Annotated in this window: 57 protein-coding genes and 1 pseudogene (1 of these 58 running past the window's edge); 30 read left to right on the forward strand and 28 right to left on the reverse strand. The window is 44.8% G+C overall.

The genetic code is table 11. From position 1 onward, the window contains the following. From RMO55_RS11310 to infC, 3 genes are all read right to left on the reverse strand, one after another. A partial coding sequence (locus tag RMO55_RS11310) for a ribulose-bisphosphate carboxylase large subunit (protein WP_310426608.1) occupies window positions 1-1028 on the reverse strand: 1028 nt, incomplete at its 3' end. Window positions 1029-1232: 204 nt separating this feature from the next. Then, a complete protein-coding gene (locus tag RMO55_RS11315) occupies window positions 1233-1454 on the reverse strand; it encodes a hypothetical protein (protein WP_310426609.1) in 222 nt (73 codons plus the stop codon). Between the two features lie 613 nt (window positions 1455-2067). After that, complete coding sequence (gene infC / locus RMO55_RS11320; protein ID WP_373546867.1) at window positions 2068-2610, reverse strand: translation initiation factor IF-3; 543 nt, start codon at window positions 2608-2610, stop codon at window positions 2068-2070. A gap of 242 nt (window positions 2611-2852) precedes the next feature. Here infC and RMO55_RS11325 point away from each other — a divergent pair, with 242 nt between their 5' ends. Continuing rightward, entirely contained in the window at window positions 2853-3851 is a 999-nt protein-coding gene (locus RMO55_RS11325; RefSeq protein WP_310426611.1) for an alpha/beta fold hydrolase, read from the forward strand. Here RMO55_RS11325 and RMO55_RS11330 read toward each other — a convergent pair. Then, window positions 3838-4182, reverse strand: a complete 345-nt coding sequence (locus RMO55_RS11330; RefSeq protein ID WP_396134268.1) for a BON domain-containing protein — start codon at window positions 4180-4182, stop codon at window positions 3838-3840. The genes RMO55_RS11325 and RMO55_RS11330 overlap by 14 nt on opposite strands. A 217-nt stretch (window positions 4183-4399) precedes the next feature. Between RMO55_RS11330 and ilvN the strand changes: the two genes are divergently transcribed. The 6 genes from ilvN (at window position 4400) to RMO55_RS11360 (ending at window position 11115) form a co-directional block, all read left to right on the forward strand. Further along, window positions 4400-4903, forward strand: a complete 504-nt coding sequence (gene ilvN, locus RMO55_RS11335; RefSeq protein ID WP_310426615.1) for an acetolactate synthase small subunit — start codon at window positions 4400-4402, stop codon at window positions 4901-4903. Window positions 4904-5169: 266 nt separating this feature from the next. Next, a complete protein-coding gene (locus RMO55_RS11340) occupies window positions 5170-6066 on the forward strand; it encodes a circadian clock protein KaiA (RefSeq protein ID WP_310426617.1) in 897 nt (298 codons plus the stop codon). Window positions 6067-6348: 282 nt separating this feature from the next. Then, complete coding sequence (gene kaiB / locus RMO55_RS11345) at window positions 6349-6663, forward strand: circadian clock protein KaiB (RefSeq protein ID WP_295617934.1); 315 nt, start codon at window positions 6349-6351, stop codon at window positions 6661-6663. A gap of 86 nt (window positions 6664-6749) precedes the next feature. Continuing rightward, the gene (gene kaiC / locus RMO55_RS11350; protein ID WP_310426618.1) at window positions 6750-8303 is read left to right on the forward strand and encodes a circadian clock protein KaiC; all 1554 of its coding nucleotides are present in this window, start codon (window positions 6750-6752) and stop codon (window positions 8301-8303) included. A 336-nt stretch (window positions 8304-8639) separates the two neighbouring features. After that, complete coding sequence (locus RMO55_RS11355; protein WP_310426619.1) at window positions 8640-9941, forward strand: DUF3086 domain-containing protein; 1302 nt, start codon at window positions 8640-8642, stop codon at window positions 9939-9941. A gap of 100 nt (window positions 9942-10041) precedes the next feature. Then, window positions 10042-11115, forward strand: coding sequence for a branched-chain amino acid ABC transporter permease (locus RMO55_RS11360; RefSeq protein WP_310426620.1), 1074 nt, complete (start codon window positions 10042-10044; stop codon window positions 11113-11115). A 54-nt stretch (window positions 11116-11169) separates the two neighbouring features. Here the strand turns inward: RMO55_RS11360 and RMO55_RS11365 are convergent, their stop codons facing one another. The 5 genes from RMO55_RS11365 to cpeB all read right to left on the reverse strand — a co-directional run bounded on the left by RMO55_RS11365 (window position 11170) and on the right by cpeB (window position 16318). Next, window positions 11170-12843, reverse strand: a complete 1674-nt coding sequence (locus RMO55_RS11365) for a DUF3352 domain-containing protein (RefSeq protein WP_310426622.1) — start codon at window positions 12841-12843, stop codon at window positions 11170-11172. Window positions 12844-13042: 199 nt separating this feature from the next. Further along, window positions 13043-13651: a HEAT repeat domain-containing protein gene (locus tag RMO55_RS11370; protein WP_310426623.1), complete on the reverse strand. Its 609-nt coding sequence runs from the start codon at window positions 13649-13651 to the stop codon at window positions 13043-13045. A 97-nt stretch (window positions 13652-13748) separates the two neighbouring features. Next, window positions 13749-15014 (reverse strand): HEAT repeat domain-containing protein, encoded by a 1266-nt coding sequence (locus tag RMO55_RS11375; RefSeq protein ID WP_310426625.1) that lies wholly within the window; start codon window positions 15012-15014, stop codon window positions 13749-13751. A 182-nt stretch (window positions 15015-15196) separates the two neighbouring features. Then, entirely contained in the window at window positions 15197-15691 is a 495-nt protein-coding gene (locus tag RMO55_RS11380) for a bleomycin hydrolase (RefSeq protein WP_310426626.1), read from the reverse strand. A 72-nt stretch (window positions 15692-15763) separates the two neighbouring features. Further along, on the reverse strand, window positions 15764-16318 hold the full coding sequence (cpeB, locus tag RMO55_RS11385; protein ID WP_310426628.1) for a C-phycoerythrin subunit beta: 555 nt from the start codon (window positions 16316-16318) through the stop codon (window positions 15764-15766). Between the two features lie 221 nt (window positions 16319-16539). Between cpeB and RMO55_RS11390 the strand changes: the two genes are divergently transcribed. Together RMO55_RS11390 and RMO55_RS11395 are read left to right on the forward strand one after the other, a co-directional pair. Continuing rightward, window positions 16540-16761 carry a hypothetical protein gene (locus RMO55_RS11390; RefSeq protein ID WP_310426629.1) on the forward strand — a complete coding sequence of 74 codons (222 nt, stop codon included), beginning with the start codon at window positions 16540-16542 and terminating at the stop codon, window positions 16759-16761. A 29-nt stretch (window positions 16762-16790) separates the two neighbouring features. Beyond that, entirely contained in the window at window positions 16791-17708 is a 918-nt protein-coding gene (locus tag RMO55_RS11395) for a HEAT repeat domain-containing protein (RefSeq protein ID WP_310426631.1), read from the forward strand. Window positions 17709-17790: 82 nt separating this feature from the next. Here the strand turns inward: RMO55_RS11395 and RMO55_RS11400 are convergent, their stop codons facing one another. After that, window positions 17791-18366, reverse strand: a complete 576-nt coding sequence (locus tag RMO55_RS11400) for a phycobiliprotein lyase (protein WP_310426632.1) — start codon at window positions 18364-18366, stop codon at window positions 17791-17793. Between the two features lie 90 nt (window positions 18367-18456). After that, the gene (locus RMO55_RS11405; protein ID WP_310426634.1) at window positions 18457-19281 is read right to left on the reverse strand and encodes a pentapeptide repeat-containing protein; all 825 of its coding nucleotides are present in this window, start codon (window positions 19279-19281) and stop codon (window positions 18457-18459) included. 99 nt (window positions 19282-19380) lie between these two features. On the opposite strand from RMO55_RS11405, the gene RMO55_RS11410 reads away from it, so the two are divergent. From RMO55_RS11410 to RMO55_RS11425, 4 genes are all read left to right on the forward strand, one after another. Then, window positions 19381-19848, forward strand: coding sequence for a DUF2656 domain-containing protein (locus RMO55_RS11410; protein WP_310426636.1), 468 nt, complete (start codon window positions 19381-19383; stop codon window positions 19846-19848). 696 nt (window positions 19849-20544) lie between these two features. Beyond that, window positions 20545-21393, forward strand: a complete 849-nt coding sequence (locus RMO55_RS11415) for a phycobilisome linker polypeptide (RefSeq protein ID WP_310426638.1) — start codon at window positions 20545-20547, stop codon at window positions 21391-21393. Window positions 21394-21442: 49 nt separating this feature from the next. Continuing rightward, window positions 21443-22180, forward strand: a complete 738-nt coding sequence (locus RMO55_RS11420) for a phycobilisome rod-core linker polypeptide (RefSeq protein WP_310426640.1) — start codon at window positions 21443-21445, stop codon at window positions 22178-22180. A gap of 240 nt (window positions 22181-22420) precedes the next feature. Further along, window positions 22421-23185 (forward strand): phycobilisome rod-core linker polypeptide, encoded by a 765-nt coding sequence (locus tag RMO55_RS11425; protein WP_310426641.1) that lies wholly within the window; start codon window positions 22421-22423, stop codon window positions 23183-23185. Window positions 23186-23310: 125 nt separating this feature from the next. On the opposite strand, the gene RMO55_RS11430 is transcribed toward RMO55_RS11425, so the two are convergent. Further along, entirely contained in the window at window positions 23311-23469 is a 159-nt protein-coding gene (locus RMO55_RS11430) for a hypothetical protein (RefSeq protein WP_310426643.1), read from the reverse strand. On the opposite strand from RMO55_RS11430, the gene RMO55_RS11435 reads away from it, so the two are divergent. The 6 genes from RMO55_RS11435 (at window position 23426) to RMO55_RS11460 (ending at window position 27028) form a co-directional block, all read left to right on the forward strand. Next, on the forward strand, window positions 23426-23665 hold the full coding sequence (locus RMO55_RS11435; RefSeq protein ID WP_396134272.1) for a phycobilisome linker polypeptide: 240 nt from the start codon (window positions 23426-23428) through the stop codon (window positions 23663-23665). The two genes, RMO55_RS11430 and RMO55_RS11435, sit on opposite strands and share 44 nt — an antisense overlap. Window positions 23666-23711: 46 nt before the next feature. Continuing rightward, complete coding sequence (locus tag RMO55_RS11440) at window positions 23712-24248, forward strand: phycobiliprotein lyase (protein WP_310426646.1); 537 nt, start codon at window positions 23712-23714, stop codon at window positions 24246-24248. Between the two features lie 140 nt (window positions 24249-24388). After that, on the forward strand, window positions 24389-24994 hold the full coding sequence (locus RMO55_RS11445; protein WP_310426647.1) for a chromophore lyase CpcT/CpeT: 606 nt from the start codon (window positions 24389-24391) through the stop codon (window positions 24992-24994). Between the two features lie 12 nt (window positions 24995-25006). Further along, window positions 25007-25363 (forward strand): CpeR family transcriptional regulator, encoded by a 357-nt coding sequence (locus RMO55_RS11450; RefSeq protein ID WP_310426648.1) that lies wholly within the window; start codon window positions 25007-25009, stop codon window positions 25361-25363. A gap of 62 nt (window positions 25364-25425) precedes the next feature. Then, window positions 25426-26157: a 15,16-dihydrobiliverdin:ferredoxin oxidoreductase gene (locus tag RMO55_RS11455; RefSeq protein ID WP_310426650.1), complete on the forward strand. Its 732-nt coding sequence runs from the start codon at window positions 25426-25428 to the stop codon at window positions 26155-26157. Between the two features lie 130 nt (window positions 26158-26287). Further along, a complete protein-coding gene (locus tag RMO55_RS11460) occupies window positions 26288-27028 on the forward strand; it encodes a phycoerythrobilin:ferredoxin oxidoreductase (RefSeq protein ID WP_310426652.1) in 741 nt (246 codons plus the stop codon). Between the two features lie 12 nt (window positions 27029-27040). On the opposite strand, the gene RMO55_RS11465 is transcribed toward RMO55_RS11460, so the two are convergent. Beyond that, window positions 27041-28303, reverse strand: coding sequence for a hypothetical protein (locus RMO55_RS11465; protein ID WP_310426654.1), 1263 nt, complete (start codon window positions 28301-28303; stop codon window positions 27041-27043). Window positions 28304-28599: 296 nt separating this feature from the next. Then, entirely contained in the window at window positions 28600-29484 is an 885-nt protein-coding gene (locus tag RMO55_RS11470; RefSeq protein WP_310426656.1) for a methylenetetrahydrofolate reductase, read from the reverse strand. 319 nt (window positions 29485-29803) lie between these two features. Here RMO55_RS11470 and RMO55_RS11475 point away from each other — a divergent pair, with 319 nt between their 5' ends. Further along, window positions 29804-30490 (forward strand): hypothetical protein, encoded by a 687-nt coding sequence (locus tag RMO55_RS11475; RefSeq protein ID WP_310426657.1) that lies wholly within the window; start codon window positions 29804-29806, stop codon window positions 30488-30490. Between the two features lie 92 nt (window positions 30491-30582). Here the strand turns inward: RMO55_RS11475 and RMO55_RS22245 are convergent. Continuing rightward, window positions 30583-30672 (reverse strand): annotated as a pseudogene (locus RMO55_RS22245) (Clp protease ClpS); the annotation flags it as partial. A gap of 261 nt (window positions 30673-30933) precedes the next feature. Here RMO55_RS22245 and acsF point away from each other — a divergent pair. Continuing rightward, window positions 30934-32010, forward strand: coding sequence for a magnesium-protoporphyrin IX monomethyl ester (oxidative) cyclase (acsF, locus tag RMO55_RS11480; protein WP_310426659.1), 1077 nt, complete (start codon window positions 30934-30936; stop codon window positions 32008-32010). Window positions 32011-32134: 124 nt separating this feature from the next. Here the strand turns inward: acsF and RMO55_RS11485 are convergent, their stop codons facing one another. From RMO55_RS11485 to RMO55_RS11495, 3 genes are all read right to left on the reverse strand, one after another. After that, window positions 32135-33304: a hypothetical protein gene (locus RMO55_RS11485; RefSeq protein WP_310426661.1), complete on the reverse strand. Its 1170-nt coding sequence runs from the start codon at window positions 33302-33304 to the stop codon at window positions 32135-32137. Window positions 33305-33424: 120 nt separating this feature from the next. Then, window positions 33425-34483 carry a polysaccharide pyruvyl transferase CsaB gene (gene csaB / locus RMO55_RS11490; RefSeq protein WP_310426662.1) on the reverse strand — a complete coding sequence of 353 codons (1059 nt, stop codon included), beginning with the start codon at window positions 34481-34483 and terminating at the stop codon, window positions 33425-33427. A 168-nt stretch (window positions 34484-34651) separates the two neighbouring features. Then, window positions 34652-35494, reverse strand: a complete 843-nt coding sequence (locus tag RMO55_RS11495; protein ID WP_310426663.1) for a fatty acid desaturase — start codon at window positions 35492-35494, stop codon at window positions 34652-34654. Window positions 35495-35701: 207 nt separating this feature from the next. On the opposite strand from RMO55_RS11495, the gene RMO55_RS11500 reads away from it, so the two are divergent. Further along, window positions 35702-37054: a TetR family transcriptional regulator gene (locus RMO55_RS11500; RefSeq protein ID WP_310426664.1), complete on the forward strand. Its 1353-nt coding sequence runs from the start codon at window positions 35702-35704 to the stop codon at window positions 37052-37054. A gap of 101 nt (window positions 37055-37155) precedes the next feature. On the opposite strand, the gene RMO55_RS11505 is transcribed toward RMO55_RS11500, so the two are convergent. After that, complete coding sequence (locus RMO55_RS11505; RefSeq protein WP_310426665.1) at window positions 37156-37980, reverse strand: sulfurtransferase; 825 nt, start codon at window positions 37978-37980, stop codon at window positions 37156-37158. 115 nt (window positions 37981-38095) lie between these two features. Then, window positions 38096-38791, reverse strand: a complete 696-nt coding sequence (gene rppA / locus RMO55_RS11510) for a two-component system response regulator RppA (protein ID WP_310426709.1) — start codon at window positions 38789-38791, stop codon at window positions 38096-38098. 241 nt (window positions 38792-39032) lie between these two features. Between rppA and RMO55_RS11515 the strand changes: the two genes are divergently transcribed. The 4 genes from RMO55_RS11515 (at window position 39033) to RMO55_RS11530 (ending at window position 41996) form a co-directional block, all read left to right on the forward strand. After that, window positions 39033-40685: a serine/threonine-protein kinase gene (locus RMO55_RS11515; protein ID WP_310426666.1), complete on the forward strand. Its 1653-nt coding sequence runs from the start codon at window positions 39033-39035 to the stop codon at window positions 40683-40685. A 30-nt stretch (window positions 40686-40715) separates the two neighbouring features. Next, complete coding sequence (locus RMO55_RS11520) at window positions 40716-41186, forward strand: ferredoxin (protein WP_310426667.1); 471 nt, start codon at window positions 40716-40718, stop codon at window positions 41184-41186. 32 nt (window positions 41187-41218) lie between these two features. Beyond that, window positions 41219-41584, forward strand: a complete 366-nt coding sequence (locus RMO55_RS11525) for a hypothetical protein (protein WP_310426668.1) — start codon at window positions 41219-41221, stop codon at window positions 41582-41584. A 124-nt stretch (window positions 41585-41708) separates the two neighbouring features. Beyond that, window positions 41709-41996: a YggT family protein gene (locus RMO55_RS11530; RefSeq protein ID WP_310426669.1), complete on the forward strand. Its 288-nt coding sequence runs from the start codon at window positions 41709-41711 to the stop codon at window positions 41994-41996. 190 nt (window positions 41997-42186) lie between these two features. On the opposite strand, the gene RMO55_RS11535 is transcribed toward RMO55_RS11530, so the two are convergent. The 3 genes from RMO55_RS11535 to RMO55_RS11545 all read right to left on the reverse strand — a co-directional run bounded on the left by RMO55_RS11535 (window position 42187) and on the right by RMO55_RS11545 (window position 44397). Continuing rightward, the gene (locus RMO55_RS11535; protein WP_310426670.1) at window positions 42187-43425 is read right to left on the reverse strand and encodes a VWA domain-containing protein; all 1239 of its coding nucleotides are present in this window, start codon (window positions 43423-43425) and stop codon (window positions 42187-42189) included. A 151-nt stretch (window positions 43426-43576) separates the two neighbouring features. Then, a complete protein-coding gene (locus RMO55_RS11540; RefSeq protein WP_310426671.1) occupies window positions 43577-44143 on the reverse strand; it encodes a photosystem I assembly protein Ycf4 in 567 nt (188 codons plus the stop codon). 107 nt (window positions 44144-44250) lie between these two features. After that, window positions 44251-44397, reverse strand: a complete 147-nt coding sequence (locus RMO55_RS11545) for a hypothetical protein (protein WP_310426673.1) — start codon at window positions 44395-44397, stop codon at window positions 44251-44253. Window positions 44398-44869: 472 nt separating this feature from the next. Here RMO55_RS11545 and RMO55_RS11550 point away from each other — a divergent pair, with 472 nt between their 5' ends. Then, the gene (locus RMO55_RS11550; RefSeq protein WP_310426675.1) at window positions 44870-46921 is read left to right on the forward strand and encodes a nucleoside-diphosphate sugar epimerase/dehydratase; all 2052 of its coding nucleotides are present in this window, start codon (window positions 44870-44872) and stop codon (window positions 46919-46921) included. Window positions 46922-46956: 35 nt separating this feature from the next. On the opposite strand, the gene RMO55_RS11555 is transcribed toward RMO55_RS11550, so the two are convergent. Next, window positions 46957-47151 (reverse strand): hypothetical protein, encoded by a 195-nt coding sequence (locus tag RMO55_RS11555; protein WP_310426677.1) that lies wholly within the window; start codon window positions 47149-47151, stop codon window positions 46957-46959. A 386-nt stretch (window positions 47152-47537) separates the two neighbouring features. On the opposite strand from RMO55_RS11555, the gene RMO55_RS11560 reads away from it, so the two are divergent. The 3 genes from RMO55_RS11560 to RMO55_RS11570 all read left to right on the forward strand — a co-directional run bounded on the left by RMO55_RS11560 (window position 47538) and on the right by RMO55_RS11570 (window position 53166). Further along, entirely contained in the window at window positions 47538-50078 is a 2541-nt protein-coding gene (locus RMO55_RS11560) for a mannose-1-phosphate guanyltransferase (protein ID WP_310426711.1), read from the forward strand. Window positions 50079-50730: 652 nt separating this feature from the next. Next, window positions 50731-51645 (forward strand): NAD(P)H-dependent glycerol-3-phosphate dehydrogenase, encoded by a 915-nt coding sequence (locus RMO55_RS11565; RefSeq protein WP_310426678.1) that lies wholly within the window; start codon window positions 50731-50733, stop codon window positions 51643-51645. 114 nt (window positions 51646-51759) lie between these two features. After that, window positions 51760-53166: a GTP-binding protein gene (locus tag RMO55_RS11570; protein ID WP_310426680.1), complete on the forward strand. Its 1407-nt coding sequence runs from the start codon at window positions 51760-51762 to the stop codon at window positions 53164-53166. Window positions 53167-53264: 98 nt separating this feature from the next. Here RMO55_RS11570 and RMO55_RS11575 read toward each other — a convergent pair whose 3' ends face one another. The 4 genes from RMO55_RS11575 to RMO55_RS11590 form a co-directional block, all read right to left on the reverse strand. Continuing rightward, window positions 53265-55211 carry a serine/threonine-protein kinase gene (locus tag RMO55_RS11575; RefSeq protein WP_310426681.1) on the reverse strand — a complete coding sequence of 649 codons (1947 nt, stop codon included), beginning with the start codon at window positions 55209-55211 and terminating at the stop codon, window positions 53265-53267. A 72-nt stretch (window positions 55212-55283) separates the two neighbouring features. Then, window positions 55284-55877, reverse strand: a complete 594-nt coding sequence (gene mreD / locus RMO55_RS11580) for a rod shape-determining protein MreD (protein ID WP_310426683.1) — start codon at window positions 55875-55877, stop codon at window positions 55284-55286. Between the two features lie 65 nt (window positions 55878-55942). Further along, window positions 55943-56755, reverse strand: a complete 813-nt coding sequence (gene mreC, locus RMO55_RS11585) for a rod shape-determining protein MreC (RefSeq protein ID WP_310426684.1) — start codon at window positions 56753-56755, stop codon at window positions 55943-55945. Between the two features lie 185 nt (window positions 56756-56940). Continuing rightward, window positions 56941-57671, reverse strand: partial view of a rod shape-determining protein gene (locus tag RMO55_RS11590; RefSeq protein WP_396134271.1) — the 3' portion only. Its footprint extends 277 nt past the window's final position; only the last 731 of its 1008 coding nucleotides appear in the window; its start codon lies off the right edge, out of view; it ends in the stop codon at window positions 56941-56943.

Consider the following 57671-nt stretch of genomic DNA (forward strand, 5'->3'; position numbering starts at 1 on the left):
GTGATGCCTTTTTCGCCTTCAAGCTTACCTACAACGGTACCGGAGTGAAGGTGATCTCCACCGGACATCCGCAAGCATTTAGCCAAAACGCGGAAGTGGATACCATGATTTTTTTGACGATCGATTACTGCGTGCATTGCGCGGTGAATGTGCAATAATACGCCGTTAGCTTGACACCACTTCGCCAAGGAAGTGTTGGCGGTAAAACCACCAGTCAAGAAGTCATGCATGATGATCGGCGTGCCAATTTCTTTCGCAAATTGAGCGCGTTCCATCATTTGCTCGTTGGTAGGCGCGGTTACGTTGAGGTAGTGACCTTTGATTTCGCCAGTTTCCGCTTGAGCTTTTTCAATTGCTTCTTGTACGAACAAGAAACGATCGCGCCAACGCATAAATGGTTGGGAGTTGATGTTCTCATCGTCTTTGGTTAAATCTAGACCGCCACGGAGAACTTCGTAAACCGCCCGACCATAGTTTTTAGCAGACAGACCGAGTTTAGGTTTGATGGTACAACCTAACAACGGACGACCATATTTATTTAATTTATCGCGCTCAACGGTGATCCCGTGAGGAGGACCTTGGAAGGTCTTGAGATAAGCAACAGGAATACGTAAGTCTTCTAAACGTAATGCACGTAGGGCTTTGAAACCAAATACGTTACCTACTAATGAGGTAAGCATGTTAGTAACGGAACCTTCTTCAAATAAATCTAAAGGATAGGCAATAAAGCAAAAATATTGATTGTCTTCACCTTGGACTGGTTCGATGTGGTAACAACGACCTTTATACCGATCTAGGTCGGTGAGCAAGTCAGTCCAAACAGTTGTCCAGGTACCAGTGGAAGACTCAGCGGCTACAGCAGCAGCAGCTTCTTCTGCGGGTACTCCAGGTTGGGGAGTCATCCGAAAAGCAGCCAGCAGGTCTGTGTCTTTGGGTGTATAGTCTGGCGTGTAATAAGTTAAACGATAGTCTTGTACACCAGCCTTGTACCCAGTTTTTGCCTGAGTTTGAGTTTGCGCGTAAGCCATAAATTTCCTAACCTTCAGGAACCAGTTGACGTTTCTTGTTAAAACTAACTATATCAGTAAGTGTATAAGTTTTGATTCCGATCTTTTAACGATCGTGATAAGACTATTTTATATGTCCACTATCGACGGGGATCTATACGATCGTGGCAATCGAGCAATGCTTGTGTGAGAGAATCTATCCGATCGGAGCGTATGTGGGGGGATCTATTTGATCGTGGCGATCGAGCAATGCTTGTGTGGGGCGATAAATAGCCATCCGAAAGATAGCGAGAATATTTTGAGCTGAGTCTCTCGATCGGTTTTGCTAATTTTTGTCCGAGGATAACTCGATCGAAGATACTTCGCAAATGCCAACGGCACGAAAGCATCATCCGCTTGTGGATAACCTGATTCGATCGCGAGCCATTGACAAAAACTTACCCACACTACAGCAGATTATCTACTTCTAACTTTCCCCTCGCTTATGTCAGCAAGGCTAATCGAAATGGAGAGAAGTGTGTTTGTGAGGAATGCGGTCATATCGACCATGCCGACACTCAGGCCGCGAGAACTATTCTCAGACGTGCCAAGTTGAAATTCTGCCCTCACAGAGGTTAAAAGCCTACGGGGGAATCTCTGAAAGTAACGGCTGTCAGACATGACTCTGCCCAATTGGGCGAACGGAGTCAGGGCAGCAACGGCATATCTAAGGCTATGGTGCCTGAAAACCCGATACCCCCAATGCAGTTGCGATGCACTGAGCCTGTCGAAGTGTCTTTGCCATTTCATTGAGGGAGAAGTCAATCTTGAATCCTTGCCAAAAGCAAGAAAACCCCAACTTCGTAAAAAGTTGGGGTTGAGGAATCTCTCAGTCAATCTCGATCAGCACCTAATGATTAATACACTAAGAATGCTTAGAAACTGGACTTGATAGAATGACCATGAGGTGCCAAGCAAATTTTAGCCCTAGCCGGATTGGTGCATTGCCTTACCAGCTATCTGAAACCGCGAAAGCAAGGGGCAACCTTTGAGATTACCCCTACTCGTAAATTATATTTGTCTAAACTTTCTTCGGAGAAAGTAGCATCATCATGTTCCGACCCTCTTTTTTAGGGAATTGCTGAACTTCAGCAATCTCCTGGAGGTCATTTGCCATCCGTCTGAGCACTTTTTCGGCTAGATCGCTGTGTTGAATCTCGCGTCCACGGAAGGTAATGGTAGCTTTGACTTTATCGCCAGACTTAATGAATCGATCGGCTTGACTAACTCGCACTTGGTAGTCATGTTCCTCGATCGTGTAGCGCATCTTAACTTCTTTGACTTCAGCAGTGTGCTGCTTCTTCTTCGCTTCGCGAGCTTTCTTTTCTAGTTCAAACTTATATTTCCCGTAGTCCATAATCCGGCACACGGGCGGGTCAGCCTTGTCACTGACAAGTACTAAATCTAATCCGTTCTCATCAGCAATTCCTTGCGCCTCTTGAGGTGTGAGAATGCCTAGTTGTTCGCCGTCGGTACCGATGACACGAATTTGCGGGAAACGAATTCGTTCGTTGATTTGGGGAAGATCGCGGGTGCGTCTTTTCTCGATTATGGGTGATTTAATAGCTATGGGAGTTTCTGGTGGGTAAGTGGTCTGGTGATCCTCAGTTACAGCTAGCTGTAAAATTGGTCTAAACTAGATAAATAAATTAATATATTTAGTCTGATACAACTATTTTACCCAAGTTCTGAGGAACGAGCGCAAAAATTTAATATTTTTTAAGCTTAATGTTACCTTTTTAGGGTATTGGCGATTTTTTTTTACAAGCAGCTACATCAAATCAGACAGGAGACAGAGGAGACTGTATGTTGCAGACTGGGGATCGAAAGATCGGGAATCAGCGAGATTGGGTCTGGCGGGGCTGGCAAACTCGTTATACTTACCTGAGATGGAGCGGCGGGGGGAAGAGTAGTTTACCCCCTGTATTATTATTACATGGCTTTGGAGCATCGATCGGTCATTGGCAGCACAATTTAGAATTTTTGGCGATCGATCATACTGTCTATGGGCTAGATCTTGTCGGTTGGGGGGGATCGCGGAAACCAGATATTAAATATAATATCGATTTGTGGGTAGATCAAGTTTACGATTTCTGGCAGACATTCGTCGGTCAACCGATGATTTTGGTCGGTAATTCGATCGGCTCTCTCGTGGCTCTAGTTGCAGCCGCTAGGCATCCAGAAATGGCAGCTAGTCTCGTGATGGTGAGTTTGCCAGATTTATCAGCCGAACAGGAAATGATTCCACGACAGTTCCAACCATTGGTGAATGGACTCAAAAAAGTAATCTTAAATCCACCCCTCTTACACACCTTATTTCGATTCGTCAGCCAGCCCAAGGTTGCCCGCAAATGGGCGCAGATTGCCTACGCCAATCCCGAGCGAGTCACTGACGATCTCATCGACTTATTTCTAACTCCAGCCCGAGAACGCGAGGCTCCGGCTGCATTCGTGAAGATTATGCAGGGAATGACTAGTAGTGATTTTTCACCAAATATTCGCAAGCTCCTACCTAATATCCAAATTCCGATGCTATTACTGTGGGGCTGTGAAGATCGGATGATCCCGCCTGGAACTGCGGATATCTTGCTAAAATTGAATCCACGATTAGAACTGGTGAATTTAGAAGCTGCTGGACACTGCGCCCATGATGAGGTACCAGATCTTGTCAATGATACTATTCGCAATTGGCTAGATCTGTTGGCGGGGATAGCTTCCCCGCCAGAATTGGAGGTAGAGGTGGGATCGGATCTAAATGCACAGATGTTAGATTTTCCCTATCCCCTATCCCCTACCCAACGGTAACTTGGTCGATGCTGACATCAGTAGTCCCAGAAACGCCACTAGCTAGTTCTACCATGCGATCGAGTACTTCTTGACTAGGGACAGAACCTTTGAGTACCACACTACCACCAGTTTGGGCTACCCAGAGAGTCTCCACCTCAGTTACAGAGGCATCTTCGTCAAAAGCAAGCGCGACACGTTTGGCTAAACCACTTTGGTCGTATTCGCCATTGACTCCGAGCCGTTCTGCGGCTATTTCTCCACCAGTTTCGGGATCTGTAGCAGTAGCGACGGGATTGATTTCAGCATTTTCTGGTTTTTCCATGCCGAACATTTTTTTGAAGAAACCCATAATTGAAATACTCCATCTGAAAAAATACACCCTATCCATTATGTGGGGTATTTTCGTTCAAACACGGACATAATTACATTTTTTTTAAGATTGTGAGCATGAAAAACTGTGGGACAATATAAAGCTGTGGCTAAATGGTAGGCTTTAGGCTTTAGGTTTTAGGCTTTAGGCTTTAGCACCAATATACCTAACACCCAATACCTAACACCTAATTGCAATGAAACATACTCTATCTGTTTTGGTTGAAGATGAAGCTGGGGTTCTGACTAGGATTGCGGGATTATTTGCCCGAAGGGGCTTTAATATCGAAAGTTTGGCGGTTGGCCCTGCGGAACAGGAGGGTCGATCGCGGGTGACAATGGTGGTAAATGGTGACGACCATTCGATCGAGCAACTGACCAAACAGTTGTATAAACTAGTAAATATCCTCAAGGTCTTGGATATTACGGATATTCCTTGTGTCGAACGAGAATTAATGCTGCTCAAAGTCAATGCGAGTAGTGCGCATCGCTCGGAAATTATCGAACTCGCCCATATTTTTCGAGCGCGGGTGGTTGATGCAGCGGAAGATGCACTGACGCTAGAAGTAGTCGGCGATCCTGGTAAGATTGTAGCGATCGTCCAGGTCTTACAGAAATTTGGGATCAAAGAGATTGCGCGGACGGGGAAAGTCGCCTTGTCGAGAGAATCGAAGGTGAATACCGAATCCTTGAAATTATAAAGGGATCGTCCCAACGCCAAAAGACGCTGCTCTGCTGACGGTGAATGATGTTATAATTCTATAGTAAACATTAAGTTTATTGTGTGTTGGTGCTTAAATCGGTATCGATTGAGTGTTACTATTGATGAGACCGTAAGACGGTCTCAAGCCTGCCAGAGGCTAGTCTGCCCAAAGCTTGACTAGATATAGACTTAATCGGCTATTAATAGTACTTCGATCGAACTGCTGTAGCTAGTGTTTAGCACCGTTAGCGAGTGTAAATTATTTTGGCTGGTCTTCTCACAATTGCAGTTTTGGCTGACTCTACGGATCTATTTCCGCTGCTGGGTCAATATTTGGATGGGGATCGCTATGTCCTGCAATACTTTACCAGTCAATCGGAATTTTTAGCTCATGTAGAGATGGTGAAGCACGAGCTTGATTGCTTAGTGTTTGATGCAAGAGAGCAACTTTTGCCTGTCATCAATTATCTTTACGATCGCGGACTAATTTTGCCAGTAGTGATTATTCATCGATTAGAGCCGAACCATCCACTCAGCTCCGAGACAAACCCCACCACTCATTTGTCCGTGTCTAGTAGTTATATCTATCAGCCGTCCGAAGTAATTTTGGCAATAACAGAGATGTCAGATATTGGAGTGGCGATCGATAAAGCCATTGCAAAATTTTTGAACCTAGCTCCCATCATGCCAGCATCCGAGGATTCTCAACCCACTAAACTTGAGATTGATATTTCTCAACCAACTTTTCTGCTCCAGCAACAAAGCCGCTTGGCACAGAAGCTCAACGAGCGGCTGGGATATTTGGCTGTTTACTACAAACGCAATTCCCGTCAATTTTTTCGACATCTAGATCGCCAGGAAAAGCAAGAGCTACTGGATCTGTTAAAATCCCAGTATCGCCAGATTGTGCTAAACTACTTTGCCGATAGCAGTCAGATCAATGACAATATCGACGAATTTGTCAGCGCGATATTTTTTAGAGATCTAGCTGTCTCTGAAATTGTCAAGATTCACATGGAATTGATGGAAGAATTCTCAGATCAGTTAAAATTGGAAGGGCGTAGCGAGGAAATTTTGCTGGATTACCGTCTCACTCTGATCGACATCATCGCCCATCTGTGTGAGATGTATCGTCGATCGATTCCCAGAGAGGTGCAATAAATATTGGTATTCTCAAATCTTACACCAGATCCGAAATCCCTAGTGAACCAAGGGAAAAGTCATAATTCAATCTAGATGAACTTCTGCTTGATGCCATTGGTGATTTCTGTCATGTTCTGAGCCAATCGATAAGCTGAGAATAGTCATGCGTCAATCCTCAAATTACCATAGATCGACACAATCGAGGATCTCGAATCTCTACAATATTATTATCGCGATAAAATCGGAATATCGAAGCAATCGAGTTTAAGATCGCACCCTTTATAATTAACAGTTTAATTTATGCCTCCGTTAATGAAAACTTATGTCTTAAAGCTTTATGTAGCTGGAAATACGCCAAATTCCGTTAGAGCACTCCGAACTCTAAAGAATATATTAGAAGAAGAGTTTAAAGGCGTATATGCCCTTAAAGTAATTGATGTGTTGAAAAATCCTCAGTTAGCAGAAGAGGATAAAATTTTGGCAACGCCCACACTGTCGAAAGTATTGCCGCCACCAGTACGAAAAATTATTGGCGATTTGTCCGATCGGGAAAAAGTATTAATTGGATTGGATCTGTTGTACGAAGAGCTATCCGAGCGAGATGGGGATTTTTAGATCGTCAAACTCCGGTAGTTATTCGCATTCGATTGATTTAACGAATTGATTTAGTTGTTTAGTTAGAAACTTTTGAAATCTCCGCAATGACCAGTACGAATCAATCAGCAGAATTACCGTTTAATCCATTGGGCGTACACAAAATTCGCACCCTGATTGAAGGGTTCGATGATATTTCGCATGGTGGTTTACCCGTGGGTAGAACGACGATCCTCAGTGGAACATCGGGAACGGGAAAAACGATGTTAGCGGTACAATTTATCTACAATGGGATTCACCACTTTGATGAACCTGGGATCTTTGTGACCTTTGAGGAATCACCTGCTGATATTATTAAAAACGCGCACAGTTTTGGCTGGGATCTCCAAAAATCGATCGATGATGGTAAGTTATTTATCCTTGATGCTTCGCCCGATCCTGAAGGACAAGAAGTAGTCGGTAATTTCGATCTCTCTGCTTTGATTGAGCGGATTCAGTATGCCTTTACCAAATATAAAGCCAAGCGAGTCTCGATCGATTCAGTTACAGCTATTTTCCAGCAATATGATGCTGCCTCAGTAGTAAGGCGAGAAATTTTTCGGCTCGTCGCTCGACTCAAACAAATGGGTGCAACTACCATTATGACCACCGAGCGGGTGGAAGAATACGGCCCTGTCGCTCGATTTGGAGTAGAAGAATTCGTTTCCGATAACGTCGCCATCGTCCGAAATGTGCTAGAAGGCGAACGTCGCCGTCGGACGATTGAAATTCTCAAACTGCGGGGTACCACTCACATGAAAGGTGAATACCCATTTACGATTACCAACCACGGCATTAATATCTTCCCCTTGGGCGCAATGCGCCTCACCCAGAAGTCTTCTAATGTGCGGGTATCGTCTGGTGTTAAAGCTTTGGATGTAATGTGTGGGGGTGGATATTTCAAAGATTCGATTATCCTTGCCACAGGAGCCACAGGAACGGGAAAAACCCTGCTGGTGAGCAAATTTATCCAAGAAGCTTGTTTGGCTGGCGAGCGGGCGATTTTGTTTGCATATGAGGAGTCTCGAGCGCAGTTGTCGCGAAATGCGTCTTCTTGGGGGATTGATTTTGAAGAGTTGGAGCGACAAGGATTGCTCAAAATCTTATGTACCTACCCAGAATCAGCCGGATTGGAAGATCATTTACAGACAATTAAATCAGAAATCGCCGAATTTAAACCCGATCGAATTGCGATCGATTCGCTCTCAGCTTTGGCACGTGGTGTAAGTAACAATTCTTTTAGACAGTTTGTCATTGGTGTGACTGGCTATGCCAAGCAGGAAGAAATTACGGGATTTTTCACCAATACTTCCGATCAATTTATGGGATCTCATTCGATTACTGATTCCCATATTTCTACTATTACCGACACGATTTTGATGCTCCAGTATGTCGAAATTCGCGGCGAAATGGCACGGGCACTGAATGTATTTAAAATGCGGGGTTCCTGGCATGATAAGGGCATTCACGAATACACAATCAGTAAAGATGGTGCGGAAATCAAGGATTCATTCCGTAACTATGAAGGGATCATTAGTGGTTCCCCCAGTCGAATTGCTGTGGATGAAAAGTATGAACTTTCGCGAATCGTTCGAGCCGTTAGTGAGAAATCGGAGGAGTAGTGGAAAGTGGAAAGAGGAAAGTTGATATTTGAGAAAATATCTAAATCTCTCTATGAATTTTGCGATCGTCTGCGAGCTTCCAGCCAGTAGTTTTGTATTCAACTGAACGGTTGTCTTTTTGAAAGCATTAAGCAAGGTGATATCATTGTTTAAAGGCGGTCGGCGGTTAAAACCGCACGCAAAAGTCTTTCATCCGTGCGCTGAAGCGACACGGTTTCCAGACATCCCGCTCTCTTCTGGTAATAAGCAGTGAGCGATCGAAGTATAATGCTTTGGTCAGAAGCTACACCAACGATATCATCGCAAATCTCTTTTGTGCTCACTACGCCAAAATCTATGAACCCTGACGGAACTGTAAATCACCAACCAGATCTCAGATCTCCTACCAAATCGCTTGAAATCATTGATGTTCGAGTGGTGGAAGAGATCTCGTCAGTGCCAGAGCCACTTGGGGATGTCTGGGATAGTGATGCTCTAAATCCTCAAACTACCATAACTGAGCCATCAGCAACACCTGAGCCACTTATTCCTGATTTGCTTGCCGCAGATACCTCGCCCACGCTATCAGATAATTGGAATATTCTGCTGGATGAAATCAGTCAAGAATCAGAACCAGAGCCAGAAATAGAGCCACAAGCCACAGCTAATCGCCTCGATCCTCAAGTCGCACCACTGGTACGCACAGAAGCAGCAATTAAAGCGGAAATTGCCAAACTTCAAGCTACCCAATTACAAATAGAACAACAGATTGTCGATACTCAAACAAGTTTCGGACAAATCATCCAAACTTCGGTGACAGATCTCGAACAACGTCGTCAAAAACTCCAAATCTCCGTCGAACAGCTCGAACGTAGACGAGATCGGATTAAGGAAGAAATTAACAAAAGTTTTGCTGGTGGCTCTCAAGATATTGCCATCCGCTTACAGGGGTTTAAAGATTACCTAGTGGGTAGCTTACAAGATTTAGTCGTCATCGCTGAAGAAATCGAGTTTCCACAACCACCACCCGCCCAAATCCGCATCCAAACGCCCCTAGCGCAGACACCCACAACAACATCGCTACCAAAAAGTCAAAACCCTCAATTTATCGAACCTAGTTTCAAGGCTACTGCGGGGAAAGTACGAGGATCGATCGATCGATATCGCAACGCTCCAGACTATTATGCTCCCACATGGCAACTGCGCCGCACTTTAGAAGCCGTTCATGCGGATAAGGTGTCCGACTGGTTTTTTACCAAAGATGGGCGAGGGGCGATTCGCACGATGGGGAGCCGCTTACAGAATATCCTGATTGCGGCGACTGCCGTATCCGTATTGCGAGAACTATATGGTGACTATCTCCGTACTCTCGTCCTCACCAACCTACCCGAACGACTCGGTGACTGGCGCAGAGGCTTTCAAGACTGTTTGGGACTCTCTAAGACCGATTTTGGTGCCAATGGGGGGATTATTTTATTTGAAGATCCTGAAGCTCTAGTTCAAAAGGTCGATCGAATTGTAGCAAATAAGGAAATGCCTTTAATTATCATCGATAATTCGGAAGGTCAAATTAGTCTCTCTATTCTTCAATACCCCCTCTGGCTAGCATTTGCACCCGATCCCAATCAGCAGCTTGATGATTATCGAGAATATAGATAATTAGTTGAAGGTGGATGGTGGATGGTGAATTTGGACACTCCGCCACTCCGCTACTCCCTAACTCCCCAACACGCCCACACCCCCACATCCCATACCCCCGATGGTTAATTATTTTGTCTTTTTGACGATTTCTGCTGCTACTTATGCTCTGTTTAGTTTGGGGTTGAATTTACAGTGGGGTGTGACGGGATTGATTAATTTCGGACATGTCGCTTTTATGGCGATCGGTGCATATAGTACTGTGTTACTCTCGATGCAGGGTGTGCCCATTCCGATCGCAGTATTAATTGGTGCTAGTTTATCCGCACTATTGGGATTACTGATCGGTATTTCGACGTTGAGACTGCGAGAAGATTATCTGGGGATTGTCACGATCGGCGTGTCTGAATTAGTTAGGTTAGTCGCCAAAAATGAAGCTTGGCTGACTAAAGGTACCTTTGGTATTCAAGGTTATCCAGTACCGTTTAATTTTCAACCCGAATATCCCATTAGACTGTTATTAATCGCTTGGTTGACAGTACTTTGTGGGCTAGGATTGTGGCGATTGGGTATGTGGACACGAGTTGAAATGTCCAGGGTAATTGGTGGTTCGATCGCGATTATTTTTGTATTGACTGTATATGTTTGCGGTGCTTTGTCGCTATATACTTATGACTCTCGTGCGGGTCTAATGCTGCTAACTTTAACTACACTTACGATAGTTTATATCGGACTAGAGAAATTAGTCAATTCACCGTGGGGGCGAATATTGAAAGCGATTCGGGAAGATGAAGAAGTTCCCAGAGCTTTGGGCAAGAATGTATTTTGGTACAAGTTGCAAGCTTTTATGCTCGGCGGTGCAATTGCCGGAATTTCTGGAGCATTTTATGCTTGGCAATTCACTGTTTTTCCTGACAATTTTGAGCCATTAATTACTTTCAATGCCTGGATTATTATCATGTTAGGCGGTTCGGGCAATAATCTGGGGACGATCATTGGAGCTGTAATATTCTGGGGCTATTATGAGTTGACGCGGGCTGAGTTTTTCAAAGCATTTTTTCGTGCTCTACATTTAGATGATACTCAGCAAGGGGCATTTCGGATTATGATTATCGGTCTAATTTTAATGCTATTAATGGTTCTGCGTCCACAAGGTATTTTGGGTAAGAAAGAAGAGCTAACATTAGGGAGATAATTATCTCATATCCTAGAAATTACTGCGATATCCCCGACTGTCTTGACTAATATATTATTCAACCTGAAATAAGAGACTAACGCGCTGTATTCCAGCTTCAGTATAGCTATTGACACTAATATTAGGTAGTCCAGAAAATATCCCATCGCTCACTGATTTAACTAGCGAATTTTCTCGTAGTTGTTTTGGTAAGAGATCGCTAATTGTCTGCCAATTGCCATAGAGATAACCAGTGTCAGTGGCTGCTAATAGATTAGCGGCATTGTGATATCGAGGGCTATCCAAGATTGACTGTTTATCGATCGCTTTGAGTGTAATATCCATTGCTTCGACAGAACTCGCCAAGATCGTATATTTATCGGCGATGGTGGTGTGTACGCCAGAAACTTGGGCGACTAATTGAGTTGTGTTAGTTGTGGTTTCTGTAACAAGTTTTGTCCAACCGATGGCTTGTTTATCATTCCAGGGTAATAGACCGACATTATAGCCTGCAAGACCTGCTAATTCATCAAAATGGGCAATCGATTTATCGACTCGTTCTGGCTGGGTCCGTTCGGCAATAAACACCCAATCAGTGATGTTTCGATCGGGGTTAGGAATGGCGGCTAAGGCATATTCTCCTGTCGTCCAATTGAAGATATCTTGAGTCAAATCGATCCCGATTTGTTTGCCGATTGAAGCTATACTTGAATCGAGGACAGTAGTTAGGGGTTTAAGTTCGGGCAGAATATCGATTAATTGCTGCTGCCAATGTGAAAGATCTGTTCCAGCGATCGCCATTGTACTTTGACGAGGCAGGTATTTAAGTGTACTGACTAATTTAGGTGGGGCCGATATTGGGGTTGGATCGATAGAAGTTGCGATCGGGGCAGGGTACAATGACATATCGGCGATTAAGCCCTGTCGATCGACCCCTAAATTCAATCCAACGACTGGATATTTTTCACCAGCTTCTTTCCCCAGCCAACCCTTCAAATCTGGGAGCCGAGCGTAGCCGACACCAATTTTATGGTGGTTATTGGCGGCTAGTACCTGTTGGTAATCGGGATTTTCTAAGATACTCAGATTACTAACTTGGAGATTATTGATTGCCTCTCGCAGGACTTTAGGATGATTGGCAAATAGAATATATCGATCCCCGACGATCGCACTAGCTAGTTGATGTCGATCGTTGTAACCAATTTTAACCCCTTGATAGGATTCAAACTCCAATCTTCTGGCTTCGACTTGTTTATCCCACCAAGCTTGAATTTTTTGACTGCTCACCTGGGGATTGCGACTGCTCAGTACGGCGAGATATCCAGGCTGAGGGGTGTTTTGGGGACGACGATTATCAATGAGCGACGATCCTCTGGGCGAGATAAAATTTAGATCCGTAATGGCAAAAGTCATTTCATCACCCAACCACGGGGCGATCTCGCGCTGATAGTCCAAGTGTAATCGATCGCCGAGCTGCTGTTTCCACTTTTTAATTACTTGGGATGCAGCCCTATGTTGTGAGGAAGGTATCGCTAGACGGTTTAAACTAACTAAGTCGTCAATATTCGCCAGCAGCGAGATCGCCGCAGGTGCTCTTTTTGCCACAAATACTGCTGTTGCAGGCGGTTGAGATCGATCTCGTGTCAATAGTAGCATCGATCGATGTGCTGATACCCATCCATAGGCATTTGTCCCGACAACTATCAAGGCAATAATCCCGATGATGATGGCAATAGTCCGCTTTGACATAGCCTCTCCTACGGAAAATCGCAACTTCATTTTTTTAGCCTTTAGATCTGCTCCTGAGCAACCACTATTTTATCATTGGGCGGGATCGTTGGGGAGAGAGAGAAGGGAGCAGCCCACTTTTTTGAATGGGGGAAATGTGATTAAGTTCAATTCATAATGTGGGATACATAAGAATTTGAGGCTACATTGTCGAGTGGGTTCAGGAACTCTTAAATTTCGTGGTCATTTCTAGTCGAGATAAAGCACTCGTTGCAGCTTCCCGCACGTAGGAATCGGTAGATTCATCCGCCAATAGCATATTAATTGCATCCAAACTGCGCGGATCGCCGATTGCACTGAGCGCATTAACAATCGACATTGCCAATGCGGGATTATCGGTGGTTTGCAATGCTTCAATTAAAATAGCCACAATCGGGACACCAATTACCCCCATTGCCATCACAGCAGCAATATTTACCACGGGATTCGGATCTTGGAGTGCAGCTTTTAAACCCTCGATACCTAAGCTGGGAAAAGGATCTTCGGGGTAATTAAGTGCTACTTGTGCCAGTGCTTTGGCTGCACTCCCACGCACGGTGACATTTTCACTATTAAGTAATGCTTCAACTAATAGAGGGATCGTATCATGCCCGATCGCGCCCAATGTTTTCACCGCTGCCCGTCGATAGGTGGTATCCTCATCATCGAGAATACTCATTAGTCGCGGAATCGTCGTCTCATCGGGATGATCGACTAGTTCCCACATCGCCCGTTCTCGCATGTGCGGGTTAGGATGTTTCAGTTGTTGTAAACGTTCTTCTGTAGACATTTATTAGGGGTAGAGGGTAGGGGATAGAGGGTAGCAAGGTGTGTTGGCGTAGCCGTAACTTACCAAGATCGGGGATGTCAGGTTTGGCTAACGCACCCTACTTAGAGTTGGCTTTTGTCCTTACCAACCAATCGGCATCATTCTTGAGAATTTCATAACCACTAGGATCGCCCAATTGTTCTAATGCCATCAATGCGGCATATTTGAGATCCCAGATTTTAGTCTCCAGACTCTTGTGTAATGCAGGAATTGCCCGCACATCGCCGATTTCGCCTAGCGCAATTGCGGCGGCGGCGCGAGATTTCTGAAATTGCGGTTGGGAATTGTGTAAGGCTTCAATTAAGAGATCGTAAGCTGGTGCGTGTTTTAACCAACCCATGATTTTCATGATGTGGAAATGTGCCCCATAATCATTATTTGCTTCTGCGGCATAGTCGGCAAATAGCGCGGCGGGTGCGGTATCAGGGTATCGATCTAGGATCGTCTGAGTAGCTAAATAACACTTGCCAAAGTCTGTTTCGTATAAGTCGCGAATCAGGGCAGGGAGTTCGGGGACTCCAGCGTAATTATGTACCAATTTTAAGTCTTGGGGTCGATCGCGTAATGACTGTTCTAAATAGGGTTGCACTGTGGCAAAATCGATCGAACCATCGCCAATTCCGGCTTCAGCTAACATCCGAATTCCACGTAGCCGAAATACTAGGGATACCGGACAACAGGAAATAGCGGGAATCGCTTGATAATATCGCGCATCGATTAAATCTTGAATTGATAACCGTCGCCCCAACACATTTGGATTTTGCAGCATTGCGACTACTCGTTCCATCTGGGTATAGTCCCCAATCAAACGGCAAACTCCAGCAATGGCAGCACTCGCGATCGGTGGATCGACATCATTGACAAATTCACTAATTTGTGGTATTGCAGGCTGATAATTTAATTTAGTTAGGGTGTGAATCATCACCCGATAGCTTTGCCCTGGCTTTTCGAGTAACTGAGCGACTTCTGCGAGAATTTCTGGATCTTGGGTGCCAATCTCGCCGATCGACCACACCGCATTTTCCACTGTGTAGCAGTCTTCATCTTGCAGACACGTACGGATCGCGGGTAGAGCTTGGGCTGCTTTCAATCGCCCCAATATTTCGATCGACTTGCGTCGCACGATCTTATTATCTAGCTGCGGATCGGCTTGGGCAACGGCACGCATCAGAGCGGCAATCGATCGATCTGTCTGAAAATTAATTAAATGCGACGCGGCAATATAGCGGGAATCACTTTCGGCGACAAGATCTGTGGGCGTATCTAAAATCTCGATCGCCCGATCTTCGGTTAGATTAAATAAACTAAAAAAGCGGTTATCCATTTTGGAAGTACTGGAGAGTACGAATGAGATAGAGGGGGAACTCCATTATTTACCCAGATCGAAACAAACCCAGAGATTCTGGGCAATTACTTTACCTTAACAGGAAAAGCAAAGAGTCAAGAACCTCCAGGCTTGTTAGGAAGACATCTCACCTAAATGAGATCGACCACCTTCTTTCCAAACTAGGAAAGGGAGTTGATTGCGTAGTCGAGTAGAGCATTGTATTCTACCAATGCTTGAGCAGACATGTCGCGAGGAGCACAGCCGCGATTACGAGCGAAGCTTAACGCTTCAACGTAAGGAGCAGTAGGTAGGCTCAATGCACGGTAAACTTCACGTTGACCAGCAATACCCCATTCGTCCAAAGGACCAGTACCGCCAACAACTAGGCAGTATTGAACTAGACGGAGGTAGTGCTTGATGTCGCGGCTGCACTTAGCTTTGAAAGTATCGTTGGAGTTAGCTTCACCAGCGTTGTTGAGGTAAGGATACTTTTTGATGCAAGCATCGTAAGCTTCTTTAGCAACGTTGTCGAGGTTAGCAGCTAATTTCTCAGCAGCTTCTAAACGAGCAGACGCACGTTGGATCGAACCTTGTACGGATTCTAGATCGGAGGTGCTAGGAAAACGACCCGCTGCATCAGCAGAGGCGATAATTGTAGTAACGACTGATTTCATTTCTTAAAATCTCCCAATGTTATAGATAGAGTAATGATTGTTGTTCGATCGTCTTGCCGATTGGCTATTTGACTAGCTCAAAGCAGAGATTACACGATCGAAGTAGCTGGAAGCTTCAGCAACCAGAGTAGCACAACGATCCTCTACTACAATTGCACCCATTTTGCGGAGTTTAGCACCAGCGAAAGATTCGCTAGGATTATCTTGAATGTGAGCAGCAGCTTGCGCTTTCATGATTTGAACAGCACGAACTGTGGAAGTAGTGGGTACACCTAAAGCTGCATAAGTTTCTTTCAAACCGTTTAAGCAACGATCGTCGAGAACGGAAGCATCACCAGCTAATAGAGCGTAGGTAACATAACGAAGAACGATTTCAGCGTCACGCAAGCAAGCAGCCATGCGACGGTTAGGGTAGCAGTTACCACCAGCTTGGATCAAGCCTTGGTTTTCGCAAATCATCCCAGCGACTGCGTCAGAAACCATGCAACTAGCGTTACTAGCAATTGCATTAACTGCATCTAAACGTCTGTTGCCGCTAGCAACGAATGCTTTGAGAGCAGTGAGGTCGGATACGGTAGAGGTGCTGGCATCTGCTGAAACCACAGCTTTAGAAAAAGCGTCAAGCATGTTGCTCTCCTTAATTATATTGACTATTTGTAAAAGGCGTTTACCTGGGGTGAACCAAGACAACATCAAACATAAAATATTGGTGGCGGTTGCGTCTCAGTTATGAGAAACAAAGCAATATTTCTTCACAATTGAGAATAAAGATCGTAAAAACTAGCTGAGTTCAGATCGGAATCTGCGAGAATTGGAAAATACGATAAAACTTTAGGAAATTTCCACAGATGTCAGAAGAATCGGAAAATTACGCTCAAGAACTCGCTGAGACGATCGTCGAATTCGAGAAATATCGCGAACGCTTGCTCGCTGAAACTTTGGAAGCCGCCCAAAAAGCCAAGTTGATGAAAGCCCAGGTGATGGCTAAATTAGCACCAGAATTAGCCGATATCGATAGTAAGATCGCCCAGCTCCGCCAGCAGCAAGCCGATCTGAATACTGGTAACTAGTCTTGCTAATTCAATCTGTAAAATTAACCATGAGTAATGAACTCCACTCCCCCATTCCACCTGGGAATGATGCAAATCTTCAGTTTCAAGCAGAAACAGATGCATTGCTCGCCAAAGTCAGCGAACAGGTAGATTTAGAGATTTTCGATCCCCATGATGAAGAACTGCTAACAGATCTAGTCGAACGGCTCGGCGATCCGCGTGGGCTGATTCGGCTGCGGGTAGCGACGACTTTGGGAGAAATTGGCGAACCTGCGACACCATTTTTGATGACGGCGTTAGCCAGTCACGAGAATGTGGTGGTGCGTCGCGCTGCGGGTAAAACCCTGACTATTATTGCCGATCCGCGTGCTGTACCCACGTTGGTACATGCGTTGCTCAATGATGAAGACACAGTCGTTCAAGGTTCTGCGGTAGGGGCATTAGCTCGAATGGGAGCGGCTTCTGTACCAGTTTTGCTGGAAATTCTGGGTTCGCCAGACCAGCCAGAAAGTACCAAGGGACATGTGGCTTGGGCATTGTCGTTTATTGGCTCCGAGGCGAAGTCATATCTGTATCGAGAAATTGATTCTGACTCACCCGCAATTCGGGCTGCGGTAGTGGGAGCGATTACCAAAATCGTACAGGAGAATCCAGAAGAAGATGTTGCTCTCAATCTGTTGATAAGATCGCTCAAAGATACCGAAGCAATGGTACGGTGCGAAGCAGCGGCTGCTTTAGGCAATCTTACTTATCGTCCCGCCCGCGTCCCATTGCTAGACTTACTCCATCATCCAGATTGGGAAAGTCGGAAATCGGCAGCATTGGCGTTGATGAAATTGGGCGATAAACAGTCTATCTCCGATCTCGAAGCGGCATTAGCACAGGAGTCTGAGACTTCGGTGCAAACAATCCTGAAGCTGGCAATTTCTCAGCTTGACAAAAAATCCAATCTGGAAGATTGGTAGGTTTTGAAATTGCTAGTCGAAGTCAAATCCCCGACTTCTTCAAAAAGTCGGGGATTTATCACTTTCAACACTTTGGCTATGCTCAGTGCAAGCTTTCAACTTTCAACTGTTGTAAAGCTGCCTCCGTAACACACCGCCGCTCCGAACAGTAGGTCATCAAATACACACCATTGAGCATCCGCACGGTACTTACTCGCACGCGAAAATCATCGGTGATAAACCAGCAACGTTCTTGTCCCTGATTGTTGTCATAGTCAGTATCGATCGTCAAAATCCCATCTTGACCGAACCAATAACGGCTGACTACAGGAATTTTTTCGACATAACCCTGGTTGCGAATCAGTTTACCCGATCGACGCGACTTATCATCAGGAATATCGATTAACACCGCAGCTTGTTCTGGATTTGGCTCCCCGCGATCTTCATTGGCTTGCCACATGAAACTAGCTCCACCAGAAGCCTGAGCTGGATCGACATCCTGTTGAGTGCAGACGGTGGCGACACGCGGATCTGTTTGCGCGACAACGGAAATGTAGAGATTTGATTCTCCTGATTCATCCCCAGAAGAATCAAAGTGATGGACATTTCGCTGGGTAAACCACATCCCTTCACTTTTGGTGAAGAAGTCCATCATCGTCATTGGTGGCGTAAATATCATGGGTGTAGGTGTGGGAGTGTGGGAGTGTGGGAGTGTGGGAGTGTGGGGGTCTGGGAGTGTGGGGGTTTCTTACCCCCTTACTCCCCTACTCTATATTTCTAAGCTGGCTCCAGTTGTATTGCGGGTAAAGGAATTATAGGTTTCTAGTTCTGAGGGAGGATAATTGAGTAAACGAGATCGCATCTCATCAGTCAGTCCGCGAACATGGCTAAAATCTGCGCCAGCAATGCTTTCCAATCGATCGAATTCAATATCTGTCAGATCTGCTGCTCTCAAGTCTGCTCCCGCCAAGTTGGCTGCATTCAAACCAGCATTTCGCAAACAAACTCCCGTCAAAAATGCTCGTCGTAAGTCAGATTGACTCAATCGCGCCCCTTGGAGATTAGCTCCGGTGAGATCGGCTCCACCTAAATAAGCACCGAGTAAGCTCGCATCCTGTAAGTCGATGTAACGCAAATTGGCGGTATTCAGTTGGGCACCATTTAACCTTGCACCTGGGCCGATCGCGCCAGAAGATTTATAGTTAAAATTGTCGGGAAAAGTGGTATGCCGATCGTATCTTACCCCCTGCAATTTTGCATCAGTTAAATCCGCGCCAGTCAAATCCGCCCCACTCAGATCTACCCGAGCCAAACAAGCTCCTGTTAAGTTAGCATCTTTTAATTTAGATCGATCGAGACTGGCTCCGCGTAAATCTGCCTGCGCGAAATTCGCTCCAGCGAAATCTGTCTGACTGAGATTGGCTCTAATCAGTGTCGCCTGTCGCAAATCGACTTGCGGCAAATTTCTACCACTCAAATCGACTTGGTATAAGTCGGCATAACTACCAGATTGCCCAGCGGCTAATGCGGCGAAGATCTGCTCGTTATCCTGACTCAGGCGATCGATCGTGGATTTAATTCGTTCGTTGTGCATGGATATTTTAACTCGATCGGCGATCGGCGATCGAACAGTGGTAATGTATCTGTTGACCGCTGGGGAATTCCAGCTATTTTAGATCGAAAGTGAGGCAATGTGGATAATCTCGATCGAGGACGGATGTTGTTTTCCCATAATTTTGATATCACCGATGGCCGTTTAGCCGCCCTGAGTCGGACAGAATTTGCGGCGATTTTTAATACTGGGTTGACTAGTAATCCCCAGATCCACTGTCGGCTCATCAACCATCCCCACTGGATTGTCGAGATTTTATTTCCGATCGATATATCACCTGTTGATGTTGGCGCGGAATGTGCCAGCATTCTTGCCCAGCATCGCCAGCAAGCCACCGGGAAGCGAGCTGACATTCTCATCCTCGGTGGTGTGAAGACTACACCGCCAACGAGTCCAGATCCCGATGCCCTTCAACCTGGTGAATGGGGAGTCGATGTAGTTGAAACAGCCAGTGGCGATCGATTCTTGGAAGGCATCAATTGGGAAGCAACCATTGCTCAGAAGCCTACCGATAGTATCTTTAAAGTGGCCTTGCCGATCGATCTGTAATTCATTTAATGTTGCTAATTGACGATCTGATTTTTCCGTCTTGTAGCCCATCGATCTCTCCATTCACCCCTGTTCCATCCCCACACTTTCCCCTCTTTCATCTCTCAACTCAGCAACCCTTAAATTTAACTCCCGACGCTCGATCGCCTACCATCAGGAAATAGCTCATGAGCTAGGGATTTTTGGCTTTATGTATCCGATCGAGACAATGTAACTTCACGATTCTTAATATTTTTACCATCGTTCTTAGATGAGAATTTAGAGTGTGCATAATTTGTGCAGACATGAACGTTCTTGACAAAAGAGTGATACTACTCATCCTTGGTGAGGACTGTCCCAGATCCCCGATCTAGATTGAAAAGTTGTGCGTCAAATAAACTTGGGTCGGTTGTGAAGCAAGGCTTTTGGCCCCTAGCGACCTACGAATATACTCTGCTTGCCAACCATCGCTGTTGGGTCGAGCTAGAGATATTTACACCCTAACACTTAGCACACAGCCCATTAAAACTCTTTACTTTACTGCCTCAAGAAATTCATAATTATTTTAACAATTTGAGACAATTACTCTCAGAGGATGTCTGATTTGAGTGGTTAGTGACATGAGCGTGAACCAAATTTCGGGTTCTAGACAATTGAATTCCACACTGTTCTGGCATCCTTGTTAAACTCTTTTCGTTTATTAGGAGATTGGATTTAATGACTTTTGGACCAGCATCGCGCTTAGGGGTTAGTCTATTTGACGAAACCCCACCCCAAGAATGGCTACCAGGTCGCTCTAACGAAGAAATCGACACCCTGATTTCCGCTGTGTACAGACAAGTACTAGGCAACGCCTACGTCATGGAAAGCGAGCGGTTAGCCGTTCCCGAATCCCAATTCAAACGCGGCGAACTGAGCGTGCGGGAATTTGTCCGCGCTGTGGGCAAATCTGACCTGTATCAATCTCGCTTTGCCGATTGTCCTCGCTATCGGTTTGTCGAGCTAAACTTCCGCCATTTCCTCGGACGTGCGCCCAACAGCTACGACGAAATGAAAGCTCATAGTGCCATCTTAGATGCTGGTAACTTTGACTCGGAAATTGACTCTTATGTTGATAGCGACGAGTATCAAAATACATTTGGAGAAGACATCGTACCCTACATCCGTGGTTACAAGACTGAAGCAATCACCCATATGGTGGGCTTTACTCATACATTCCAAATGGTACGGGGTGCTTCTACCAGCTCTCTCAAAGCAGACCTATCTGGCAAGTCACCTAAGTTGAATGGTTTAGTTATTAACGGAACCGCAACAGCAGTAGTCGCCCCTGGCTCTACCTTCCGCACTCCCGCTCTTAATTCACGCTCTGCCCACGGGACAAATGCTGGTGAAGGCGGTAAAGTTTATCGGATCGAAGTCACTGGTTATCGGGCGAAGGCATTTAACAATATCTCTAAATTCCGCCAGAGCAATCAAGTCTATCTAGTTTCCTACGATAAACTCTCCCAAGAATACCAACGAATTCACAAACAGGGTGGCAAAATCGTCAGCGTTACGGCGGTTTAAGGCTATTCCATCCAGGTTTAAAAATGTTTAAAGGAGTAAATATTTGATCATGGCAACGATGACACCAGTCGAACTTTGGGCAGTACACTCTGCCGATGATGTGCAAACAATTATTCGTACAGTCTACAAGCAAGTATTGGGCAATCCCCATGTCATGGACAGCGAACGCTTGGTCTCTGCGGAATCTCAACTCGCCAGTGGAGAAATCTCCGTGCGTGAGTTTGTCCGAGCTGTAGGTCAATCCGAGTTCTATCGCTCTCGTTACTTTGAGAAGTGTGCTCCTTATCGATTTGTCGAGTTAAATTTCATGCATTTCTTGGGTCGTGCTCCCCAATCTCAAGCTGAAATTTCCGAGCATATCGTTCGGTGTGTAGCTGAAGGTTATGAGTCCGAAATCGACTCCTATGTCAATAGTGATGAGTATCAAGCACTCTTCGGTGAAAACGTGGTTCCGGCTAATCGTGGTGCTAGCACTGAGATCGGTCAGAGTCAGGTGACTTATAACCGCATGTTTGCCTTGGATCGCGGCCCATCCCAAATCAGTAGTGCTGTTAAATCAGCTCAAGTTGGCACAAGCAATAAGATTAAGGCTGCCAGTGTCAATTTAGGTGGTTCTGGCCAAGCGAACAAGAAAACTTTCAAGATTTTGGTCACAGGATCTAAATTTGATAGTCCACGTCGTCGCAGCACCACTGAATATATTGTTGCTGGTGATAACATGACTTCACAAATTCAACGCATTAACCGCACTAGCGGCAAAATTGTGAGTATTACTGAAGTTGTCTAAAACCGTAGATCTAATCTCGATTGTAGCAAGTTAAAACTACCGCTAAATTAACTGTAGCAATCCTAATTTGAGGCGATCGAGTAGGCTCTTAGCCCATTTGAGTTGGAACTCTACTGTAGCAAAAAATTAGGATTGCTATGGTCATAACATAAAATATTTTATCGAATAAAAAACTAGTTGAAAAACTAGATAAAATTCGATCGATCGAACCAATTAATTTTCAATTAAGGAGCAATTATTATGGCACTTTGGGTTAGTAATATCGATGCAACTGAGCTATGGAATAATGCGTCTGAAGATGATCTCCAAGCAGTAATCAATGCTGCCTATCGTCAAGTTTTGGGTAATGCCCATGTGATGGAAAGTCAGCGTTTGACTAGTGCGGAATCGATGCTGCGCAATGGCGATATTAGCGTACGGGGATTTATACGGGCAGTCGCTCAATCCGATCTGTATCGTTCGCTATTTTTTGAAACATCATCTCCTTACCGATTTATTGAATTAAATTTCAAACATCTGTTAGGACGCGCTCCATTAGACCAAGCTGAAATTAGCGAACACGTTCAACGCTACAATGCAGATGGCTATGAAGTAGAAATTAATTCCTACATTGATAGCGATGAGTATGGCTTAAACTTTGGTGAAAATATCGTACCCAAATCTCAGGGGAATCGCACCCAAGTAGGCATCAAAAATGTCAACTTTAACCGAACTTTCGCACTCGATCGCGGTTTTGCTGCTTATGATGCAGTCAGCAAAAATGCTAAATTAATTGGTGATATTGCCGGTAATCTTGCTACCAAAATTGGTTTCCCAGCCAGTGGTGCGGCCGCTTATGCAAATACTAGTAAACGATTCCGAATTGCAGTTAACAAAGCAAAATTTGGCCCACGAGTAACTCAAAGCATTGCAACTTTTGAAGTTAGCTATAGCCAAATGTCTCAGAAAATTCAAAATATCCAAAAAACTGGTGGCAAAATTCTCAGTATTACTGAAGTTGCCTAAGTTTTGATATTAACAACCGAGCCACCAGTCGTTTGTACTAGTAGTTCGGTTGCTATTGTAACTTTTGCGTTATAATTTCAAGCATTGATATCGAGATAAACTGCAAATTTAATTATTTTTGGAAGTTAAAATATGACAATAAGTGCCGTTTCTGGTTTGAATAGTACATTAAACTGCATGGTAAAAATTGAAGTGACTAATATGTCATCGCAGTTAAGAATTGGATCTGGATCGTACTCGATGAAAGTTCCTTTTTCGTCACTATCTCGAACAATGCAATTCATTCACAGATCGGGAGGTAAAATTGTTGAAGTTACTAAGTTGTCGGCGATTGCTGCTTTAGCTAACTTACCAGCAGTAGAAAGTGCTGTTTATGCATCGACTGTTCGTGCACCATCGCCATCGGTGAATCTGGCTCAAGCAGCGCAAAAAACCGACCCAGATCGATCGAAACGAGGCGGCAAGCAAAATAAAAAATAAATAGTTTAAAATAATTTTGGTAGGTAGGTTTTAGTACGAGATATTGATGGATATTATACAGTTTGTCGAGCAGTCAATTGGGCAATGGCGATCGCAACGCAGTGCCCATCATTTAGCCTTTAGTCATTTTGAGGCAGTGCAATCGATTATTGATATTGACATGCTCTCCAGCGACAATCCCGCAGTAGTCGAGCTTTGTCAGGCGTATAATGTCGATCCCGATCTAATCGCATCGCCTTTTCAAATGAAGTGGGCGGGACAGTCAGATTGGGATGAAGATAATCCCGAAGTCAAGGGTAGTACCATCTTAGTGCCAGTTCCCGACCCGGTGATTCCCAATCGGGGTAAATTACTACGAGACCAAGGTTATGCTGAAACCATCGCCGCCGCAGGTGATTATCACTTCCTCGATGACGGCACTTTCGTATTAATTACTGCATACGATAATGCCGCCGCCGAAGAAAGAATCTGGTTTGCCAATCCTAACTTGAGATTTCGGGTTTCGCTGATCAAAACTAGTGCGGGGAGTGGAGTGGTCACAGCATCCTTCTCATCGGAAATTCGATCGTCATTAAATAATTGATAATTAAGGCTCTTGAGTATTCATACATAGTAGATTCAAGTAAAAGTTTTTCCGTTCTTAATAAATCTCAGATATATCTAAATTTTGAAAACTCTCTGTGGATATTAACGATCTAATCGATTGATTTCGCAATGTCAATTATGACTTCAGGTAACAACACCGATTTAATCGCACTTTGTCAATGGATGGCTGGAGATTTTAGCAATCGTCAGCAGTCCTTTGACTACCCACAGCAATTTGCCCATATTCACATTTTTTTTCGTCCTTTACCATTTAATTTTTTTAACGCGATTGGGTTCTATTCTGAACAGGTTTACGATCACGATCTCTGGACACCTTATCGTCAAGGAGTGCATCGAGTAGTAGCTCGGCAGGATGATATTTATATTGAAAATTATAGTTTGATCGATCCCATTCGCTATGCAGGTGCAGCGAGAGAATTATCGATTCTCAATACGATTACTGCAAAGGATATCGAACGCCGTCATCATTGCTCGATGGTATTCCATCGTGAGGGTGAGCTGTTTCGTGGCAAAGTCGAGCCAGGAAATCAATGCTTAATTGAAAAAAAAGGTTGTATGACCTATTTGATCAGTGAAGTAGAGATTACCGAAACTACCTGGTTTAGTCTAGATCGCGGGATGGACATAAATACTCATGAGCAAGTTTGGGGGTCTACTTCCGGTCATTTACAATTTGAAAAGTGTCAAAGTTTTGCGTTGGAATTACCGCTGGATCGAATTTAAGGTAGTAACTGGATGAATACACTAATAATAGACAAGCAAACTGTAACTAATACGAAAGTGAGTATCCTGCCCCCAATTGCTCAAAAAAAGATGCAATGTTGGATTCGCAGCAGACATTTAATTTATTCGGGTAATTTCTTTATTTATGAAACTGTTGATTTTAGCGCAGTCGAACGTTTTGGGGATTGTATCGAGGTATTGGGTGGAACAGTAATTGCTGTCGATTCAGTCGGCAAAATCTGGATGGGCGATCGTCGTCAGGTGATTTTATATCGTGCTAAAGCAAGTTTACATACACCTCACCATACGCTGCAACAGTACTGGATTAAGTATGGCAGTTTTCGCACCAGGTTTGACGAACGGGTCTAACTTAGAATCTAGTTACTACGATCGACTTTCCTTAACAAAATATTTACATCGAGTCTAAATTTATGTATCAACCTTTTCTGGACTATTTGGAGCAATCCCTATTTCAACGCTTCGATCTTCACAGTCGCCCGATTCCGGCTGGATTAGAATCTCAAGTAAGCGAGCGCGGTAAAAATCCAGCCACAATTAAGAGTTGGTCTTATGAGTGTGCTGAATTTCGGAAAATTCGGTATACATATATCGATGCCGGTGCGAGTGCCCAAATTTTCAATAGTGTTATTTATCCCAGTCACAATTCCGAATTGCCTTTGCTAGGGATTGACTTTCTCTCCTTTGGGCAGGTTAAAAATTTAATTGTGATGGACTTTCAGCCGTTATTTCAGGATGAGGCTTATCTAACTAAATATATCCATCCCCTGAAAAAGTTACACGAACAGTATCCAGACTTGGCTCAAAATTTGGAAATGAAATTTTATGATGCCAACCAGTACTTCTCTAAATATCTGTTATTTGCTAAAACCGATCCAGAAACTGTCAAAACGCGGGTATTTGAAGCATTTAAAGATTATCTCAATCTCTACTGGGAAATGCTCGCAGATAGCGAACTCCTGACCGATCCATCTGACATTGGGCGAATTGCTAAAGCACAGAAAGATTACGACCAATATAGTGCCGATCGAGATCCGGCATCGGGCTTATTCAGTAGCTATTTCGGACATGAATGGTCGGAAAAATTCTTGTATGGATTTTTGTTCGAGGAGGCCATGCCTTTAGCCGCCGCTGTCGCCAAATAAGAACTAAGAACACATCCCCGACTTCTTCAAGAAGTCGGGGATGTAACGGAGCAATGGGCAATGAAAAATCTATCCTTTCCCCTTTCCCCTTTCCCCTTTTCCCTGTTCCCTTTTCCCTTTCCCGTTGCTTATGACACTTTATCAGCCATTTCTAGACTACGCGATCGAACTACTACAGCAGCGGTTGGACTTGCAGCCCTATCCCATTCCTGAAGGGTTTGCTACTAAATCGGCGATTGTTGGTAAGGGTAAACAGGAAAATGAAGTCGTCACGACCAGTTATGGTTATCAGGCTCCTAAACTGCGCCAAATCCGCGCCGCTCACGTCGAAGGAGGTAGTGCGCTCCAGGTATTAAATTTCGTCATTTTCCCACACCTGAACTACGATCTACCCTTCTTTGGTGCGGATTTAGTTACTCTCCCTGGCGGACATCTCATCGCCTTGGATATGCAACCATTATTTCGAGACGATCTCCGCTATCAAGAAAAATATAGCAACCCAATTCTGCCGATATTCGAGCAATATCAGCAACATCTACCTTGGGGTGGCGATTTTCCTGAAGAAGCTAGTGCCTTTTTCTCTCCCGCTTTTCTGTGGACGAGACCAAAAGAAACTGAAGCTGTAGAAACTCATGTATTTGGGGCTTTTAAGGAGTATCTCCAGGCATATTTAGATTTTGTCGATCGAGCCGAACCTGTTACAGATCCGCAGTCTTTAGATGCGATTAAGCAGTCTCAATTGCGTTATCTCCGGTATCGAGCCGAAAAAGATCCCGCCCGAGGCATGTTCAATCGCTTTTATGGTTCTGAATGGACTGAAGAATACATTCACGGCTTTCTCTTCGATTTGGAAAGAAAGCTGCCACTTTAACGGACTTATCGATTAATTGAGGTGATTTTCACGATCTAGAATAACTACCTGTTCGATCGGTCGATCTACTAGTAATCGCTGGGCGACACCGCCAGGGACGATCCCATAGATAGCACTACCATTGCTGTAGACGATCTGACCATCCAAACCAACATCAAAAGCTAACACCCCACGACCGATAATTTGCGGTTCCTGATGGGGTTTTTGTTTGACGAGTTCCCACGAACGGGGTACCAGTGCAGGTGAATCAGCATCCCCAAATCGGTGATTGCGCTCAATTTCACGACCGACATCTACCCATCTACCCAAAAATAACATTTGCTGGTGACGAACCTGTTGAACTTGGGGTACGGCTAGTAAAGATTTTCCAGTGTAACGGCGGGTGAAGAAATTAAGCCATTCAAAAATTGCGATTAGCAACTTGACTGGAATTAGGAGTGCGTCTTTGAGTGTTTGCGAAAATAGCACTCGTTGCCGCAGAGGGCGGTATGGACGGCGAATATAGTATAGTGTGCCGTCTGCATCCATTTGGGGGCTGAGAAGGTCATATTTGGGGTCGCTGGCGAGGATAATCACCTCTCGATTATCAATATCTAGTTGCTCGATCGTCGAATGCTGCTGTTCGACGATATAACCTGCGCCATCGCGACAAATTCCCGCAGACTGAAAGACAATGATTTTACGGAAACCGGGCATCCATTTAGGCGCGAGATCGATCGAGTCACCTTCAGTTACCTCTTCTAGATGTACGCCATTAACTGGCATCATCGCAATATTTGCCGTGCCATCTTTACCGATCGTGGCACAGGCAATTAACTGATAATCTGGATGAAAATCAATGCGATCGACTTTGAAATTGGCACTGTGAAATAATCTTTTTTCTCTGGTTTGCTGGCGGTACTCAAGGGTAGAGGTTGCGTTCAGCGACAGATTCTCGATCGCACCAACGCGATGGGGCGCGGCAAAACGTTCTAGCGTAAATATCCCGCCAATTTCTCCAGCTTCGAGAGTGTATATTAATCGATCGGCACTAGTTGGACAAACTCCTTGTACGGCAACTGGGACGATCGATCGATCCTGTTGCACATCTCCCGACATCCCCCCTGACATAAAATTTGCTGTCAGACTCTTTTGCTTCCAGTTATTACGACGCTGCATCTGGAATCCTCGCTGCTGCGCAGCTTGCCCAAATTCACTGGCAATGGATTGGACAGTGGCTTGACCCAATTTAAGGTATAGTCTACCTCCAGATAGATATGCAAAATTAAAACTCATACAAAAATAAACGGGAGTGAGCTGATGGGACAGTCTTTTAGAAAGCGTTAGCGCGCGAGTATCGGATGTATATTAAGATACTTAATCTACTGTTCCCCAAGAGTGGCTAGAGATCTCATTTTCGTGAAAATTTATCGAAAAATACTATCGGTGGAGTTAGGGATTGGGGATTGGGGATAGGGGATTGGGGATTCGGGATTGGGGATTCGGGATTCGGGATTTGAGGGAAAGGGGGACGCTTGCGTCCAAATTCACTATCCACCATCCACTATCCCCTATTCCCTATCCCCTATCCCCTAGATCGGATTGATGCCAGCTAAATCGAGAATTTGGGGAATTAGATCTTCCCGCTTGATAGCCATCAGGTGGACACCCTGACAGATTTGACTGGCTAACTGCACCTGTTCTGCGGCAATTTTTATTCCCTCTTGTAGCGGTGTTGACGATCGAGCCAAGCGATCGATGATATGTTGAGGGATATCTACGCCTGGGACGCAACGGTTGATAAATTCGGCATTTTTGGCAGACTTGAGCAGAAAAATTCCCGCCAGTACAGGCTTTTGATAACTACTCGCAATCTGGTGCATAAATTTTTCAAGCACATCAAAATCAGAAATTAACTGACTCTGAAAAAATTGCGCACCTGCGGCAATTTTCTGCTCGAATCGCCGCTCTAAACCCGATTTGCTTTTGGATTGGGGATCTACCGCCGCGCCTGCAAATAAGTCCACAGCACCGTCTGGCAATGGCTGATCGTTGCCATCCAAGCCGTGATTAAGATTATTAATGATTTTCAACAGTCTTACTGCTTCTAGGTCGAATACAGCCTTAGCATTGGGATAATCGCCCACCTTCATCGGGTCGCCAGTGAGAGCTAAAATATTGTGAATGCCTAGCGCATGGGCACCTAATAAATCACCCTGAAGTCCAATCCGATTGCGATCTCGACAAGCAAACTGACAAACTGGTTCGATTCCATGTTGGAGCAAGATTAAAGATGCTGCAAATGGGGACATTCTCATCACAGCTCGACTGCCATCGGTAATATTGACAGCATGAACGCGCCCTTTCAAACAGCTCGCCATCTCTACCATATGAGCTACGTTTCCACCTTTGGGCGGCGCAACTTCCGCTGTAATTAAGAACTCCCCAGCAGTTGCAGCCTGTCGAAAATTGTTCACACGATCGCACTCAAAAACTATATTTTAATAATACCCATCAATTTCCAGATATTCGATCGATTACCAGAATGGCGAAAATCAGCTAGCTGCCGCAGCAACACCGAAACTCTACCCCATAGCTATACTTTTATCTGTAGTCAATTTCTCTATTCAAGCTACTTTCAACCATTGTTCGATCGAATCTTTTCAGATCGAGCCTTATTCAAAAATCTGGGAATACTGATTTTATAGATCCATACAGTTAAAAATATATTTTTTTGTAATAAAAAGTACTATTTTGCGCTGAGGATTTATGCACTACCTAACGAAAATTCATACAATGAAGACACAATTTTCTTTTGAAGCTGCTCCAACTCTAAATCGACTATTTGCTATCGGTAGCATTGCGGTTGGTGTTGTGGCGATTTTCCCTGTCGCATCCGCTCAAGCAGTTGAATTTCATCATGGAGCACTAAATTTTGACGGCGGAACATCAGCTTTCTATACCGCTGCGAGAAATTCCCAATCCTTTAATCTCACTTTCAACACCAGCCTGTCAGCAGATGTTTCCTTGGCTAGTGACGAGTTTGGCGTAGCACCATATTTTCCTACTCTTGGTGGTTATGCTATCAATAGTCCTGTTGGAAATTTTGCATTCCAGAGTGCTTTAGGCGGATCGCGGACATATGAACTGACAAATAACTTGCAGTTTGCTTTCACCAATGGTATCAAGCTTAATATAAAAGCTGGTTCTATTTTTTCAGCAACTACAAATACTAACAGTGCAACTTTCGATCTATCGAATAGTGCCGGATCTTCGTTTGAAAATGGTGCCGATATCGTACCAACTGCATCACTTGTCTTTGGTTTTTCCGATACGAGATTGGCGAATCCAGGATTTCCTAACTATACTGTTGAAGCAGTTGCCCAAGAAGTGCCAGAACCATTTAGCATTATTGGGACAATTGTTGGTGGTACATCAGCCTTGCGGATGAGAAAGAGACTAAAATCTACCACCAAGGTGTAAATCGAAGGCTGTCATAGCATTTGCCAAAGCGGTGTCGATCGATCTGAGATATTTCTTCGCTGTAAAGGCAGTTCATCAATTGCCTTTACTTTTTACGATGTTATTTCCAAAAGTGCCATTGTCAAACCAGCACAACGTAACTGCTGGCGATCGAGTGTTGCCTGCTCTTGCGTGCCGACCCAAAACTATATATTGATAACGACTTTTGCTAGTAGAAGCTAGACAAGCAAAAAGTGAACTTGTTCCCGAACCCAGAGCGTTTCAGGTTATCTGATTTCGGTCGAGATTGTTAGTAACTCTTAACACAAAACTGCTGCCGAGCTAGTCTAGACTTGGTAAAATGCACTAAAGACGTGATTTTCTCCACAGGAGAGGCTGTGCCGACGAGCTGCGCTGACTGTTGCCTGAGTCGATCGCGATTGAATTATCTATAAAAAATTATTATGGTAACTTCCGTTTCAAAACCATCATCCTTCGATGAAATCAGACCAGGTGTAAAACGCCCTGCCAAAGAAACTCTCCTCACACCTCGGTTCTACACCACCGACTTTGAAGAGATGGCGAAAATGGATCTCTCTGTCAATGAAGATGAGGTGGCAGCGATTATCGAAGAAATGCGGATTGACTATAACCGTAATCACTTCGTCAGAGATGAAAAATTCGACAGGTCTTGGGACGATATCCCAGCGGAAACCCGTCAGATATTTATCGAGTTTCTCGAAAGCTCTTGCACTTCTGAATTTTCTGGATTCTTGCTCTACAAAGAACTCAGTCGTAAGCTCAAGCACAAGAATCCGCTTTTAGCTGAAGGCTTTAACCTGCTATCGCGGGATGAAGCGCGTCATGCTGGCTTTCTCAACAAAGCGATGTCTGACTTTGGACTCTCGCTCGATTTAGGCTTTCTCACTCAAAATCACAATTACACCTTCTTCAAACCTAAATTTATCTTCTACTCAGTGTACCTATCGGAGAAGATTGGTTACTGGCGATATATCAAGATTTTCCAGCACTTAGAAGCAAATCCCGAACATCGAATTTATCCGATCTTCCATTTCTTTGATAATTGGTGCCAAGACGAGAACCGTCATGGTGATTTCTTCGATGCAGTGATGCGTGGACAACCCCAGTTATTAAATGACACCAGAGCAAAACTCTGGTGTCGGTTCTTCCTCTTGGCTGTATTTGCTACGATGTATCTCCGAGATCGAGAAAGCAAATTCTACGGGATTTTAGGTATGAATAGCCGCGACTTTGATATCGAAGTAATCCAAGAAACAAATAAGACTGCGGGACGAGTATTTCCCATCATTTTAGATGTAGATAATTCAAAATTTTTCCCACTTTTGGACGAGTGCGCCGCAGACTACCTCAAATTAGTAGCATCAGCACAATCCAGCACACCTAAGTTCTTGAAAAAAATTATGAATTTACCAACAATCGCGTCGATGGGTGTAAAGCTACTCCGCTTGTATCTACTTAAACCGATCGATATGACCGCACAAGCTGGTGTAGTTCGGTAGATATTTCGAGTTCGATCTTGACTTTTTGATAAGTTAATGGTTCTGTCGTGACAGAACCATTTTTTTAATTTATGGAGCAGCGTTCAATGTGCGTTACGGCTACGCCTAACACACCCTACATCTATCAATTTTCAACTTTCTTATTTTTAGGAAATTTGGGTAGATCGATTTTTCGCTCGGATGTGCCATGCTGAAGAGAATCGCGATTGACTGTTGGTGCTGGCCAATTAGGGGAGGATTTAGCGATCGGATCTGCGATTGGGATACTTTCTTTATGAATAGTTTCTGGAGATGGATGTGTGGAAATCTGAGATGTTTCTAGAGTACGATCGTCATAATTGTTGCTGGCATTGGCCGTGTCTCTGTCTTGGCGAATTGCTTCGCGCCAGCTTATTGTCTTAGATAGCTTGGGTGGAGGTAAGATGGTTTTACTTGAAGGTGTTAGAGCGGATGGAATCCATTTGGGGGTTGCAATGTCAGACATCTGGAGTGGTGCTAGAGGTGGTGAGGGATCGATTTCAGCAGCAGAGATGTCTGAATCACAAATAGCTGTTTCTAGCGGCGATAGATCGGGTGTGGGTGGATCGATATCTCTCTGGAAGAGCATTTCTGATGTTGGGGTAAAGAGGGTTAATATCGATGTTTTACTACTGGTTTCGGGAGCGAAAGTCTCAGTAGCTGAAGTTATCTCGATTGATGGTGTTGTTGCAGATGCTGGAATAATATTTGCAGTTATGGCGGCAGTTTCTTTACCAATCGAGTTTGTTTGCAGTTTCAGGCGACGATGAAGTTCGATCGCCACTTGTTCGGTTTTGGTTAATTTTTGGGATTGCTGCTGATATTTTTGGCAGAGTTCTTCGTGTTCTGCTTCGATTTGAGGGACAATCGTTTTAGTAATTTCTAGTTGCTGAGAAAGGGTTTCGATGAGGGTTTGTTGGCGTTGACCGATTTGATGGGAAGTCTCTAGTTGTTGAAATAATGCACCGACTCGATCATGAGCTATTCTTAATTCATCTTGTTGTTGTAAAATGGTAATTTCATGAACCTGATTTTCTTCTTTTTTAGTATGTAATGACTGTTTTGCAGATGCTAAAGATTGTTCTAATCTAGCAATTTCCTCGACTAATTGACGATTGATTTGCCGAAGATTGCTAACAACTGTCAACCAGTCAGTGCGATCTTGTTGCGATTCAACTGTGGTATAGATGGTCTCTACAGGATGGTTTGAAGTAGCTCGATCCTTAGTTTGAGAAGCTGCACCAAGATCGTTAGGATTATTTGCTGCTGGGGACATGGCAGGATGGATGAGGTAGATGGCTATTAAATAGTTGAAAGTTGAAAGTTGAAACTGATGCTTCGACCGATAGGAAAACTAGAGAAATAAAACCCTTTCTTTTGGGTTATGTAGAGGCGATTAACCTTGAATTTTACTAATTGCAGTAGCTAGTAAATCTTGGTGGGCGAGAGATTTTTGATGGAGAGATTGGCGCGATTTGGCACTGAGTGCTGTGCCTGTTTCGAGGTGTTGTTTCCAAGCTTGAGTAATGACACCTGGATCTGTGGGGATATCCGCTAGTTCCCAGCCAGGGATATCAATTTCTGTCATTAGTTTACTAACTTTTGGATCGTAACCGATCGCCCAACATTTACAGCCCTCTGCTGCTGCCATAATTAAACTGTGATACCGCATCCCGATCGCCAAATCTACTCCTTGAAATAAACCTTTAAGTTGTTTGGGATCGGAGAGTGTGACGACTTGACTATTATCGGTCAATTCTGCCCGAATTTGCTCGGCGATATCCATATCTGTAGTTGGTTGGAACGGAACGAGTAAAACATGACCGCCAGTGGCGGCTTGTAAGTCCACCAAGGCTTGGGTGACGGCATCTAAACGCTGATTAGTCAATTGAGGATGCGATCGCAAGGTAAGGGCGATTTTCGGGCTGGAAATATTCGCAATTTCGGGGACGGGAGTAGCCCCTAGACTCCACACGGGATCGGGCGCAATCTCACTGGATATCCCCCACTGGGCGAGTAAGGCGGCTGAGGCTGGATCTCGCACACTTAAAGCCGTACAATTCTCAAAGGCACGTTTGGCAATCCAACGAGTTAGGGGCTGGTTGAGCGGGCCAATCCCTTGAGCGATCGCGATCGTTTGAAGTCCGAACTGTCGCGCTAATCCAATTAGTCCCCCATAATAGATCGAATTGCGCATACTTGTCGCATCTTGAATCAAACTCCCGCCACCTAAGATTAAAACTTGGGACTCTTTAAGGGCGCGAAGTACCGAGCCACTATTCATCCGATCGCAACTTTTGACTCCATAACTTTTAGAAGTAGCGCGAGGATTTGCTGACAATACTAGCGGTTTCACCGTTGGTGGTAACATCTCCAACATCGCTATTAGCAAGGCTTCATCGCCACCGTTGCCTTTGCCATAATAACCACATAGCACAGCCTGGATCTCAGTCATTCGGTCACACCCTCGATCGATATCTGAAGATATTTTACCTCGCGTATCTTCGATCGACTAAATATTCTCACATCTTGCACCGATCGGCACCCAAAAAGGGCACCCCCATAACATATCTATAGGGATGCCCTTTTTGGGTAATATTCGTTTTGAAGCTCAACTATTAACTTAATCTGTAGGTGGTAAAATCACCCGACGAGCTAAACCAAGTTTTTGTAATAATTGAATCGACCACCAAGTCATATCAATCTCCCACCATGCCCAGCCGCCTTTAGCAACATTAGGATACGCATGATGATTATTGTGCCAACCTTCACCATAGGTTAATAATGCCGCCCACCAAAGATTTCGGGAATTATCATCTGATTCATGTGCCCGATAGCCCCACATGTGACTAGCTGAATTGATCAGCCAGGTGCTATGCCATAGAATCACCGCACGGACAAATACACCATAAATTACAAACGACCAACCACCCAGAGCGTATAGTAACAAGCCAACAGGGATTTGGAGGAACAGGAAGTACTTATCGAGCCAACGGTAATAAGCATCTTTAGCTAAATCTGGCGCGGCGCGTTTGTATTCATCAATGTTGAAAAAGTTTGCCTTGGGGTAGAAAATCCATAACATATGACTCCACCAAAACCCACGTTTTGCTGAGTAAGGATCTTTATCCCAATCTTCGGTATATAGATGGTGCTGACGATGCCCAGCTACCCAGAAAATCGGCCCACCTTGGAGTGCTAACGCGCCGAGGGTGGCAAATACATACTCTAGTGGTTTAGGCACCTGGAAACTGCGATGTGTCAGCAAACGGTGAAATCCCAGACAAATCCCGATCGATCCAAATAACCAATGTAGGAAAATTGCCGCGCCCAATGCCGACCAATTAAAATACCACGGTGCTGATAATGCAATCAGATGAAACGATCCAAAAAAGAAGACATTCGTCCAACTCAATGGTGTTGAATCCTGTTTCGCCGAGCTAGTTTCGATAAAGTTAACAGTCATAAATGATTAGGCTTTAGGTTTTAGGCTTTAAGTCTTTAGGGTCTTGGGTTTTAGGTACTGAACTTTAATTCTTTGTTAGATTTACCTAACACCTAAACCCTAATCCCTAACCCCTAATTCTTGGACACAGGTTCCGCATCTAGGTATAGTAGAAATAAGGTGTGCAAGTAACGCTTGCATTCACATCTTAACAACCTTTTTTCAGTTGTGCAAGTACCACTTGCATTTTCGATCGATAACGATCGAAAGTTACGCGAGCAAACCCCCACACCCCCACACCCCCACACCCCTTCTCCCTCGATGGCTACCGCAGCACCTCTCCAGCAACCTTCCACTATGCCATCTTCCCGCAATCTGACTCGCCAAAAATTAATCTATGCCGCGATCAAATTATTTGCCAGTCAAGGGGTGAATGAAACTACGACTAAGCAGATTGCGGAATTGGCTCAGGTGAATGAAGTTACTCTATTTCGCCAGTTTGGGAATAAACATGGTTTGCTGCTAGCGGTGATTGAAGACGCTGATGTATTCGCACAATTAGGACAGAATTTAGTCACTGACTTACCGCCAGCGAGTAGCTTGCCACAAATGCTCAGAGAATATGCCAATACTTGTTTACAAGCACTAGAACAGACTCCGGCAGTGATTCGATCGTTAGTCGGGGAATCGGGGCAATATTCGATCGAGAATCGCCAAGGATTGGGACGCAGTTTCGATCGAGCAAATCGGCGAGTAGCCAAGTATCTAAAAACCGCCATCGGGGAATCGCAAGCAGATTTACAATTGCCTGTCGAGCAATTAGCTAGTTTATTAAATACGTTGTTATTTGGATATGCCACGATCGAGTTAACTAGTGAATTTCACGGGTTGTGGCGGAATAGAGAGGATTTTTTAGATAGAGTTGTCGCCTTATTCTTAGCAGGTGCAGTTGCTAGCAATAGTTCTCCATTAGTCTCAATTAATCTTGCTAATCATACAGAAATTTCCCTCGATTTACCTGGTTTGATCGTGCATCAGATCATGCTCCAAGCTAAAAAACACAGCTTACAGGCTTATGCGATCGTTTATGTGCTATTCGGCTCGGGATTGAGTCCGAGTGAGATTGCTTTATTGACTCGATCGAATCATATTAGCAGTAACGATCGACAGTTATTTCAAATTACTCAAGGATTGGTGCGTCAGGTTCCTGTCAATCAATGGATTTCGGGTAAAAGATACGGTTCTTATCTCAAAAATCCCCTGACTCAATGGCTCAGAAGTCGTAAAGATGCTCATTTGGCTCTATTTATCGATGCAGATGGAACTGCTTTAACTGAAGCAGGTTTGCGCCAACAATGGCAACAATTAATCGGTGAAACGATCGCGCCCACAGGTGAGCAACCTCGCATCGAACAAGCTCAATCCACTTGGTGCGTAGAAATGCTCACCAGAGGTTTAACTCTCGAAGCAATGCAGATCCTCACTGGATGGGAATCCAGTCAAGTTAAACCCTATGTCCGACGAGCACAAGAACAGGCAGTTTTAGCACAAGCCTTTCATCTCGACAGTACATCGAAGTAAGTGGATGGTGGATGGTGAATATTTGTTGATTTTAGGCTAAGGTAATTCCCAACAAATCCCGAATCCCGAACCCCGAATCCCTAATCCCGAACCCCTAATCCCTAATAAGAACACCAATCACTCCAACTCCCTGGGTATAACTTGGCTCCATCGATTCCTGCTAGATTGAGAGACAACAGATTGACACAAGCCGTCACACCCGAGCCACAGTAGACGATCGGCTCTATATCCGGCGAAATTGCCGTCCAACGCTGTTGTTGTTCCTGCACTGGTAAAACGAAACCTTCCGGTGTAGACACGTCTTGCCAGGGATAATTGACGGCACTGGGAATATGTCCCGCAATAGGATCGATCGGTTCGGTGTTTCCCAGATATCGATCGGGTTCGCGAGAGTCGATTAGTCGGTGAGCGGGTGAGTGTTGAATTGCTTTGACTCGATCGATATCGACAATCCATTCTGACTGAATTTGCGGCTGAAAATTACCCCGAACGCTGGTTTCTGGTAGATTCGCAGTTACAGCATAACCAGCTTCGATCCAATTACGATAACCACCGTCGAGTAGTGCGACTCGTTGGTGTCCGTAATAACGCAACAACCACCAGAACCGCGCCGCAAAAGCAAAGCGCGAATCATCATAAGCAACTACCAAGGTGTCAGAATTAATCCCCATTGCTGCTAATTTGTCTCCCAAGACTCGATCGTCTGGTAGTGGGTGTCTCCCTCCATGTACACCTGCTGGACTCGATAAATCGCGATTTAGGTCTAAATAGTAAGCCTCAGGGATATGAGCAGTTTCATACTGTTGTCTACCCAAATCTGGATCTCCTAGTGCAAATCGACAATCGACAATCTTCAGATCGAGTTTCGATCCCTCTGCCAAATAACTATCCAATGACGCTGCTGTGATTATTGGGGAAGTAACCATTCGATTAAAAATTTAAAGAGCATAATAATAGATGAAACTCACCATTAACCTTTCTGGTGGTGCTTTACGCTACGCTAACACACCCTACACAAGCAACTGAGTTCACTATTCACTTTCAACTTTCAACTTTCAACTTCCCAATCCGATAACCTTTCCCATAAATAGTCTGAATCAACTCCGGCGAACCTTTAACCTCAATTTTACGCCGTAGCAGTCGGACTAGAGCAGCCAGCACATTGCTATTTGGCGGATTATTTTCACCCCACAGATGTGCTTGAATTTGACCATGAGTGAGGACTTGTCGGGCATGTTGCATTAGATAACCGAGTAATTGGGTTTCCTTTTCCGAGAGTTCGATACTATGTCCGTTTACATAGGCAAGTTGATTGTCTAAATCCAATTCTAAATCGTCTACTTGAAGTTTAGATTGAGTCGGCTGGGGATCTAATATTTGCACCCGCCGTAGCAGAGCGCGAACTCTTGCAAGTAACTCTCGCAATTCAAAAGGTTTGACCAAATAGTCATCTGCACCTGCATCTAGCCCGATCACTCGATCGTCGAGGGTGTCTTTAGCTGTTAAAAATAATACTGGCGTAAGATCGCCTCGATCGCGTAATTGTTGACAAATTTCTAGCCCAGTCAAATGTGGTAGCATCCAATCCAAAATTAGCAGATCGTAATAACCTGCATTTGCCAAGTCATAGCCAACTAGACCATCTGTAGCGACGTTAACAGCATAACCTTCCCTGGTCAATAGCCGACTTAATGGTTCGGTCAGAGCAGGTTCATCATCAACCAGCAAAATTTTTATTTCCAGTTTATTACACACAGATGAACGATCCTGGCAAATGCGAGGGTATGATAAGAGCGGCTAGAGATCGATATTGCCCGTAATCGAAGTTTCTGTCTTCTTCATACTATAATTAACCAACCTCGAGATCGCCATCGCAAGTTATCTTTCCATTTTGACTAAAATATTATTGTAAGGTCAGAATGCGTTAGATTTTCGTAAACCCTTATATTCTCCTTAGTTCAAGGCGTAAGTTCAGGTTATGCAACCACCAATTCCCTTGGGAACATTGCTTCAACAGCGTTACCGCGTGACCAAAGTATTAGGTCAGGGGGGTTTTGGACGCACTTATTTGGCTCAAGACACTGGCTGTTTTGATGAGATGTGCGTACTAAAAGAATTTAGTCCCAACGATCGCGGTCGCGATGCGCTGAAAAAATCTAAGGAGCTATTTCATCGCGAAGCTCAGGTATTATACCAGATCGACCATCCCCAAATTCCCAAGTTTCGGGCCAACTTTGAAGAGCAAAAACGCCTCTTTTTGGTGCAGGAATACGCAGATGGGAAAACAGTTGCTAAAACTCTCAGCGATCGACTAAAAAATAGTCAAACCTTTGGCGAAGCTGAAGCAGTAGAGTTTCTCCAAAATATGCTACCCGTGTTGACTCATATCCATGCAATGGGCATCATTCACCGCGATATTTCTCCCGATAATATTATTTTTCGAGATCGAGATAAGTTACCCGTTCTCATTGATTTTGGCGTAGTCAAAGCAGGTGTAACACAACTAGAAGTTTCCACCCAAATTCACCAAGGCACGACTGTTGGCAAGGCTGGATACGCTCCAGGCGAGCAACTCCAAACAGGGGAAGCTTATGCCAATAGTGACTTATACGCATTAGCCGTTACAGTTGTCGTGATGATGACGGGACGAAAACCCGAAAGTCTGATTGACAAAAGTACCATGACCTGGAAGTGGCATCAATGGGTACCAACTCTCACCCCGTGGTTTGCCAAAATTCTCAATAAAATGCTCAGTCGGATGCCAAATAGTCGGTATCAGTCTGCTAATGAAGTCGCCCAAGCCTTGCGCTCGGTGTCGGACTTTGTTGGTTCGCCTGCCATATCAACCGATCTTAATCGGAGCAATTTTAGCCAACCCACTGGTACTGTGCGGCCATCCATGAGCTACGATAACAAAGAGTCAGTCCCCTTATCGCGAGTCAAGCGATCGACAACAGTTGGACCTAGTTATCCAGTCAAAAATATTCCGCAACAAAATCCACTGCGGGGGATCTTAAATACACCCTGGGGGATTGCCTTGAGTTCGGCAATCGTCGCATTTGTGGTGATTATTATCCCGATCATTTTGATTAGTCGATCGATGACGACTTCCAATACTTCTAAGACTCCGCCACCTATCACAACTCCGACTACCGCTCCTACCCCGCCAGTCTCAGCAAATCCAGCAACTCCAAACCCAGTCCCGATTGCTAGTCCCGATCCATCACTACCCGTTCCAGCTACCACACCTGTACCCACTTCAGTTGCCGCAGAAACTTTGGTGGTAGAAGTCGGTAAACTGTCAGTCAAAGAAGGTCCATTGAATCCAGCACAACTGACCGTTTTTAGTCTGAATCTGACCGCTGGACAACAACTCAAAGCTGCCTTGACTAGCACCCCGGCTGGTGCAACCATGAATATCCTGGCACCCAATCAGGCAAATGTAGATGTCTTTGCCAAAAATACAGTCAACTGGCAAGGTAATCTCCCGCTTTCTGGTGAATATCGGATCGAAATCGTCCCACTTCCAGGTGCGGTTAGTAGCAACTATAAGCTAGAAGTGACGCAAATCGCTCCAGCAACGACGAGTTCGCCGTCACCAACTCCAGTAGTTACACCAGCAGTTAGATAACCTCGACAGAAAAGGAGATGTAGCGACACAATGGATATAGATGATAAATTGCTCGATCCTCAAATATTTACTAACTCGTTGACAAAGCCCCTCCAAGAGAGCATCGATAGTTTAGGACTCGATCGCATCTCTCGTCATATCTTCATTTGTGCCGACCAGACTAAACCCCTCTGTTGCTCGAAAGCAGCTAGTTTAGAGTCCTGGGATTATCTCAAGAGCCGACTCCGAGCATTAAAACTCGACGCTCCCGATGCACCGCAGGGGTGTATCTTTCGGACGAAAGCCAACTGTCTGCGCGTCTGTCATCACGGCCCGATTGCAGTTGTGTATCCTGACGGTGTTTGGTATCATTCGGCTACGCCCGCAGTGCTCGAACGGATTATTCAAGAGCATTTACTAGGCGATCGGATTGTAACCGAATATGCCTTTGAGTTGAAACCGATGACTGACCTTGCGGCTGTCTCAAGAAGTGTTGAAAGCGATCGGCTAGGCGATAATTAGTAAGATAGTAATTTTAAGTGGGAGATCGATCGATGAGCAATCGGGATGGATTTGGTAGTGGATTTTGGTTGGGAACTTTGGTCGGCGGTGTCGTAGGCGGTATCGTTGGGGCTTCGCTCGTCAGTCAAAAAATGAATCGGATCGATGATGAAACTGAAAGTGGTAGATTATCGGGGGAAAGTGGCGAAAAAAGACCATTGAAGCCCAGTCGTCGTCGGACGCTCGATCGGATGGAAACCGCCCGACAGAGTTTAGATGATAAAATTAGCGACCTAAATAATGCGATCGATTCAGTCAGATCTTCACTAGGTCACGTTCCTGGCGATTCGATCGACGAACTCATCAAGCGTGCGGATGAGGACATCAATATTAAACCATCCGTCGATCCTCAGAATTAAGCAACACGCGCCGATCTAGTTGCTGTCGGTTAGTACGGTATGCCAAACCAGTCATAAGTATCAGTCGATCGGTTAAACTAATTGCAGCAGATTTTGCTTATACAATAATTTTTATGTATTTGTTATGAATAATTCGGCGATCGCACCATTACTAGTTGTCAGTCTCTCCAACTTCCTCAATATTTACTTAGTTATTATTTTTGTCCGACTTCTATTAACTTGGTTCCCAAATATTGACTGGATGCAGCAAGTTGTCGGCTTTTTGAGTCCAGTTACCGACCCATATCTCAATCTGTTTCGATTCGTACCACCAATCGGCTCGATCGACCTATCCCCCATTATTGCCATCTTTGCCTTGCAATTTGCGATGCAGGCTTTGACATCCCTCGCGCCAGCATTGACGAGTTTCTAATCGGTGAGATCCAATATATTTGGATTTTGGATTAAATTCAAAATCCAAATATATTGGATCTGTAGGGGTGGGTTTATGCAATCTAATGTCGATGTTACTATTCGATCTTAAACAAAACCCACCCTCCCACACTAGAATCTAAAAAGATCTCAAATGGGTTCTATAGACTATAGCCATTTATTCTCGTCCACTATTGTAAAATAGTCTTAGATACCATTCTGGTCTGTTTTTTATCAGCTTCTGAGAGATCTTCCCCACCTTGAAGAATGGTGGCGTTGGATTGCAGAACTGTAGCGGCGTTGGTATCGCCCATTTGCAGTGCTGTTTTGGCGGCGGTTTGAAGGAGGGTGGCTGCACCAGATCGATCTCCTTGTTGGAGTTTCAGCTCGGCGAGTTGGGTTTGACGATATTTAGCAAGAGCGAGAGTCTGTTGTTGGACGTTGCTTTCAACTACTGGTTGATGATTGCGGATGACGTTGACATTGACGCTGACGGGTGGGGTGAGGAGATCGGTTAAACCTTTCGCAGGGTCATCATAGCGGATTTGGAGAGTCGCAATCGATTGTTCGCCTTCGGCAAGTTGTCCGATATAGGTATTCACGAGGATTACCCGCGAGAGATCTTTCATTAAGTCGCCGAGGCGGACGATCTGGAGATTACCATCATCTTCGACGGCTAATTCGATCGTATCGGGAGCGACTTGAGCGACTGGTTTGAGTTCGGCGAGTCGAACTTTGGGCTTTAATTCTAGTTGGAGATAAGCATTCGTCAAACCGACTGATTGCATCCGATTGAAGATTCTGCCAAACTCACTGACTGCTTGAGCTGCTTCGGCAATATATGCTAGGGTACCTGCGGCGGTGTCGGCGATTTTTTCGAGAATATTTTGATTCCAATGTTCGCCAAATCCGAGGGTATTGAGCGTAATATTGCTCTCGGTAGCAAATCCAGCTAATTTAATACAGCGTTCGTTATCGCCATGTTCGTTTTCGCCATCGGTGAGGATAAATGCATGGGATACCCGATCCTGTTTACCTTCGATTAGTTGGGTAATACCTAGTTTAATCCCCGCATCGATCGCTGTTCCACCAGCAGCTTGCAATTTATCGATCCGTGCGAAAATATCTGTAGGATCGGTGACTTGTTGACAGGGTACGATAACTTCCGCCTCATGATCGAAGGCAACTATCGACAACCGATCTTCTGGTTTCAAACCACTAATTAACTCTTTCGCAGCTTGCTTGACAGTATTTAGCGGCGTACCTTTCATTGAGCCGCTATGGTCTAAGATCAAACATAAATTTAGCGGTAATTGCCGATCTTCTGGTTCGGCTAGTGCCGATACCTCGATCGAGATTTGACGTTGACTGTTCCCTTGACTAATATCTACCTGCGGATCGCTGATTACAGTTTCGAGCGCAACTTGCATCGGATTCAACTCCACATTTGTCGTGATTACTATTTTACCGCACTACTCCAAGAAACTGACCCTGTTCGATCGAACTTTGTCTCAAAATTAGCAATCGGGTAGGGGTAATTCATGAATTACCCCTACCCGATTGTCTGTAACTTTCAACTAGTTACAATCCTTCCAACGGTACTCCCAAAAACTGAGCTAAATTCGCACCCTGGGTTTCTAGTTCGGCGAGGGAAATTGGTTCGCCAACGCGAGTGAGGGGGATTTCGCGACGACCTTTGATTCGCACGTAGAGGGTGCGACGGGGGCTGAGTCCATCTCTGATATCGACTCGGACGGCTTGAGCGTCAGCAATCTTACTGACGAGTTCGATCCGGCGATTTTTACCTGGGAAACCATTGCGGAAAATAGTAATGTCGCCAGCTTCTCGATCGAACTTATTGTAGCCGCCACCGATGTCGAGGAGAATCGCGACCCATAAATAAGTAGCAAGCAGGGTTCCCGCGACACCATAGAATGTCATCGCGATGCCTTGGGGCATGAATATTAAGGCGGTAGGATTGCCGATGGGAAGTAAGTTGACTTGGAAGTAACTAGAGAGTCCAGCTAGCAGAAAACCAATACCACCGATGGAAACTATAATCGCCCAAAAGAAATTACTAAAGCGGCGCGAACCCAAAACGGGTTGAGACAAAACTGTCCGATCTACGTTGGATATTGTACTAGACATTTTGAATAATTAGTTTTGATATATTGAGTCGTGCGCGAGTATCTCTTACCCACTATCACCGATATCGGGAAAACTCGATCGAATCTCGCCGCAATTTTTACGCTTCTTCACTTAGATTCATGTTTGAGGATAGCAATTTTGCCCCTCCGCCTGCGCCGACCTTCAGCAGGTAACAACAGGTAATCTCGCTCGGTACGGATAGCTTGTAGATATCGATCGAATTCCGGCCAGTAGTCGCCTACTAAATAAGTCATGCATCTGATATCCTGTGGGCAGTAGCCGCTCGTAGCACCACCAGATAAATACGTAGTCAAGAACATAGAGTCGATCTTTAAAAATATCGTCGTCAACTGTCACCTTTTTATCCAGATACAAGCTCACGATCGACTATTCCCCAAACTCGCCAATTTTGGGACAGGAACTTAAAAAGGCTCGATTCCATCGTTGGTAAATACCAGAAATTTTTAAAACTATCCCGATCTGGTCTGCGATTATTTGAATAATAAAGACAAGTAGGTCGGCAGTTCGACCCAAAATTTATCGGCGTGTTTCAGAGCAAGACAATACTTCTTTTGGACTACAATTCTTAAGGCTGAAAATGAACGAGCCGCAAGATCGAGGGATAAAATTTCCCAATTATTTTTTTAGAGGGATATAAATTATTTGAATACTTACACTAAATTAGTTTTTAAAGTCTGAAAAATTCTGCAATAATAAGTTAAGTAAATGATTAATCCACCGTTAAAAGACGAACGAGCCTTCACTTTTTCAGAGTTTTACAACCAGCTCAATAAACTTGTTAATGCATTTTCTAACGATCGGAAGTATCCACTTCTGATGTTTGTTGATATCAGTTTGTTCGTAATCTCAATTAGTACGGCGATCGCTTTTGAATGTGGATTTGACCGCGTGCCCGCAGAAATATGGCATCAACGCAATTTTGTTGGATTAGAGATCGCCATTAAATTTGGATTGTTTTGGTGGTTTAGTATTTATCAACAAGTATTGCGATATACCAGTGGGGGCTTTATCTTCACAATTGCCAAAGCAGTATTAACTAGTTGTCTAGCGATTGCAGTTATCGATCGATCGACCATAGTTTCCACCATTCCAGCTTATGTCCTGCTGAATGATGGAATGCTCACTCTAATTCTTACGATCTCTTTCCGGCTGGGTATCCGGCTCATGTTAGGCAAAATGCGCCGGATTGATGATTTTGGTCGAGAAACTGGTGGCGTAATTATCTACGGGGCGGGCAATAATGGTTGCCTCCTCGCTCAAGTTTTAGCTGGAGAAAAGGGCAAAAAGATCGTTGGTTTTGTCGATGACAATCCCCATCTTCAAGGTCGAAAAGTTCAAGGTATTACAGTATATGCTCCAGCCGAGTTACTCAAACTCAAAGTCAGCATTGGTTTTGAGCAAATTCTCTTGGCAATGCCCTCGATCGATAACCAACGCAAACGCGATCTTACCCAAAGACTACAAATTCTGGGCGTACCGATCGAAACTGTACCGCGCATTAACGAACTTTTACGCAGTCATCTGTCCGTTAATCCCACCTGCGAGATCGACTTGGAGGATTTACTCGGTCGTAAAGCGATCGCCGCTCGTCCCGAATTACTTCAACACGATATCACCGATCGAGTCGTATTAGTTACTGGTGGTGGTGGTTCGATCGGTTCGGAACTCTGTCGTCAAATTGCCAAACAGCAACCAAAAATGCTACTTGTTTACGAGTTAAACGAGTTTGCGCTGTATCAAATGGACATGGAACTCAGCGAACAGTATCCCCGCCTGAACAAAATTGCTTGCTTGGGTTCTGTTACAGACAATCGATCTTTAAAGGGAATACTCAAGAAATATGGCGTAGATATTATTTATCATGCCGCAGCTTATAAACATGTCCCGATCGTTGAAGCAAATCCGATCTCTGGAATGGTTAACAATATTAATGGTACGCTGACTGCGGCTCAATGCGCGATCGATTGTGGCGTTGATAAATTCGTGCTGATCTCCACCGACAAAGCCGTCCGCCCGACGAATATCATGGGTGCAACCAAGCGCGTAGCTGAGTTGGTACTCCAAGCTTTAGCCGATCTGCCCACTCACGATACCTGTTTTACAATGGTGAGATTTGGGAATGTCTTGGGCAGTAGTGGTTCTGTTGTCCCGCGCTTTCGCGACCAAATCATTGCTGGTAAATCGATTACCCTCACTCATCGAGATATTACTCGCTACTTTATGACCATCCCAGAAGCGGCTACTCTAGTGATCCAAGCCGGAGCAATGGCTAAAGGTGGCGAAGTATTCCTGCTCGACATGGGCGAACCTGTCAAAATCTACGATCTTGCCGCCCAGATGATTCGCTTACATGGATTGGAACCCGACAAGGATATCAAAATTGAAGTGACTGGGTTACGTCCTGGCGAAAAAATTTATGAGGAGCTATTAATCGATTGCGATGCCGCTTTACCAACTGGACATCCCAAGATTTTCTGCGCTCGTGAAGCTAAATTAGCCTGGGATGAGCTATCACCTCAACTCACCAGTCTGCTGGGTGCCGCAGCCGATTGTGAAGTGACTGAATGTGTATCCGTGCTCCACGATTTAGTGCCTGAATATCAACCAATGGGACAATATGCTAAAGTTAAATCCGATCCAGCAGTGGCGGTATCGATGGCGGCATCTATTAGCGATAAGTTAAGAAAGTCAGAAATTTATCAGGAAGGGAAAAAAAATAAATCGAATAGCATGGTTAAAACCAAAGTAGGAGTTTAATACTAATGAGGTAATTATTAATTAGTTTAACTATGTCAATCGCCACCTTTTAAGGCTTTATTAAAATTCTGACGATAGGAACCATTGACAATATAGCAAACTGGCCAGAGCAGAGCTAAAACGATCTTGGTTGGGAGAGTACGTTGATAATTAGTCCGATTGAAGTTGCGCGAAAATTTCCAGACTCCATACCCGTATGCTCCAACTAAACCAATTACCACGAAGTTCATACGTCTTACCTAAAATCTTGCTTAATGACGGTTGTTACAGAATTGGCGGTGAAATTGCACTATTATGGCAATCTACAATCTATTTTAGACTAATTCCCGAAATTATCGAACGGCTAGTCGATCGCTAATGCAATCGAGCCTGGATATATTAATCTATGCGATCGCCTGAGGCACAGTCTCTAGAAATAGCAAACAATTAATGGTATGAGGGGAGATCCGATCTTTTCAGATGGATCGTTATTTGTGAAATGCTTTGGATGACTAATATTCAGAGCGATTTCACCCACTTTTCAGTTCGGGATCTAGTTTCCCCTGCCCGTAAAAATTTCGCTGTCAACTGATTTAAGATGTATTGGGTGAATACCCCCTAGAGAGAAGATATGCAACTGCGAGCAGTATTGATGGCTGGAGGTTCAGGGACGCGGTTGAGACCTTTGACCTGCGAACTACCCAAACCAATGGTACCAGCGATCGATCGACCGATCGCCGAGCATATTATTAATTTGCTCAAACGCCATCAGATTACCGAGGTAATTATCACACTGCACTATTTGCCGGAGGTGATCCAGAATTATTTTGGTGATGGGAGCGAGTTTGGGGTTAAAATTCACTATGCGATCGAAGCCGAACGAGCATTAGGTACAGCGGGCTGTGTCAAGAATGTAGAGGAAATTCTGGGCGGGACTTTTCTGGTGATTAGTGGAGATAGTCTTACGGATATCGACCTTACCAGTGCGATCGAGTTTCACCGTCAAAAAGGTGCTAAAGCGACAATTATTTTGACTCAGATTCCTTATCCTGTTGACTTTGGTGTCGTAATTCTCGATGAAAATCAACGCATTCGTCGCTTTCTCGAAAAGCCATCGGCGAGTGAAGTATTTTCGGATGCCGTCAATACAGGGATTTATATTCTGGAGCCAGAAGTATTAGACTATCTCCATCCCGATACCGAAGCCGACTTTTCCCAAGATTTATTTCCCCAACTTCTGGCTCATGATATCCCCCTGTACGGCTATGTCGCCGATGGTTATTGGTGCGATATCGGTCAACTCGACACCTACCGTGAGGCACAATATGACGCGCTGCGGGGTAAGGTTAAATTAGACTGGCCATTCCCTGAAACTAGCCCAGGAATTTGGATCGGGGCCAATACTTATATCGATCCGAGTGCAATAATTGAAGCTCCAGCGGTGATTGGTGCCAACTGTAAAATTGGGGCGCGGGTGAAAATTTCCGCCGAGACGATAATTGGTGATAATGTCGCGATCGGTCGCGGTGCCAATCTCAAGCGGCCGATTATCGGCAATGGCTCGATCGTTGGAGAGGATGCCCAGCTTCGGGCTTGTGTACTGGCGCGCGGGGTGAGGATCGGACGCGGTGCTCAAGTGCTAGAAGGGGCGGTTTTGGGGGCGTTATCAAATGTGGGCGAGGAAGCCCAAATTAATCCGAATGTGCGAGTTTGGCCAAACAAAGAAATAGAACCTTTAGCTGTATTGAATCTGAATCTAATTTGGGGACAAATTGCTCACCGCAATCTGTTCGCCCAACGGGGGGTTCAGGGTTTAGCAAACATCGATATTACCCCAGAATTTGCTGTCAAACTGGGCGCGGCTTATGGCTCTACCCTAAAACCAGGTACCCAAGTAACAGTCTCACGAGATCAACGAAATGTATCGCGAATGGTATCTCGATCGCTAATTGCGGGTCTAATGTCCGTAGGGATTAATATTCAAGACTTAGAAGCCACCGCTATCCCTGTCGCGCGGAAAATTATCTATGCCTTGCGCCAACGGCAAGACGAAGTAAATGTGATCGGCGGTATTCACGTCAGATTGCACCCCGATCGAATGGATTCTATCTTAATCGAATTCTTTGACGATCGCGGCATCAATATCTCCACCATGCAGGAGAAAAAAATTGAATCTGCCTACTTCAAAGAAGACTTACGCCGAGCGCGCATCCCCGAAATCGGTGATGTCAATCGCTTCTCGCAAGGGATGGAAATCTATAAATCCGCCTTCCAAAAACAACTAAATATCGATGCAATCCGTCATGCTGGCACCAAAGTAGTTGTCGATTACGTTTATGCCGTCTCTGGTGCCATATTGCCGATCCTGCTGTCCAAATTTGGTTGCGATGCAGTAGTCCTCAATGCCAGCCTCAACCAGATGTCCCTGACCGTCAATGAGCGGGAAGCCCTCTTAAACCAACTCGGACATGTGGTAGTCGCCCTCAAAGGCTCCTTCGGCGTGCAAGTCTCCGCCCACGGCGAACAACTCATCCTCGTCGATGAAGAAGGCGTACCAATTCGCGGCGATATGCTCACCGCATTAATGGTCCAAATCGTCCTCACAGCTTACCCTGGCGGTACCGTCGTCGTCCCCGTCCAAGTATCTAGCGCGATCGAACAAATTGTCCGTCGTCATGGCGGCAAAGTCAAGCGCACCAAAGCCAGTCCCACCGCTCTGATGGAAGCCTGTCAGCAGCTCCCCAATGTCGTCCTCGGCGGTAGCGGCGAAATGGGCTTTATCTTTCCCGAATTTCATCCTGGTTTCGATGCGATGTTCTGCATCGCCAAACTGATCGAAATGCTCACTCGTCAAGAACGTTCCCTCAGCAGCCTCCGTGCCGAGATTCCCCGCGTCTTTTATCGCAGTCACTCCCTCCGCTGTCCCTGGACGGCTAAAGGTGGCTTGATGCGGCATATTCTCGAAAATCATCAGCCCGAATATCTAGATACCGAAGATGGGGTTAAAATTATCAATTATCAAGACGATCGATGGGTATTAATTCTCCCCGATGCTGGTGAACCTTTAGTCCATATTTATGTCAATGGGAACGATCGCAATTGGGTCGATGAAACTATGCGCGAGTACCGCCAAATAGTCCAAGATTTTATCGAACAATATCGCCAAACTAGCGATTAAAATAAGTTGGGGATAATTAACAGTCGAGCGATGGAAGATTATCAAAACGCTTTTTTAGCACGCTACCAAGATACCGAAATATTCCATTGCTCTAGCAGGCAAGTTGCGGCAATACACTTTGGTGGGGTGACGGTTAATGATTACTCAAGTCGATTATTCTCGGCGACTTCATTGATAAGAGTTTGATTCTCCTAATCGTGATGTTCAATCTCGATTAAACATTTGGGTACGATCGCAATTCGCTGACAAGATTCGATCGAAACAGGTAATTGCAGTGAGGCTAGATCGAGTTGCGGCGCAATCTCAACAGATAGTGGTTGGATCTCGACTAGCTGCGTCCAGGATGCGCCAGTAGAGATCGGTTTGATCTGATGGCAAGTCGCTGTAATATAGGTCAGATCGATCGGGGTTAGTATCTGTTTCGAGAAATTTATCTATATTTTGTCTAAATCTACTTATTTACCCAAAACTTGAACCTTGTTGAGGATAGTGATATAATTCAAATACATTTGATTCATACAAGTTACCAGAGGCGATTAAAACGGGTTGCTGTAGATAAATTTAGATGTAGCTGTACGAATTGTGTCAGCAGCATTCGCCAACTAGTTCGATCGGGTACATTATCTGTCTAATACTAGGATTAATTTTCTAAATGTCCGATCGAATCACAATTATTGGTGCTGGTGCTTGGGGTAGTGCATTAGCTAAATTGACACAGATTAATGGATATGAGCCGACAATTTGGTCGCGAAATTGTGGTGAAGACTTACCTGATACAATTATCGATCGAGTAGCGATTATTGCGGCGGTGTCAATGTCGGGAGTTCGGGCCGTTATCGCACAATTGGAAGGATCGATCGAATCCCATCAAATTATCGTTACAGCGACAAAAGGATTGGATGCTCAAACCAATTTGACACCCGCACAACTTTGGAAAAATTCTTTCCCAGATAATCCAATTGTCGTCTTGTCTGGGCCAAATTTATCACTGGAAATTAAACAAGGATTACCTGCCGCGACAGTAGTTGCCAGTGATAATGCTGATGCAGCCACCAAAATTCAAGAGATATTTTCTTCCCCTAAATTTCGCGTTTATACTAACGACGATCCGGTGGGTGTAGAAATTGCTGGAACAGTTAAAAATGCGATCGCAATCGCGGCTGGTACTTGTGATGGTTTACAATTAGGCAACAATGCTAAATCGGCTTTATTGACGCGGGGATTGGCAGAAATTATTCGGATCGGGCAATATTGGGGGGGGAAACCGGAAACCTTTTATGGGTTATCTGGTTTGGGAGACCTTTTAACTACCTGTAATAGTCCCCTCAGTCGTAATTATCAGGTTGGCTATGGTTTAGCTCAAGGGAAAACCCTAACTGAAGTTTTAGCCGATCTACAAGGAACGGCAGAAGGAATAAATACGACTAAGGTATTAATTCAGATTGCCGATCGAAATCAAATCTATATGCCGATTGTGGTACTAGTCGATCGATTATTGCAAGGACAGATTACCGCGCCAGAAGCAATTATCGCATTAATGTCACGCGATCGAAAATCAGAATACTGAGGGGGAAGAGGGGAGCTAGGTGCGGGCAGTTAAGAAAATACCAAAACTTTAAATTCCCAACACAATAATACATCCCCGCTCCCCGCTCCCCGCTCCTCACTCCCCCCTTTCCCCATGAGTCAATCGCTAGAAGATTCGGAAAATTTAGCAAGTACAATCGAGGGTTTTAATACGATTCAATCGGAGCAAAATTATCAAAAGGCTCAGAATAGTTTACGGCAAATTTTAGTAAATTTAGATCTGAGTCAGCGGGAAAGAACTGGATTAGAATCAGAGATTGCCGAATTGAGTAATATGCTGATTAAGCTCGACCGATCGGTATTTCAAGTAGCTGTATTTGGACTGGTGGGACGAGGTAAATCTTCGCTGCTGAATGCTTTAATCGGTCAGGAGATCTTTCAAGCGGGTGCTTTGCATGGAGTGACACAAGAACGCCAGCAGGTGGTTTGGGAAGTTGATAATTGGCAAGATGAATTCGATCTAGATAAAGACACTCCAGCTACTTTACAAGAAGCGATCGAATTTATCGATACTCCAGGTATCGATGAAGTGGCTGGAGAAGAGCGTCAACGACTTGCCCATGAAATTGCAAGTGGAGTAGATTTAATTTTATTTATGATTGCGGGAGATATTACCGAACTCGAACTACAAACTCTTTCCCAATTGCGAGCTGCTGGCAAACCAATTTTACTGGTATTTAATAAAGTAGATCGCTATCCCGATCGCGATAAGCTAGCCATATATGCCAAAATTCGGGACGAGCGTGTCAAAGAAATTCTCAGCCCGAATGAAATAATTATGGTAGCCGCCGCACCAGTTGCTATGCGTGCGGAACGACGGGAAGATGGCAGTATGGGCGTGAGTTATCATCCAGGTAAGCCCCAAGTCGCTGAATTGAAGTGGCGCATCGTGGAAATCCTCCAACGCGAAGGTAAATCCCTAGCCGCGCTCAATGCGATGTTAGCAGCCGATCGCATCCAAAAACACCTAATCGATCGCAAGATGGATAGTCGGGATGAAGCCGCAAATGATATTATCTGGCAATCGGTCATGACTAAAGCGATCGCGATTGCGCTCAATCCAATTACTGCTGCCGATATTATTGCAGGTACGGCGATCGATATCGCCATGATTATCCGACTGTCTAAATTTTATGGGATTGCGATGACTCGATCGGGTGCAAATGGGCTGCTCCAGACGATGGCAATGGGCATGGGCGGGCTGACAATTAGCGAATTTGTCGCTAACCTCGGATTGAGTGGAATCAAAGGCTTGCTGGCCATTCTTGCCCCCGCTACTGGTGGAATTAGTATCGCGCCTTATACTGCTATTGCCCTGACTCAAGCTAGTATTGCGGGAGTCTCCACATATACGATCGGTCAAGTCACCAAAACTTACCTAGCTAATGGTGCATCCTGGGGGGACAATAGCCCAAAATCTGTCATCACTCAAATTCTTGATACGATCGATAAACATTCGATTGTCGATCGTATTAAACAGGAATTAGGGAATAGAGGGTAGGGGGGAATGTTGCTGTGCAGATCTTTACCCCACCCCAGCCCTCCCCTTTACAAGGGGAGGGAGTAAAGCCCCATCGCAACTTTAAGGGATAGCCGAAGTCAGTTTTTAGTAGCTCGCCAGATTTTCAGAGTTCGATCGAGACTGGCGGTAATTAGGAATTGTCCGTTAATTTGAAAGACGATCGATTTGACAGCATTTTGATGCGCCTGGAAACTATTAATTAATTGCTTGCTATCGACATCCCAGAGGTTTACCATGCCATCCATTGAGCCAGAGGCGATCGTTTTACCATCGGGACTAATTGCGACGGCAAGAACGGTTGCTTGATGTCCTTGTAAGATATGACTATTGGGTGTTCCCAATTGGCGAACTCGGACAGTGCGATCGTTACTACCGCTGATAATTAGTTGTCCATCTCGACTAATTGCTAGAGCATTGATCGGTTGTTCGTGAGCTTCAATTGTCTTGAGTAGTTGTCGCTGTTCTACATCCCAGAATCGGATCGATCGATCGATACCCGCACTAATTAATATTTTGCCATTTGGCATAAATTGCATCGCCATTATGGCCTCTTCATGCCCACTGAGAGTAGAGATAATTTTACCTGTAGCGGTATTCCATAAGCGAATACGACGATCTGCAGCACCGCTAGCTAAAATGTTGCCATCGGGACTAAATCGAACGCTATAAACAAATCCATGATGACTATCGACACTACTAAAATCTGCGTGCAATTCTTGCAGTGAATTAATTACTGATTCTCGGCGGCGGAGTTGGACGCGGCGATTTTTATCACCACTGGCAATTTGGATGCAGTTGGGACTAATTGCTACTGCATAAATTGGATAATGATTGCAGTAGGTGGCGATTGGTTGTTGGGGCATCATTAGGTTCCAAACTGCTACAGTTCCACCATCGTCACCGCTAATTAAATATTGACCGTTTGTTGAAATGTCGATCGCATTAATTGGCTTACTATGCCATATCGAGAGATGGTCTTCTTGCCAATTAGAGTTAGGTTTAGGTGTGGGTATTGAGATACTGACGCTCGGCAAATCTAGTTCGATTAATGGGGTAATATTCGGCTGTTGAAAGTTGAGCTTTAGTTCGGGTAAATAAGTGACTGCTGAGGCGATCTGAGACTGCGGAGGATTAAGATCGATCGCCATATAATTTCCATGTAATGCCTCGATCGCATCTTTGGCACTTGGATATCGATCGATCGGTTTAGGTTGGATTAATTTATCTATTACCGCACCTAATTGTGGGTCGATCGGATCGGTCAAACTTTCTTTCCAAATCCACTCGCCTCGATTATCATCGAATAAGGTAAATGGTGAAACACCAGTTAATAGATGCAGACAAGTTACACCCAAACTATATAGATCGCTGGAAGGGTAAGCCCTGCCCCATCCTTGTTCTGGGGACATAAATTCAGGTGTACCGATTGTCGTTCCCTGCATTTGAGGATCTGTGGTTGCCACTTTTGCTGCACCAAAATCGACTAAATACAACTGACGATTATCAGCACGTCGAATAATATTTTCTGGTTTAACATCGCGATGAATAAAACCGCGCTGATGAATATAATCTAGTGTTGGTAAAATAGACAGTAATAATTCTTTGGCTTGGGCTGTTGAAAATTTACCCTGTCGTTCCAACTCAGTTTTGAGATTTTGACCGTCTATAAATTCTTGGACGAGATATTGCCGACCATCTGAGGTGATAAAATAGGCAAGTAACTTAGGAATATTCTGATAATCTAACTGCTCTAAAGCACTTGCTTCTTGAGTAAATAATTCAGCCGCTTTCTGGGCTGCAGTGGCTCCTTCCATTTGCGGAAAAAACTGCTTGATCACACAAAATGGTTTAGATGGTTTGTCCTCGTCGATCGCTTTAAATGTTCGCCCAAATCCACCTTGTCCAATCGGTTGAACTGCTAAATATCGATCGCGCAATCTCAATCTCCCACCACAATTTCGACAAAAGTTACTCTGAGGTGGATTTTCTGGGTGCAAGCAACTAGGATTGAGACAGTAACTCATTGAAATAAGTCGTAAGTCGTAACTCGTAATTCGTAAGTAGGAACTAATTTAAATCGACTTTTAGGAACTGATTTAAATCGACTTTGTGGCAGCGGAGATTTTTTGCCACCAGAGATGTAATGGGTAGTAGAGGATTGGCATCCACAAGCCGCTCAGGATGGCGGCAATTAAGATGACTGGAGATTGATTCGTCCACAGATAACTAAAGCTGTCAAAACTGGCTTCTGGCGATTGCTCGATCGCTATTTGTAGTAGATATTGCAATCCAGTCACCAATTCACTGACGATCGTCAGCAGCAAAGCAGCAAGACTAACTGACAAAATTGTATCATCTAGATAGCGTCGCTTGTGCAGCCAAAAAGTTAGCACGCCAACAATAGTCAAACTCAACACATGAGTGGGCATCGTCCCCAGTGTGGTTGTAGCCGGAAAAGTCATCCCATCCTGAATCAGTCCAAGCACAATCCCCGCAGTCGTGGCGTGCCAAATCGATCGACCCAGACTCCAAACGATCGTCCACATCACCAGCCAGCTTGGGCCGACTCCTAAAATTTCCATCCCAGGAAAACGGGTAGGCAATAGTAATAAGCATAGACCGACCGAACAAATGACGATCGATAAATCGAGTCCAGTCCGAACGAGAGGATTTAAATTAGCAATATTCATATCGATCGATTTAACCTTTATGCTCCTGTAAAAACGTTACCATTCACTATTGACTATCCACTAAACTAACGTGGTTTGGTTGGCGGCGCAGATGGAGCAGTCGTAACTGGGGGTTTAACTGGAGTCGCCTCAACTGCATGAGGATTGTGAGGATGAACTGTCACCCATTCCAGATTACCTAGTGGGGCCGTAAATTCAACGATCGCTTCTGGTGCGGGTGATTTATTTAAGTTAGTCTCAATTACTCTACCCACAGCCAAACCGGTCGGGAATAACTGACTTACAGCAGAAGTCGAAACTACATCACCTTTTTTAACCAGCGGACGTTTATCAAAAAACTGTAATACGGCTTGGTTGGTACGGGTTCCTTGCAGAATGCCCATATTCCGAGTCCGACTGATGAGAACGCCCATCCGACTATTGGGATCGCTGACTAGTAACACACGGCTGGTATGTGGGGATACACTCACAACTCGACCGACAACCCCACCAATCCCGACAACAATGTGGTCGATCGCAATTCCATCGCTACTCCCGCGCCCAATTACAACTTGTTGCCACCAATTATCAGCACTACGGAGCAAGATTGGTGCCAGAATTCCTTTATTAGGGACTGACGCGCTATAACCTGCTAATTGTTTGAGTTGTTGATTTTGATTCTTCAATTCTTGCAACTCATTTTGGAGTTGCTCTACCCGAGCGGTTTTGAGCGAGTCTATCTGGCGAGCTTTGGGCTGAAATGTTTCAGACAGCGCATTATACGCTTCAAATACTAGCGCATTCTGAGTTTGCAACACTAGATACGTAACACCGATGACAGTTCCGAATCCTGCTAATTTTAGGGCATTTTTATCCCACCAGCGGCGCAAAGTAAACATAGTTCGTTGCTTGTTTTTTGTTGTTTGTTGTTAATTAATTAATAATGAGAATTAGGGTGTTGGGAATACCTAAATTTTCCCTCCACCCATACAATTGACTAGTACTAATCGGCGCAAGTTAAAGGACTATTTTGTAATCCCGAATCCCGAATCCCGAATCCCGTCCGAATATACGCCCAAGACTACTAGAGACTGCGCGATCGACCGCTGAAGACTCGATCCATCTGTTTGAAGTTTTCTAGCACTTTACCAGTACCCAGGACTACGCAGGTGAGCGGATCGTTGGCAATATGCGTCACAATCCCCGTTTCATGACTGATGAGCGTATCGATGCCTCTGAGGAGAGCACCGCCACCTGCCAACATAATTCCCCGATCGATAATGTCAGATGCTAATTCCGGCGGAGTCCGCTCTAGCGTGCGCTTGACGGCTTCAATAATCACTGACAGGGGTTCCGACATACTTTCACGAATTTCGGGGCCTTTGATCGTCACTGTGCGGGGCAATCCCGACAGGAGATGCAAGCCGCGAACTTCCATCGTAATATCGTTATCCTCTGGCATTGGATAGGCAGAACCAACTTGGATTTTGATTTCTTCGGCTGTCCGTTCCCCAATTACCAGGTTATGGACTTTCTTCATGTAATTGACGATCGAGTCGCTCAATTCGTCACCAGCAATCCTTACAGACTCACTGATCACCGAACCTTGCAAACTCAGTACGGCAACTTCTGTCGTCCCCCCACCGATATCGATAATCATATTTCCAGTCGGTTCGGACACGGGTAAACCCGCACCAATTGCCGCTGCGATCGGTTCGTCGATCAGGAATACTTCACTAGCACCTGCTTGGAGTGCTGCATCCATTACCGCTCGCCGTTCTACCGCAGTTACGCCACTGGGAATCCCAATTACCA

This window comes from Chamaesiphon sp. VAR_48_metabat_135_sub (assembly GCF_031418915.1).
GTDB lineage: Bacteria > Cyanobacteriota > Cyanobacteriia > Cyanobacteriales > Chamaesiphonaceae > Chamaesiphon.

What these genes read in the sequence shown, in the direction of transcription:
- RMO55_RS11325 (WP_310426611.1), top strand. Translation starts at nt 2,853, where the DNA reads ATGTTGCAGACTGGGGATCGAAAGATCGGGAATCAGCGAGATTGGGTC.
- RMO55_RS11330 (WP_396134268.1), bottom strand. Translation starts at nt 4,182, where the DNA reads ATGGGTTTCTTCAAAAAAATGTTCGGCATGGAAAAACCAGAAAATGCT.
- ilvN (WP_310426615.1), top strand. Translation starts at nt 4,400, where the DNA reads ATGAAACATACTCTATCTGTTTTGGTTGAAGATGAAGCTGGGGTTCTG.
- kaiB (WP_295617934.1), top strand. Translation starts at nt 6,349, where the DNA reads ATGCCTCCGTTAATGAAAACTTATGTCTTAAAGCTTTATGTAGCTGGA.
- kaiC (WP_310426618.1), top strand. Translation starts at nt 6,750, where the DNA reads ATGACCAGTACGAATCAATCAGCAGAATTACCGTTTAATCCATTGGGC.
- RMO55_RS11355 (WP_310426619.1), top strand. Translation starts at nt 8,640, where the DNA reads ATGAACCCTGACGGAACTGTAAATCACCAACCAGATCTCAGATCTCCT.
- RMO55_RS11360 (WP_310426620.1), top strand. Translation starts at nt 10,042, where the DNA reads ATGGTTAATTATTTTGTCTTTTTGACGATTTCTGCTGCTACTTATGCT.
- RMO55_RS11365 (WP_310426622.1), bottom strand. Translation starts at nt 12,843, where the DNA reads ATGTCAAAGCGGACTATTGCCATCATCATCGGGATTATTGCCTTGATA.
- RMO55_RS11370 (WP_310426623.1), bottom strand. Translation starts at nt 13,651, where the DNA reads ATGTCTACAGAAGAACGTTTACAACAACTGAAACATCCTAACCCGCAC.
- RMO55_RS11375 (WP_310426625.1), bottom strand. Translation starts at nt 15,014, where the DNA reads ATGGATAACCGCTTTTTTAGTTTATTTAATCTAACCGAAGATCGGGCG.
- RMO55_RS11380 (WP_310426626.1), bottom strand. Translation starts at nt 15,691, where the DNA reads ATGAAATCAGTCGTTACTACAATTATCGCCTCTGCTGATGCAGCGGGT.
- cpeB (WP_310426628.1), bottom strand. Translation starts at nt 16,318, where the DNA reads ATGCTTGACGCTTTTTCTAAAGCTGTGGTTTCAGCAGATGCCAGCACC.
- RMO55_RS11390 (WP_310426629.1), top strand. Translation starts at nt 16,540, where the DNA reads ATGTCAGAAGAATCGGAAAATTACGCTCAAGAACTCGCTGAGACGATC.
- RMO55_RS11395 (WP_310426631.1), top strand. Translation starts at nt 16,791, where the DNA reads ATGAGTAATGAACTCCACTCCCCCATTCCACCTGGGAATGATGCAAAT.
- RMO55_RS11400 (WP_310426632.1), bottom strand. Translation starts at nt 18,366, where the DNA reads ATGATATTTACGCCACCAATGACGATGATGGACTTCTTCACCAAAAGT.
- RMO55_RS11405 (WP_310426634.1), bottom strand. Translation starts at nt 19,281, where the DNA reads ATGCACAACGAACGAATTAAATCCACGATCGATCGCCTGAGTCAGGAT.
- RMO55_RS11415 (WP_310426638.1), top strand. Translation starts at nt 20,545, where the DNA reads ATGACTTTTGGACCAGCATCGCGCTTAGGGGTTAGTCTATTTGACGAA.
- RMO55_RS11420 (WP_310426640.1), top strand. Translation starts at nt 21,443, where the DNA reads ATGGCAACGATGACACCAGTCGAACTTTGGGCAGTACACTCTGCCGAT.
- RMO55_RS11425 (WP_310426641.1), top strand. Translation starts at nt 22,421, where the DNA reads ATGGCACTTTGGGTTAGTAATATCGATGCAACTGAGCTATGGAATAAT.
- RMO55_RS11435 (WP_396134272.1), top strand. Translation starts at nt 23,426, where the DNA reads ATGAAAGTTCCTTTTTCGTCACTATCTCGAACAATGCAATTCATTCAC.
- RMO55_RS11430 (WP_310426643.1), bottom strand. Translation starts at nt 23,469, where the DNA reads ATGAATTGCATTGTTCGAGATAGTGACGAAAAAGGAACTTTCATCGAG.
- RMO55_RS11440 (WP_310426646.1), top strand. Translation starts at nt 23,712, where the DNA reads ATGGATATTATACAGTTTGTCGAGCAGTCAATTGGGCAATGGCGATCG.
- RMO55_RS11445 (WP_310426647.1), top strand. Translation starts at nt 24,389, where the DNA reads ATGACTTCAGGTAACAACACCGATTTAATCGCACTTTGTCAATGGATG.
- RMO55_RS11450 (WP_310426648.1), top strand. Translation starts at nt 25,007, where the DNA reads ATGAATACACTAATAATAGACAAGCAAACTGTAACTAATACGAAAGTG.
- RMO55_RS11455 (WP_310426650.1), top strand. Translation starts at nt 25,426, where the DNA reads ATGTATCAACCTTTTCTGGACTATTTGGAGCAATCCCTATTTCAACGC.
- RMO55_RS11460 (WP_310426652.1), top strand. Translation starts at nt 26,288, where the DNA reads ATGACACTTTATCAGCCATTTCTAGACTACGCGATCGAACTACTACAG.
- RMO55_RS11465 (WP_310426654.1), bottom strand. Translation starts at nt 28,303, where the DNA reads ATGAGTTTTAATTTTGCATATCTATCTGGAGGTAGACTATACCTTAAA.
- RMO55_RS11475 (WP_310426657.1), top strand. Translation starts at nt 29,804, where the DNA reads ATGAAGACACAATTTTCTTTTGAAGCTGCTCCAACTCTAAATCGACTA.
- acsF (WP_310426659.1), top strand. Translation starts at nt 30,934, where the DNA reads ATGGTAACTTCCGTTTCAAAACCATCATCCTTCGATGAAATCAGACCA.
- RMO55_RS11485 (WP_310426661.1), bottom strand. Translation starts at nt 33,304, where the DNA reads ATGTCCCCAGCAGCAAATAATCCTAACGATCTTGGTGCAGCTTCTCAA.
- csaB (WP_310426662.1), bottom strand. Translation starts at nt 34,483, where the DNA reads ATGACTGAGATCCAGGCTGTGCTATGTGGTTATTATGGCAAAGGCAAC.
- RMO55_RS11495 (WP_310426663.1), bottom strand. Translation starts at nt 35,494, where the DNA reads ATGACTGTTAACTTTATCGAAACTAGCTCGGCGAAACAGGATTCAACA.
- RMO55_RS11505 (WP_310426665.1), bottom strand. Translation starts at nt 37,980, where the DNA reads ATGGTTACTTCCCCAATAATCACAGCAGCGTCATTGGATAGTTATTTG.
- RMO55_RS11515 (WP_310426666.1), top strand. Translation starts at nt 39,033, where the DNA reads ATGCAACCACCAATTCCCTTGGGAACATTGCTTCAACAGCGTTACCGC.
- RMO55_RS11520 (WP_310426667.1), top strand. Translation starts at nt 40,716, where the DNA reads ATGGATATAGATGATAAATTGCTCGATCCTCAAATATTTACTAACTCG.
- RMO55_RS11525 (WP_310426668.1), top strand. Translation starts at nt 41,219, where the DNA reads ATGAGCAATCGGGATGGATTTGGTAGTGGATTTTGGTTGGGAACTTTG.
- RMO55_RS11530 (WP_310426669.1), top strand. Translation starts at nt 41,709, where the DNA reads ATGAATAATTCGGCGATCGCACCATTACTAGTTGTCAGTCTCTCCAAC.
- RMO55_RS11535 (WP_310426670.1), bottom strand. Translation starts at nt 43,425, where the DNA reads ATGCAAGTTGCGCTCGAAACTGTAATCAGCGATCCGCAGGTAGATATT.
- RMO55_RS11540 (WP_310426671.1), bottom strand. Translation starts at nt 44,143, where the DNA reads ATGTCTAGTACAATATCCAACGTAGATCGGACAGTTTTGTCTCAACCC.
- RMO55_RS11545 (WP_310426673.1), bottom strand. Translation starts at nt 44,397, where the DNA reads ATGACTTATTTAGTAGGCGACTACTGGCCGGAATTCGATCGATATCTA.
- RMO55_RS11550 (WP_310426675.1), top strand. Translation starts at nt 44,870, where the DNA reads ATGATTAATCCACCGTTAAAAGACGAACGAGCCTTCACTTTTTCAGAG.
- RMO55_RS11555 (WP_310426677.1), bottom strand. Translation starts at nt 47,151, where the DNA reads ATGAACTTCGTGGTAATTGGTTTAGTTGGAGCATACGGGTATGGAGTC.
- RMO55_RS11565 (WP_310426678.1), top strand. Translation starts at nt 50,731, where the DNA reads ATGTCCGATCGAATCACAATTATTGGTGCTGGTGCTTGGGGTAGTGCA.
- RMO55_RS11570 (WP_310426680.1), top strand. Translation starts at nt 51,760, where the DNA reads ATGAGTCAATCGCTAGAAGATTCGGAAAATTTAGCAAGTACAATCGAG.
- RMO55_RS11575 (WP_310426681.1), bottom strand. Translation starts at nt 55,211, where the DNA reads ATGAGTTACTGTCTCAATCCTAGTTGCTTGCACCCAGAAAATCCACCT.
- mreD (WP_310426683.1), bottom strand. Translation starts at nt 55,877, where the DNA reads ATGAATATTGCTAATTTAAATCCTCTCGTTCGGACTGGACTCGATTTA.
- mreC (WP_310426684.1), bottom strand. Translation starts at nt 56,755, where the DNA reads ATGTTTACTTTGCGCCGCTGGTGGGATAAAAATGCCCTAAAATTAGCA.